47 protein-coding genes (1 of these 47 cut by a window edge) are annotated in these 57671 nt (G+C 63.9%); 8 read left to right on the forward strand and 39 right to left on the reverse strand.

Annotation, left to right across the window (positions count from 1 at the left end):
* Positions 1 to 63: 63 nt before the first annotated feature.
* From B5D13_RS03230 to B5D13_RS03260, 7 genes are all read right to left on the reverse strand, one after another.
* On the reverse strand, positions 64 to 2409 hold the full coding sequence (locus tag B5D13_RS03230) for a RelA/SpoT family protein (RefSeq protein WP_078686900.1): 2346 nt from the start codon (positions 2407 to 2409) through the stop codon (positions 64 to 66).
* A 10-nt stretch (positions 2410 to 2419) separates the two neighbouring features.
* Positions 2420 to 6109 (reverse strand): single-stranded-DNA-specific exonuclease RecJ, encoded by a 3690-nt coding sequence (gene recJ, locus B5D13_RS03235; protein WP_078686901.1) that lies wholly within the window; start codon positions 6107 to 6109, stop codon positions 2420 to 2422.
* A gap of 2 nt (positions 6110 to 6111) precedes the next feature.
* The gene (gene secF, locus B5D13_RS03240) at positions 6112 to 7074 is read right to left on the reverse strand and encodes a protein translocase subunit SecF (RefSeq protein WP_078686902.1); all 963 of its coding nucleotides are present in this window, start codon (positions 7072 to 7074) and stop codon (positions 6112 to 6114) included.
* On the reverse strand, positions 7067 to 8587 hold the full coding sequence (gene secD / locus B5D13_RS03245) for a protein translocase subunit SecD (protein WP_078686903.1): 1521 nt from the start codon (positions 8585 to 8587) through the stop codon (positions 7067 to 7069). The genes secF and secD overlap by 8 nt, the downstream gene beginning before the upstream one ends.
* A 163-nt stretch (positions 8588 to 8750) precedes the next feature.
* Positions 8751 to 9908 carry a tRNA guanosine(34) transglycosylase Tgt gene (gene tgt / locus B5D13_RS03250; protein WP_078686904.1) on the reverse strand — a complete coding sequence of 386 codons (1158 nt, stop codon included), beginning with the start codon at positions 9906 to 9908 and terminating at the stop codon, positions 8751 to 8753.
* A 61-nt stretch (positions 9909 to 9969) separates the two neighbouring features.
* Positions 9970 to 10824, reverse strand: a complete 855-nt coding sequence (locus B5D13_RS03255) for an HAD family hydrolase (RefSeq protein WP_078686905.1) — start codon at positions 10822 to 10824, stop codon at positions 9970 to 9972.
* Between the two features lie 68 nt (positions 10825 to 10892).
* The gene (locus tag B5D13_RS03260) at positions 10893 to 11174 is read right to left on the reverse strand and encodes an HPr family phosphocarrier protein (protein ID WP_078686906.1); all 282 of its coding nucleotides are present in this window, start codon (positions 11172 to 11174) and stop codon (positions 10893 to 10895) included.
* Positions 11175 to 11408: 234 nt separating this feature from the next.
* Between B5D13_RS03260 and B5D13_RS03265 the strand changes: the two genes are divergently transcribed.
* Positions 11409 to 12695, forward strand: a complete 1287-nt coding sequence (locus tag B5D13_RS03265; protein WP_078686907.1) for a coiled-coil domain-containing protein — start codon at positions 11409 to 11411, stop codon at positions 12693 to 12695.
* 111 nt (positions 12696 to 12806) lie between these two features.
* Here the strand turns inward: B5D13_RS03265 and queA are convergent, their stop codons facing one another.
* The 6 genes from queA to B5D13_RS03295 form a co-directional block, all read right to left on the reverse strand.
* On the reverse strand, positions 12807 to 13970 hold the full coding sequence (gene queA, locus B5D13_RS03270; protein ID WP_078687163.1) for a tRNA preQ1(34) S-adenosylmethionine ribosyltransferase-isomerase QueA: 1164 nt from the start codon (positions 13968 to 13970) through the stop codon (positions 12807 to 12809).
* A gap of 131 nt (positions 13971 to 14101) precedes the next feature.
* Complete coding sequence (locus tag B5D13_RS03275; RefSeq protein WP_078686908.1) at positions 14102 to 14794, reverse strand: epoxyqueuosine reductase QueH; 693 nt, start codon at positions 14792 to 14794, stop codon at positions 14102 to 14104.
* A complete protein-coding gene (locus B5D13_RS03280) occupies positions 14791 to 15294 on the reverse strand; it encodes a DNA-deoxyinosine glycosylase (protein WP_090991424.1) in 504 nt (167 codons plus the stop codon). The genes B5D13_RS03275 and B5D13_RS03280 overlap by 4 nt, the downstream gene beginning before the upstream one ends.
* A gap of 1 nt (position 15295) precedes the next feature.
* Positions 15296 to 16120, reverse strand: a complete 825-nt coding sequence (locus B5D13_RS03285; RefSeq protein WP_078686910.1) for a metallophosphoesterase family protein — start codon at positions 16118 to 16120, stop codon at positions 15296 to 15298.
* Positions 16121 to 16167: 47 nt separating this feature from the next.
* A complete protein-coding gene (locus tag B5D13_RS03290) occupies positions 16168 to 16680 on the reverse strand; it encodes a very short patch repair endonuclease (RefSeq protein ID WP_078686911.1) in 513 nt (170 codons plus the stop codon).
* Positions 16681 to 16684: 4 nt separating this feature from the next.
* Positions 16685 to 17677 carry a hypothetical protein gene (locus B5D13_RS03295; RefSeq protein ID WP_078686912.1) on the reverse strand — a complete coding sequence of 331 codons (993 nt, stop codon included), beginning with the start codon at positions 17675 to 17677 and terminating at the stop codon, positions 16685 to 16687.
* 258 nt (positions 17678 to 17935) lie between these two features.
* Here B5D13_RS03295 and B5D13_RS03300 point away from each other — a divergent pair, with 258 nt between their 5' ends.
* Positions 17936 to 19165 carry an MFS transporter gene (locus B5D13_RS03300; protein WP_078686913.1) on the forward strand — a complete coding sequence of 410 codons (1230 nt, stop codon included), beginning with the start codon at positions 17936 to 17938 and terminating at the stop codon, positions 19163 to 19165.
* 124 nt (positions 19166 to 19289) lie between these two features.
* Here B5D13_RS03300 and B5D13_RS03305 read toward each other — a convergent pair whose 3' ends face one another.
* From B5D13_RS03305 to B5D13_RS03320, 5 genes are all read right to left on the reverse strand, one after another.
* Positions 19290 to 20402 (reverse strand): HAD family hydrolase, encoded by a 1113-nt coding sequence (locus B5D13_RS03305; protein ID WP_159443977.1) that lies wholly within the window; start codon positions 20400 to 20402, stop codon positions 19290 to 19292.
* A gap of 117 nt (positions 20403 to 20519) precedes the next feature.
* Positions 20520 to 20897 (reverse strand): YolD-like family protein, encoded by a 378-nt coding sequence (locus B5D13_RS03310; RefSeq protein ID WP_090991425.1) that lies wholly within the window; start codon positions 20895 to 20897, stop codon positions 20520 to 20522.
* Positions 20887 to 22230, reverse strand: a complete 1344-nt coding sequence (locus tag B5D13_RS03315) for a Y-family DNA polymerase (protein WP_090991426.1) — start codon at positions 22228 to 22230, stop codon at positions 20887 to 20889. Before B5D13_RS03315 ends, B5D13_RS03310 begins: the two co-directional genes overlap by 11 nt.
* Before the next feature lie 15 nt (positions 22231 to 22245).
* The gene (locus tag B5D13_RS08620; RefSeq protein WP_090991427.1) at positions 22246 to 22827 is read right to left on the reverse strand and encodes a DJ-1 family glyoxalase III; all 582 of its coding nucleotides are present in this window, start codon (positions 22825 to 22827) and stop codon (positions 22246 to 22248) included.
* A gap of 170 nt (positions 22828 to 22997) precedes the next feature.
* Positions 22998 to 26312 carry an ABC transporter ATP-binding protein/permease gene (locus tag B5D13_RS03320; RefSeq protein ID WP_078686916.1) on the reverse strand — a complete coding sequence of 1105 codons (3315 nt, stop codon included), beginning with the start codon at positions 26310 to 26312 and terminating at the stop codon, positions 22998 to 23000.
* Between the two features lie 312 nt (positions 26313 to 26624).
* Between B5D13_RS03320 and B5D13_RS03325 the strand changes: the two genes are divergently transcribed.
* Complete coding sequence (locus B5D13_RS03325; protein ID WP_255375262.1) at positions 26625 to 28160, forward strand: L-lactate permease; 1536 nt, start codon at positions 26625 to 26627, stop codon at positions 28158 to 28160.
* Between the two features lie 97 nt (positions 28161 to 28257).
* On the opposite strand, the gene B5D13_RS03330 is transcribed toward B5D13_RS03325, so the two are convergent.
* Positions 28258 to 29820: a cellulase family glycosylhydrolase gene (locus B5D13_RS03330; RefSeq protein ID WP_078686917.1), complete on the reverse strand. Its 1563-nt coding sequence runs from the start codon at positions 29818 to 29820 to the stop codon at positions 28258 to 28260.
* 123 nt (positions 29821 to 29943) lie between these two features.
* On the opposite strand from B5D13_RS03330, the gene B5D13_RS03335 reads away from it, so the two are divergent.
* From B5D13_RS03335 to B5D13_RS03345, 3 genes are all read left to right on the forward strand, one after another.
* A complete protein-coding gene (locus B5D13_RS03335; protein WP_078686918.1) occupies positions 29944 to 31476 on the forward strand; it encodes a C69 family dipeptidase in 1533 nt (510 codons plus the stop codon).
* A gap of 138 nt (positions 31477 to 31614) precedes the next feature.
* A complete protein-coding gene (locus B5D13_RS03340; RefSeq protein WP_180363869.1) occupies positions 31615 to 32277 on the forward strand; it encodes a PAQR family membrane homeostasis protein TrhA in 663 nt (220 codons plus the stop codon).
* A 16-nt stretch (positions 32278 to 32293) separates the two neighbouring features.
* Positions 32294 to 33955 carry a GGDEF domain-containing protein gene (locus tag B5D13_RS03345; RefSeq protein WP_078686919.1) on the forward strand — a complete coding sequence of 554 codons (1662 nt, stop codon included), beginning with the start codon at positions 32294 to 32296 and terminating at the stop codon, positions 33953 to 33955.
* A gap of 117 nt (positions 33956 to 34072) precedes the next feature.
* Here B5D13_RS03345 and B5D13_RS03350 read toward each other — a convergent pair whose 3' ends face one another.
* Together B5D13_RS03350 and B5D13_RS03355 are read right to left on the reverse strand one after the other, a co-directional pair.
* Positions 34073 to 35212, reverse strand: coding sequence for a coiled-coil domain-containing protein (locus B5D13_RS03350; RefSeq protein WP_078686920.1), 1140 nt, complete (start codon positions 35210 to 35212; stop codon positions 34073 to 34075).
* 201 nt (positions 35213 to 35413) lie between these two features.
* On the reverse strand, positions 35414 to 36691 hold the full coding sequence (locus tag B5D13_RS03355; protein WP_078686921.1) for an O-acetylhomoserine aminocarboxypropyltransferase/cysteine synthase family protein: 1278 nt from the start codon (positions 36689 to 36691) through the stop codon (positions 35414 to 35416).
* 286 nt (positions 36692 to 36977) lie between these two features.
* On the opposite strand from B5D13_RS03355, the gene B5D13_RS03360 reads away from it, so the two are divergent.
* Positions 36978 to 38843: a hypothetical protein gene (locus B5D13_RS03360; RefSeq protein ID WP_078686922.1), complete on the forward strand. Its 1866-nt coding sequence runs from the start codon at positions 36978 to 36980 to the stop codon at positions 38841 to 38843.
* An 8-nt stretch (positions 38844 to 38851) separates the two neighbouring features.
* On the opposite strand, the gene B5D13_RS03365 is transcribed toward B5D13_RS03360, so the two are convergent.
* The 14 genes from B5D13_RS03365 to B5D13_RS03430 all read right to left on the reverse strand — a co-directional run bounded on the left by B5D13_RS03365 (position 38852) and on the right by B5D13_RS03430 (position 54698).
* Entirely contained in the window at positions 38852 to 39736 is an 885-nt protein-coding gene (locus B5D13_RS03365; RefSeq protein ID WP_078686923.1) for a prepilin peptidase, read from the reverse strand.
* Positions 39737 to 39742: 6 nt separating this feature from the next.
* Positions 39743 to 40405 carry a hypothetical protein gene (locus tag B5D13_RS03370; RefSeq protein ID WP_078686924.1) on the reverse strand — a complete coding sequence of 221 codons (663 nt, stop codon included), beginning with the start codon at positions 40403 to 40405 and terminating at the stop codon, positions 39743 to 39745.
* Positions 40406 to 41023 carry a hypothetical protein gene (locus tag B5D13_RS03375; protein ID WP_078686925.1) on the reverse strand — a complete coding sequence of 206 codons (618 nt, stop codon included), beginning with the start codon at positions 41021 to 41023 and terminating at the stop codon, positions 40406 to 40408.
* Positions 41013 to 42032, reverse strand: coding sequence for a pilus assembly protein PilM (gene pilM / locus B5D13_RS03380; RefSeq protein WP_078686926.1), 1020 nt, complete (start codon positions 42030 to 42032; stop codon positions 41013 to 41015). Before pilM ends, B5D13_RS03375 begins: the two co-directional genes overlap by 11 nt.
* Before the next feature lie 213 nt (positions 42033 to 42245).
* A complete protein-coding gene (locus B5D13_RS03385; RefSeq protein ID WP_200802602.1) occupies positions 42246 to 42659 on the reverse strand; it encodes a competence type IV pilus major pilin ComGC in 414 nt (137 codons plus the stop codon).
* Positions 42660 to 42838: 179 nt separating this feature from the next.
* The gene (locus B5D13_RS03390) at positions 42839 to 44056 is read right to left on the reverse strand and encodes a type II secretion system F family protein (RefSeq protein WP_078686927.1); all 1218 of its coding nucleotides are present in this window, start codon (positions 44054 to 44056) and stop codon (positions 42839 to 42841) included.
* Between the two features lie 30 nt (positions 44057 to 44086).
* Positions 44087 to 45136: a type IV pilus twitching motility protein PilT gene (locus tag B5D13_RS03395; RefSeq protein ID WP_078686928.1), complete on the reverse strand. Its 1050-nt coding sequence runs from the start codon at positions 45134 to 45136 to the stop codon at positions 44087 to 44089.
* A 63-nt stretch (positions 45137 to 45199) separates the two neighbouring features.
* Positions 45200 to 46906: a GspE/PulE family protein gene (locus tag B5D13_RS03400; protein ID WP_078686929.1), complete on the reverse strand. Its 1707-nt coding sequence runs from the start codon at positions 46904 to 46906 to the stop codon at positions 45200 to 45202.
* A gap of 60 nt (positions 46907 to 46966) precedes the next feature.
* Complete coding sequence (locus B5D13_RS03405) at positions 46967 to 47542, reverse strand: prepilin-type N-terminal cleavage/methylation domain-containing protein (protein ID WP_078686930.1); 576 nt, start codon at positions 47540 to 47542, stop codon at positions 46967 to 46969.
* On the reverse strand, positions 47539 to 47784 hold the full coding sequence (locus B5D13_RS03410; protein WP_143327741.1) for a hypothetical protein: 246 nt from the start codon (positions 47782 to 47784) through the stop codon (positions 47539 to 47541). The genes B5D13_RS03405 and B5D13_RS03410 overlap by 4 nt, the downstream gene beginning before the upstream one ends.
* Positions 47785 to 47894: 110 nt before the next feature.
* A complete protein-coding gene (locus B5D13_RS03415) occupies positions 47895 to 48968 on the reverse strand; it encodes a hypothetical protein (RefSeq protein WP_078686932.1) in 1074 nt (357 codons plus the stop codon).
* 11 nt (positions 48969 to 48979) lie between these two features.
* Positions 48980 to 52156: a type II secretion system protein gene (locus B5D13_RS03420; protein ID WP_078686933.1), complete on the reverse strand. Its 3177-nt coding sequence runs from the start codon at positions 52154 to 52156 to the stop codon at positions 48980 to 48982.
* A 146-nt stretch (positions 52157 to 52302) separates the two neighbouring features.
* Positions 52303 to 53487 (reverse strand): GGDEF domain-containing protein, encoded by a 1185-nt coding sequence (locus B5D13_RS03425; protein WP_078686934.1) that lies wholly within the window; start codon positions 53485 to 53487, stop codon positions 52303 to 52305.
* On the reverse strand, positions 53487 to 54698 hold the full coding sequence (locus B5D13_RS03430) for a GGDEF domain-containing protein (RefSeq protein WP_159443978.1): 1212 nt from the start codon (positions 54696 to 54698) through the stop codon (positions 53487 to 53489). Before B5D13_RS03430 ends, B5D13_RS03425 begins: the two co-directional genes overlap by 1 nt.
* A gap of 137 nt (positions 54699 to 54835) precedes the next feature.
* On the opposite strand from B5D13_RS03430, the gene larE reads away from it, so the two are divergent.
* Positions 54836 to 55660 carry an ATP-dependent sacrificial sulfur transferase LarE gene (larE, locus tag B5D13_RS03435; RefSeq protein WP_078686936.1) on the forward strand — a complete coding sequence of 275 codons (825 nt, stop codon included), beginning with the start codon at positions 54836 to 54838 and terminating at the stop codon, positions 55658 to 55660.
* Here the strand turns inward: larE and B5D13_RS03440 are convergent.
* The 4 genes from B5D13_RS03440 to B5D13_RS03455 form a co-directional block, all read right to left on the reverse strand.
* Entirely contained in the window at positions 55657 to 55965 is a 309-nt protein-coding gene (locus tag B5D13_RS03440; protein WP_078686937.1) for a hypothetical protein, read from the reverse strand. The two genes, larE and B5D13_RS03440, sit on opposite strands and share 4 nt — an antisense overlap.
* A 107-nt stretch (positions 55966 to 56072) precedes the next feature.
* Complete coding sequence (locus B5D13_RS03445) at positions 56073 to 56384, reverse strand: AzlD domain-containing protein (RefSeq protein WP_078686938.1); 312 nt, start codon at positions 56382 to 56384, stop codon at positions 56073 to 56075.
* Positions 56381 to 57208, reverse strand: a complete 828-nt coding sequence (locus B5D13_RS03450) for an AzlC family ABC transporter permease (RefSeq protein WP_078686939.1) — start codon at positions 57206 to 57208, stop codon at positions 56381 to 56383. The genes B5D13_RS03445 and B5D13_RS03450 overlap by 4 nt, the downstream gene beginning before the upstream one ends.
* Before the next feature lie 160 nt (positions 57209 to 57368).
* Positions 57369 to 57671, reverse strand: the final stretch of a protein-coding gene (locus B5D13_RS03455; protein WP_078686940.1) for a nucleoid-associated protein. It continues 801 nt past the right edge of the window; only the last 303 of its 1104 coding nucleotides appear in the window; its start codon lies off the right edge, out of view; its stop codon occupies positions 57369 to 57371.

Here is a 57671-nt window from a genome sequence, read left to right on the forward strand (position 1 = left end):
GCAGCCCTCGTGGCCCTCGTCGTGGTGGTGGCCGCAGCCGCAGCCCTCGATCTCTTCAGCCATTTACTTGGCCCTCCTCTTCATCTGGTTTGCGCCCTCGCCAGGCATGATTCGGCGAGCATCGTAGACGGATGGTACACGACTGACGGTCGCAAGCAAGGTGCCAAGCAACGAAGCATCGGAAATGGCCACGAGGAAGCGGAGGCGCGCCATGCCCATGGAGGAGGTTTGCGTGGCCGCCGAGAGGATGTTGGCGCCAGCGTCTCCAATCGCAATGGTAACGTCCTTCAGCAGGCCCATGCGGTCCGTCGCCTCGACGACGATCTCGACCTGAAACTCCGTCGCGCCGGTCGTGTCCCACTCGACGGCGATCATGCGCTCTGGATGTGCCATGAGCCCCTTGCAGTTGGGGCAGTTGGCTCGATGGACCGAGACACCTCGGCCACGTGTGATAAACCCGACGATGTCGTCTCCGGCCACCGGGTTGCAGCAGTGCGCGAGGTGAACCAGAAGGTCCGGATCACCCTTGACCACGACGCCGCAGTTGTTGCGGCGGCGCTTGCCGGAAGCGATCTTCCTCGCGTTGCTGACCAGGGGCATGTCCTCGCTCATGGCACGCTCGTGCTCGGCGGCCTTGGCGGCCGCGCGCTCGCGGGCGGCGATGCGCTCGGGAGAGTTCTTCTCGAGCTCGGCCTCGACCTTGTTGGCCACCTGCTTGGCCGAGATCTTGTTCGTGCCGACCGCGGCGAACAGGTCGTCGACGCGAACGTAGTCGAGCTGGTGCATTACCTCGTCGAGCGCCTTGGTAGTACGCTGCGTGGAGATGCCGTAGCCGCGCTTCCTGAGCTCGTGAGCGACGTCGCTCCTGCCCTGCTCGGCATCGTCGCTCTTGGAGACCGCGGTGAAGTACTTGCGAATCTTCGCCTTTGCCGAGGGCGTCGCGACAATGTTCAGCCAGTCGCGGCTGGGCTTGGCGTTTTTGTTCGTCAGAATCTCAACGCGGTCGCCACTTTGGAGCCTGTTGGTCAGGGGGGCAACGGCACCGTTGACCTTGGCACCGACGCAGTGGTTGCCCACCTCGGTGTGAACCGCGTACGCGAAGTCGAGAGGTGTCGAGTCTCGCCTGAGGCTCATCACTTCTCCCTTGGGCGTGAACACGAAGATCTCGTCCTCGAACAAGTCGACGCGCAGGCTGTTGAGGTACTCGTGCGGATCGCCCATCTCGTCGTCAGTCGCCCAGTCCAGGCTTCGCCTGATCCAGTTGATCTGGCTGTCGATGTCCCTGTCGTCGGCCGACATGTTGCCGCTCGAGTTGCCGGCCTTCTTGTAGAGCCAGTGGGCGGCGATACCATATTCGGCCTGTTCGTGCATGTCGTACGTGCGGATCTGGATCTCGATGGGACGTGCGTCGGAGCCAATGACCGTCGTATGGAGCGACTGGTAGCCATTGGGCTTCGGCATGGCGATGTAGTCCTTGAAGCGTCCGGGCAGCGGGTGCCAGAGCGCGTGGACGGCACCCAGCGTCGAGTAGCAGTCGCCGACCGTGCCGGTAAGAACGCGAAGGGCAATCAGGTCGTAGATGTCAGAGAACTCCTTGCCCTTTCTGGTCATCTTCTGATAGATGGACCAGAGGTGCTTCGGGCGGCCGGTGATCTGGTAGCCCGAGAGTCCCACGCGCTTGAGCTCGTTGTCGATTATCTTGATGGCCTCGGAGGTGTTCCGCTCGCGCTGTGCACGAGAGTCTTGCACCATGCGGGCGATTCTCTCGTACTCGTCAGGCTCGAGATAGAAGAAAGCCAGGTCCTCGAGCTCCCACTTGATCGAGCTGATGCCCAGTCGGTCGGCAAGCGGCGCGTAGACGTCCATGGTCTCGCGAGCCTTGAACTTGCGGCGCTCTGCGGGAAGTGCCGCGAGCGTCCTCATGTTGTGCAGACGGTCAGCGAGCTTGATGATGACGACGCGGATATCCTTCGACATCGCCAGGAACATCTTCCTGAGGTTGAGAGCCTGCTTCTCGTCCATTGAGTTGACCTCGATGGACGTCAGCTTTGTGACGCCGTCGACGAGCTCTGACACGGTGGCACCAAAGCGATCGGTCAGGTCATCGAGCGTCGCGTCGGTATCCTCGACCGTATCGTGGAGAAGGGCGGCGCAGATGGGGTCCGCATCCATGTGCAGGTCCTTTGCCAGAATGAACGCGACCTCCACGGGATGGTTGATGTACGGCTCGCCCGAACGCCTCTTCTGGTCACGATGGCAGTTGGCCGCGAACTCATAGGCGTCCACGACCTTCTGGACCGACTCCCCGTCCAAGTATTCAGAGCAGGCGACCTGAAGCACGCGCCAGTTGTCGGCCTGCGGAATGCAACGTCGTCGAGAAGGGCCCTTCTCCGTTGCTGACTCGCTCATAACATCCTCCTTAGCTCACCAATACGCCAAAGGCAGGCGTGATGGGCTTGTTGATCCTATCGAGGAGTTCCTCCCCACTACAGGAGAGTACCCAATCACGGAATTCGGAAAACTCATTTCTGGAACGCATACCCTCAAGATAGCGGATTGAATCCTCCAGCCTCATGCGGCCGGGCGCGTCCACCATATGAATGCGCCTGGCGCTGCCGTAGCCCGAGGTCCGCAGGAAGCCCAGCTCGCCGAAGACCGAGACGCCGCAAGAGACCGAGTGGTCGTCGAGCGAGCAGCGCGGGTTCGCCAAGACGGCACGCTGGGCGATGTCGGCGTTGGACATACCGAACGAGTCCGACCCGTCGGCCTCGCGCGCCTCGTCGGAAAGGGAGCGCAGGCAGCGGTAGAGGCACACGAGGTCGCTGCGATCAGGGGCCGAGGCGCCGATGATCCTCTCGTTGATGCGCGCGTCGCGCGCACCGAACAGGAGGTAGACGTCGGCAAGGCCACCGTCTCGACCGGCGCGCCCGCTCATCTGGTTGAACTCCACCGACCCGAAGGGCATGTGGTAGAGCATGACGTTCCTGATGTCGGGAAGGTTGACGCCCTCGCCGAAGGCGCTCGTGCTGACAATGCAGATCAGCTCGCCGCTTCGGAACGCCTCCTCGACGCGAGAGCGCTCCGTGCGAGTGAGCCCCGCGTTATAGAAGGCGATCCTGTGCGCCAGCTCGGGAATGTTGCGCCTGAGCATGCGCGCGAGCGAGACCGACTGCTCGCGCGAATTGACGTAGACGACGGTCTTCATGCCATGTGCGACGACGGAGACGAGCGCGGCCTCGCGGTCGCGGAGCTCGCGGTAGTCGCGCACGCGAAGGTTTTCTCGAACGCTCGCGTCAACGACCACGTCATCCTCGTCGATGGAGAGCAAGTTGCAGATCTCGTGCGCGACGGCGTCCTCGGCAGTTGCCGTGACCGCAAGCGCGACGGGATTGCCCAGAGTCGTCAGGACCTGAGGCAGCGAGAGGTAGGCGCTCCTGTTGCCGCCCTTTGCACCGCCGGCGTGATGGGCCTCGTCGACCACGAGGAACGAGATGCGGCCCGACTGGGCGAAGCGGTCCACGTGGATGCTGAGGAACTCAGGCGTGGTGAGAAGGACGTCCACCCCTCCCTCGGAGAGCTCTCGGAAGATGTCGTCCCTGTCCTGCTGGGAGGTCTCGCCGGTAAGCACGCGCACACTCATGCCAAGCTTGCCGAACGATTCGGAGAGGTGGAAGGCCTGATCCGAGACGAGGGCGCGCAGCGGGTACACGAACACGCTCGCACGGTGCTTGAGTATGGCCTCGCGGGCCGCATGGATGTGAAAGACGAGGGACTTGCCCCTGCCCGTCGCCATGACGCAGAGCGTCGACCTGCCCCGCGCAAGTCGGTCGACGGCCGCCTGTTGCGCGGGAAGCAGCGAGTGCTCACCAATCATCTGGCCGCGCAGCTCGTCGGTAAGCTCAGAGAGGCTCATGTGCGAGAGGCGCTCGCGTTCCCTGTTCGCGACGCCCTCGGGCGAGTCCTCTTCGGGCTCGCCCGACACCTTGGTCACCTCGATGTTCACGCCAAGCGAGCGCTTGTCGCCCTCGCCGCCGGTGACCTCGACGACCCTTGCCTGGTATGCGACTCCGGCATCCATGGCGGGGGCGAGTGACGCGGCAATCTGCCTGCGCAGATAGCCAATCTGCGCTCCGGACGCGCAGACGCGCACAGCGTTGGGGTCCGCCTCGTTGTCCGCATCACGCTCGACGCCGAGCTCATCTCCCTCGGAGAGCGACTCCACGACCGCCTGACGGCCCTCGAAGCTAACCCCGACGACCTTTGTCATGAAGCGGTCGGCCTGCGCGATGTCGGCGTAGGCGTCGCGCGAGATGATTGACTCGGCGCGGTCGAAGAGCTCGTCGGCGAGCGTGGCAGAGCTCTTCTCCCCCTCGCTGGCAGGGACGGACGTCACGCGGTCCTCGTCGCGGTAGATGATGTCCTTCACCATGAGCTTCGGCTTGGTCTTTCCCTGCCAGGTCTCGCTGACCGGCTCAAACACGACGTCGACGACGCTCTCGCAGCCAACGGCACGCTCGATGTCCGGCGCGCGGAACATGATGGCCGGGACGCTGCTGAAGCCATCTGTTGCCACGAACCTGAAGTGGTTGCCGTTGGCGCCGACGCTCGCGCGGTTGCGCATGGTCACGCCGCAGACCGCGAAGAGGGGCTTCTTGTTGCCCTGACCAAACGGCTGGAGGACCTCGAGCGAGTCGATGCCCGCAACCGTCATCTCATCCAAGCCGACCACAGCCGTGACCTCGCCGCAGTCCTCGAAATCCTCGGCAGGAAGCTGTGCCATGACCGCGCCCAGGCGACGCCTGAACTCGTCGAGCTTATCGGCCTCGCAGGTTACGCCAACGGCACCCGAGTGTCCACCGAAGCGGACCAAGAGGTCGGAGCATTGCTCGACGGCCCTGAAGAGGTCGACGGAGCCCACGGACCTGCCCGAGCCGCGCGCAACGCCGTCCTTTACGGAAAAGACGATGGACGGCACGTGGTAGCGGTTGGTGATGCGGCTCGCGACGATGCCCTTGACGCCCTCGTGCCAGCCCTCTCCCGCGACGACGATCACGCGGCTGCCGTCATAGATCCGCTGCACCTGCTCCATAGCTGCATCGGTCAGCGCCGACTCGGTATCACGACGTTCGTGGTTCGTCTCCTCAAGGCTGGCCGCAAGTATGGCGGCCTGGGCATGGTCATCGGCGATGAGAAGGTCAAACGCCGTGTCCGTGGAACCCATCCTGCCCGCGGCGTTTAGCCTGGGGACGAGGGAGAAGGGAAGCTCGTCTGCACTTATGGACGATATGTCGACACCCGCCGTGGCGGCGAGCGCGAGCAGGCCGGGCCTTCTGGTGTGTCGCATGCTGGCAATGCCGTCGCACACCAGGGCGCGGTTCTCCCCCGTCAGAAGCATCATGTCTGAGACGGTTCCGAGCGTGGCAACCTCGGTGTAGTCGCGCCACAGTTCGGGTCTGCCCTTCCTTCGGCCCAGCTCGTGGACCATCTTGAGCGCGACGCCAGCGCCTGCGAGCTCCCTCGAGACGCAGCCGGGCTCGAGTTTGGGGTCGGTTACCGGCACGCCTTCGGGGACGAGCTCGGCTGGCTCGTGGTGGTCGGTCACCACGACGTCTATGCCGTGCTCGCGAAGCCACGCAACCTCGCCCCTCGCGGCGATACCGTTGTCGACGGTGATGATCAGCTCGGGGTCGCAACCCTCGATGACGCGCGAGAGCGCCTCGAGCGAAAGGCCGTAGCCCTCACCGAAGCGATGCGGTATGAAGGGGTAGACATCGCCGCCCAGCTCGCGCAGGGCAAGCGTGAGAAGGCAGGTCGCAGACATGCCGTCCACGTCAAAGTCGCCGAAGACCGCGATACGCTGTCCCTGGTCAAGCGCACTCTCGACGCGATCGCAGGCCTCGCCCATGCCCGGTATCACCAAGGGGTCGGCCCAGTCCCTCTCGAGAGAGGGGGTCAGGAACCTGCGGGCCTCGTCCACGGACGTGATGCCACGGGCGGCCATCGTCCTCGCCACGATGGCCGAAACCCCGCACTCGCGCTGGAGGACCTTCTCCGCCTCGGGATCCTGCGGAAGCAGCTCCCAGCGCCTGCTTGTTTCAATTCCCGTCAATCCTACTCAGCGCCCTTTCCGGCCGCGACCGGCTTGGGCGCCTTGGGGGCGTACTTTTCCTCCAGGCGAGCCCACTTCTTCTCGCGAGTCTTCCAGATGGCGAGGAGCGGACTGGCGACGGCGAAGCTCGAGTAGGAACCAAGGAGCTCGCCGACGAGCATGGCGAAAGCGAAGTCCTTGAGGGTTGCGCCACCGAGCAAGAGCATGCAGATGACGGGCACCACCGTGGTGATGGTGGTATTGATGGTACGAACGATTACCTCGTTGATTGAGAAGTTGCAAATTTCGTAGTACGTGTGGTGGACGCCGTCCTTGAGGTTCTTGGCGTTCTCGTCGGTGCGGTTGAACTCAACGACGGTGTCGTAGAGTGAGTAGCCCATGATGGTCAGGAGCGCCGCGACGACGTTAGGGGTGATCGCGGTCTGGGACCAGGCATACACGCCAAGCGTGACGATGAGGTCGTGGAGAAGGGCGATGACCGCCGTGATGGACATCTTGAACTCATAGCGAATGGACACGTACGCGATGATGAGCAGGATGGCGACGCCAAAGGCCGTAGCCGAAGAACGCGTGACGTCGGCGCCCCAGTCCGGACCGATGGTGGTCACGGTGTAGTGGTCCTCGTTCAGCCCGAGGGACTCGGCGGCGGCCTGAGCGTGCTGGTTGGACGTGGTGGGGTCAGTCGTCGTCGTGCGGACGAGGAAGCCGTTGGCTCCGTCGCTCACGGTGGTCTGGACGGTGGGATCACTCTCGCCAGTCGCAACGAGCGCATCGCGCATCTGCTCGATGGTCACAGAGCCGGTATCGGTGAAGTCGATCTCGGTGCCGCCCTGAAACTCGATGCCAAACACGAGGCCACGCGTAAGGAGTCCAACGATGGCAAGAATGACCAGGGTCGCGGATACGGAGAGAAGCTTCCTCCTGTGCTTCATAAAGGGAATCTCATGAGCGAAGTGGCTACGCATGGGCGACACCTCCCTTCACGGCACGCTCGCTTGCGACAGCCTCGGCCTCCTTCAGATCCTGGTCGACGCCCCAGAACATGGGGTGGCGGGAAATGGGACCAAGGGCCAGCAGGCGAAGGGCCGGCGCCTTGAAGCAGAACATGGTAACGACGTCGCACACGATGCCGAGGGCCAGCGTGAGGCCAAAGCCCTTGACCGAACCGACGGCGACGAAAAAGAGCGCGAGGGCCGTCACCAGCTGCACCGCGTCGGCGTCAAGCGACGTCGTAATGCCATGGCGAGCGCCGGAGACCGACGCGTTCTTGACCGAGCGACCCATGCGGATCTCCTCGCGGAACCTCTCTAGAACAAGGATCGACGAGTCAGCGGCGGAGCCCGTAGTCAAAACGACGCCGGCAAGCCCCGGAAGGGTGAGCGCGAACGCGCCGAAGTGGGACAGCAAGGCAAGCAGCCCGAGGTACAGGATGCCGAACACTGCCAGGGAGCCCATGGTGAGCAGGCCGAGGCCGCGATAGAAGAAGAAAAGGAACACGACAACGATGGCAACGCCGATGGCGATGGCGAAGACGCCCTGGTTAAGCGAGTCCTGTCCCAGGGTTGGTCCGACAACGCGACTCTCGGAGTACGTGAGGGTAACCGGAAGCGAGCCGGAGTCGAGGACGGTCTTGAGGCTCTGGGCCTTCTCGAGCGTAAAGTTGCCCGTGATCGAAACCTCGCCGCCCGTAATCTCGGACTGGACGGAGGGAGCGGAGCTCACGACGCCGTCGAGGACGATTGCGATCTGGCCCTTGGTAGGAGCGAGCTCCTTGGTGACGTCGGCGAAGATCTTGGACCCCTCGTCATCGAGGGTGACGTTGACGGAATAGGCGCCAGTCGCAGAGTTGCTCGCCTGCGAGACGGTGACGCGAGAGATATGCGAGCCGTCCATGAAGGAGGTGTAAGTTCCCTCCTTCAACTTTACGTCAGTGGTGCCCGCAGAAATCTTGGCAAGCGCATCGGCGTCGCCGATCTCGTCCAGGCGGACGAACTCGAGCAGACCAGTCTGGCCGATGGTCTGGATGGCCTGGTCCGCATTGGTCGCGCCGGGAATCTGAATCAAGATGGAGTCGGTTCCCTGCTGCTGGACCGTGGTCTCGGAGGCGCCGAGGGAGTTGACGCGGTTCTGGACGATAGCCGTGGCCGTCGCCATGTCCTCACCGGTCGGCTGGGAACCGTCGGTCTTGCTAGCCTTCATGATGACCGACACGCCACCCTGGATGTCCAGGCCCTGCGTGATCTTCTGGCCGATGGGAGTGAAGCCGAAGACGCAGACCGCACAGGTAACCACAAGGATGACCAGCGTGGCCGCCCACCTGCGGGCCGTGGGGTTCAGGCGGGAGCCGCCAGTTCGCTTCCCACCATTCTTGAAACTCGACTTCTTGGGACGCTTCGATGCGTCCGCGGACGAACCCTCAGTGGCACTCCAGCTTGCGAGGCCGCTCTTGGGCTCCGAGGACCGTTTGTCTCGTGCCATGTATGCACCTTCTGTATGGGGAGCCAGGGGCTCCGGCTGATAATCAAGGGCACATTATAGAACACTTTGCGGACATAAAATGCCGCCTACCAGCACACACAGGCCGAACGTGGCTCATCATTGGTCCTACGTCCCACGCATAGCGCAAGCCCGCCGGCGCACCCTAGTAGTCACCTGCGGCCGGCGAGCCCATCCAGTCGCTCAAGAAGGCTCCGTAGCGTCCCTCGATGATCGCCTGACGGGCACGGCGCATGAGGTCGAGAAGGTAGTAGACGTTGTGCAGCGAGAGGAGTATGGAACCGACCATCTCCCTCTGCTTGACGAGGTGGTGGATGTAGGCGCGCGTGTAGCCGCCGGTGCAGACGGGGCAGCCGCACTCGGGGTCGATGGGGCGGTGATCGCGCTTGTGGCAGGCATTCTTGAAGTTAAGGCGCCCCTCGCTCGAGAAGGCCGTTCCCATGCGCGCGGTCCTGGTGGGAAGCACGCAGTCGAACATGTCGACTCCGCAGGACACGCCACGCACCAGAGTCGTGGGGTTGCCGACCCCCATGAGGTAGCGCGGCTTGCCCTCGGGCATGTACTCGCTCGCCAGCGGCGCAAGAGTCTCGAACATGGTCTCGTGGTCTTCTCCCACGGAGTAGCCGCCGATGCCGTAGCCCGGGAAGTCGCCCATGCTCTCGAGCCTCTCGAGCGAGCGCAGGCGAAGGTCAAGGTGCATGCCGCCCTGGACGATGCCGAAGAGCGCCTGGTCCTCTCGGGTGTGGGCCTTGCAGCAGCGCTCGGCCCACATGCTCGACAGGTCGACCGCACGCTCCACAAATGAGCGAGGCGAGGGGTAGCCCGGGCACTGGTCGAGCTGCATGACGATGTCGGCGCCGAGCTTCTGGGCGATGTCCATGTTGGTCTCGGGCGTCCAGTGAACGTAGGTCCCGTCGTAGTCGACGGTCCTGAAGGTGACGCCGTCGTCGGTGAGCTTCGTGAAGTCGCCGTGGCTGAACACCTGGAACCCGCCGGAGTCAGTCAGGATGGGACCGTGCCACTGCATGAAGTCGTGAAGGCCGCCCATCTCGGCGACAAGGTCGGCACCCGGCCTGTTGGCAAGGTGGTAGGTGTTGGCCAGAAGGATCTTGGTCCCGAGCTCCTCGAGCTGTCTGGGAAGGATGCCCTTGACCGTTGCCTTGGTCCCGACGGGCATGAAGATGGGCGTGGGAACGTCGCCGTGCGGCGTGTGGAGCACGCCGGCACGCGCATGCGTGGTCGGGTCTTCTGCAACTATGTCGTAGGTAAACCACAGGTCGCGGGGGTTCTTGTACTCGCTCATCTTTCGTACTCCTGACTGCAAGGCGCGCCGGCACAAGGGGGCGCGGTGGTTGTGGGCGGGGCTAGAGGTCGTGCTCGTCAAGCCATGCGTTGAGCCATTGGGCGACGCCGTCGTCGGACACGGCGGGACAGACGTCGTCAGCCTGAGCCTTGACCTGCTTGTCCGCGTTTCCCATGGCGACGAAGCACCCGATCGCCGAGGTAAGGGGAAGGTCGTTGGCACCGTCGCCGAAAGCGACCATGCGTTCCTTCCCCACCCCAAGGTGACGGCCCAGCCAAGCCGCGCCGCTTCCCTTGTCGACGCCGGACGTCGTGATCTCGAGCTCGCGGGCATTCATGCGGGCGACCTCGGCGAGGCCCGACTCCAGCAGAATTCGTTGTGCCTCGTCGGCCCGCCCTGACGAGGAGAACGAGCAGCCGAGCTTGTCCACGCGCTTAGCGCGCGACACCACGCGGCGGATGGAGAGCACGTCCCTGAAGCCCGTCCCCGTAAGGCCGGAGAGCACGAACCGCAGGAACACCATGAGAGACACACCCGAAGAGCGCATGTCTCCCGAGGAGATCGCGCCAAGCATGTAGCTGTGGTTGCGGAACTCGGCGTAGCCGCGGTCGTTCACGAAGGCGTTCCAGCCCGGTTGCAGATGGGCGACGAGCCCCATGATCTTGAGCGCGAGCTCGGGGGTCATGCCTTGCGAGAAGATCCTGCGCCCACTGCCGTCGCTCACGGCCGACCCATTGGTGCAGACGTAGTAGTCCATCGCCCCGAGCCTGCGAATGACGCGCGGCACCATGCGATAGGGCCGTCCGCTCGAAACGGCCAAGGCGATTCCTGCGTTGTGGCAGCGGAGAAGTGCATCCTGCACGGGTCGCGAGACCATCGACGAGCCGCGCAGGACGGTTCCGTCGAGGTCAAGCAAAACAAGCCCGATGCCGTCGGGGCATCGGGCTTGCGAAGTCACTTCTTGAGAGTGAGGTGCCAAATGGCCTACTCGGAGAAGAGGTTGGCGTCGCCGTCCTGGATGGTGAGGAGAGCGTTGAGGGCGTCCTGCTCATCGGGACCGTCACAGGAAATCTCGACCTTGGAACCGGTGCCGAGGCCGGCAGCAAGGATCATCATAATCGACTTGGCGTTGACGGGAGCGGTGCCCTTGTCGACGTCCTTGATGGTGACAGCGGACTGGTACTCCTTGGCAACCTGAACGAACTGGGAAGCCGGACGAGCGTGAAGACCGGTTGCGCTGACGATGGTCACTTGCTTCGAAACCATGGTGCACTCCTTTGATTTAACTAGGGGGTAACCCCCTCGCCACATGCATTGTGGTGCCATTCTAACAAACAATCGAGGAAATTGAGCCAAAGCCACCATTTTTATGAGAAGCATCTCACCGAACATATATGGATTGTTGCCAGAGGGTCCTTCCTTTGGGGCAAAATAGACAAGGTAGACTGTAGGTTTTTGCAGCATCATCGCGGCATATACGCATCCTCAGGAGGAATCAGCATGAGCGATAGCCAAGAGAGCAGCGAGCCCCTCGTGGACGAGGACTTCGCGACCCCCGAGGAGATTGCGACTGCCCAGGAAGAGAACGTAGAGGAACTTGAGGCCCTGCCGGTCATCTCAGCAAAGGACGGCACGACCACGCCCAGACGCATGCAGACGGGGGCACTTGACTCGCTCAAGAGCGGCTTGGACGCCGTCGCGGCGGTTCGTGCCGCCGCAAAGCAGCATTCGGACGCCCGTGCGCAGGCAAAGCAGCTCAAGAAGGAGCTCGATAAGAGCAAGGAAACCCTTGCCCACCGACTTGACGTTGACAGGAACTACGACAAAATCCTTGCCGAGCAGAAGGCCGTAATCCAGAAGGGCAACGAGGGCATCGCCCGCGCAGAGGCTGCCATCGAGGAGCTCGAGACCAAGAAGTCCGAGCTCGACGCCACGCTCGCGCAGAAGAAGGCCGACGACGAGGCGGCAATCCGCCCCTATCGCGAACTCATGGAGTCCACCAAGGGCCGCTCCGATGACGCCGCCCGAGCGCTCGCGGAGATTCGTCGCGCGGTCAAGACCGCAGACCAACAGGTGGCAGACACGGCCAAGCGCCGCGAGCAGCGCATCGCCGCCGCGAACCGCGCCGTGGACAACGCACAGGATCGCCTGCGCAAGGTGGAGAGCGACCTTAACTCTCTCAAGGGATCGAGCACCGCGTCTCCCAACGCACTCTCGAAGATGCAGAGCGAGCTCGTCGCCGAGCGCGCACACCTGGACGCGGCACGCGAGGACGTCGGCCGCGTGACCGCCGAGTGCCAGCAGCTCGTGGACAACGCCCAGACGCACCTCTGGACGCAAAAGCAGTCCCTCGAGACCGCAGAGCGCGCTGCCGACGACGCCAAGCGCGAGGCCGATGGCCGTCGCGAGGAGTACGAGAGCCTCTACAACAAGGCCATGGGCGGGCAGAAGGAGATCGAGGCCCGGATCGCCGAAGTCGAGAAGGACATCGATGCCCGGCAGACGGAGCGCGCCGAGCAGGCCCAGGTGGTCTTTGACGCCCAGGCCCTCGTCGACGAGGCAGACGACATCCACTCCACCCCCGAGGTGACCAAGAACCTTCAGGACGCAATAGCCACCGGGAAGGTCGAGCTCGAGAAGCGCCAGCGCGAGGTCGACGCCCTCGCCGCCGAGGAGCGACAGCTGCGTGAGTCCACGCGCGCCCAGCGCTTCCTCTTCATCGGCGTGGCCGCCGTTGCCATCGTGATCATCGTTTTGATCGTCTCCTTCTTCGCGCTTCCACACTAGTCTGGGAGAGCAGTGCAAGAGACACGAACGGACCCGTCGCGAAGTCGATCGCGGCGGGTCCTGAGTTATTGTCGGACCGTTTGGAAGAGGCAGGCCCCCAGGCGCAATCCCCTAGACGATGAGCATTGCGTCTCCAAACGAGAAGAACCTGTAGCGCTTCTCGATCGCGGCCTGGTACGCGGCCATGATCTGCTCGCGCGTGGCGAACGCGGAGACAAGCATCATCAGGGTCGAGCGCGGGACGTGAAAGTTGGTGATCATCGCGTCGACGACGTGGAAGGTGGAGCCAGGCATGAGGTAGAGGCTGGTCTTGGCATCACGCCTCTCGACAATGTCCCCCCTGCCCAGGCTGTCGGCGGAGTCGTCCCTGCCCTCGAAGCGTCGCGCGACGCAGGGGCTCTCCCAGGCGACAGCCTCGGGGTCAAAGGCGCTCTCAAGCGAGCGCACGGAGGTCGTGCCCACCGCGACGACGCGGTGACCCGCTGCCTTCGTGGCATGCACGGCATCAACCACGTCCTGGTTCACGTGGTAGCGCTCTGTGTGCATCACGTGCTGCGTGGGGTCGTCCTCCTCCACGAGGCGGAAGGTGTCGATGCCCACCTCGAGCTCCACGGTCTTGAACTGAATGCCCTTCTCCTCCAGGCGCTCGATGAGCTCTGGTGTGAAGTGGAGGCCGGCGGTCGGCGCGGCGGCCGAGTGCTCCTCGTCCATCGCGTAGACGGTCTGGTACTTCTCGGGATCGCCCTCGTAGTCGGTGATGTAGGGAGGCAGAGGCACACGTCCGGCCTCGTGAATCGCCTCGTCGAGCTCCATGCCGTCGGCCGGAGTGAAGCGCACCAGGCGACCGCCGCGGTTGTCGTCGACGTAGTCGATAACCTCAGCAGTGAGGCAGACCGGCGCGCTCATGGGGGCGTGGGCCCCACCGGGGCGATACTCAATGACGGCGCCCTGCTTGAGGCGCTTCCCGGGCTTCACGAGGCACTCCCAGACGTGACCGAGGGCATCGATGTCCTCGCGGCGCTTGAGCAGCAGCGTCTCTGCGACGCCGCCCGTGCCCTTCTTGTGACCCATGAGGCGCGCAGGCATGACGCGGGTCTTGTTGGCAACCAGCAGGTCGCCGGGTTCGAGATAGTCGATGATGTCGAAGAAGTGCTTGTGCTCGACCGATCCGTCCTCGCGGTGGAGCACGAGCATATTGCAGGCGTCGCGCGGCTCGGCAGGCGCCTGGGCGATCAGCTCCTCGGGGAGCGTGTAGTCAAAGTCATCGGTGCGCATGGTGGACATGAACCTCTCCTCTTACCACGCTTTGTCTGTATCCAGCGCACGATTGTAGGACAAGAGCAGCAATGCTCGCCCCGTGTCGCAGAGAGGTCAGAAAAGGAGCAAGCTCCAGGCGCCGCAACCCGCTATCCGGGAAGGAAGTCTGGGCGAGGCGGCACCTCGCGTCCCTCGCTCCGGGCCCGCTTTGCGGCCTTGCGCCAGTCGCGGGCCAGATGCCGCTCGACCGCAGCCTCGGCTGCCGAGAAGCGGCATCCGCAGTAGTTCTGCCTATACATGCCCAATTCACGGGAGTCCGTGACGGACTCAGGATAATGAGGGCGGAAGTCGCGCCAGACGGGAGTGAGCCCCCATGCACGCGCAAGCCCCACAAGGGCGTCCTCGCATGCGTCGAAGAGCTGGTAGGGCGAGACGGCAAGGGTCGTAGAGACGTACTCAAAGCCTCGCTCGCGCGCAACGCGGCAGCCCTCCGCGAGGCGCAGGGCATAGCAGGCCTTGCAGCGACGCTTGCGGTCGAAGCACGCCGGGGCGACGAGTCGCTCCCACCCGTCGCGGTCGTCACCGGCAACGATGACCTCGACGTGGGCGACGTCGGCGGCCCACGCCTTCAGCACCTCGAGTCGGCGGTCGTGCTCCTCAAGAGGCTGGATGTTGGGGTTCGTCCAGCATATGGTCGGCTCGAAGCCCTCCTCGCGCAGGTACTTTACCGGCTCAAGAGAGCAGGGTCCGCAGCACGCGTGCAAGAGCAGAGGCACGCGGCCGGCAGCTTCGGCCGGAGCCTGTCCCAAGGGAACGTCGGGCCATGGCGAAGAGCCACTCATGGCACCTCCACCGCCTCGCGTACGACCGAATAGGCGTCGATAAGGCGGTCGAGGCTCCATGCCGCATTGGCCGGACTCGTTGAGGGCAGCTTGGTCGCAGACACGCCCAGCTCGGGCTCGATGAGGCGCCGGTACAGACGGTGCGACGTCGCACCGGTGCAGAAGATCTTCCTGATGGGAGCATGGGAGAGAACGCGCCCTCGAAGGTCGTTGGGCACGGGGTCGCTGATGGAGGCGTCAGAGGCGCCCTCGATGACGCAGCTCTCCAGGACGTCGTCCAGGGCAATCTGGTGCCGGCGGCAGAAGGAGCGCCTCTCGACGTCGCTGGCCGGGACCTTCTCGCCCCAGAGCGCCGCCATGACGCGCCAAAAACGGTTCTGGGGATTTCCGTAGTGAAAGCCCCTCTCGCGGGACTTCGGACTCGGCATGGTTCCCAGAATCAGCACGCGGCTTCCCTCGTCGAAGACGGGGGCGAGCGGAGAAGAGATGCGCTCGGCCACGCTACTCACCCTCGAGCACGGGCTCGTAGAACTCCTGCATGTCGTCGAGGCGGAGCATGAGCAACTGTCCGAAGCCGGAGCCACCCGCGGCTCCGCAGTCGATATCGATTCTGTCGGCGACGTCGCCGGTCGCGGAGCAGGCACCAACCTCGACCATGCGGCACAGGCCATCCTCGCCTACCGGACGACGGTTCGGACGATCGGCCATGCCCTCGAGGTAGGCGGTCGGCGTGTGACCGGCGACGACCACGGGACCCTCCCCGCTCATGTCAAGCAGGTCGGTGGGAACGCCCCAAAAGTCGTCGCGGATCCAGAGCAGGTCCTCGGGAGCCTGCGCCTCGAGCATGGCCATGAGGTCGTCCTCGCTCCAGCCCGCGGCGCGCGGCTCGAGAGCACGGTCGAAGGGAACGTGGGGCCTGATGCCGGCGTGAGTCATGACGTAGGGCCGTGAGCCGACGAACTCGTACGCAAAGAGAGGCAGCTCGCCGATCCAGTTGAGAAGGTCGATGCACTCGTGCTCGGGAAGCGTGGCCAGACCGTCGCGCGTCGTTTCTCCCCCGTTGCCCTGCCAGTTGATGAGATTGAGAGGATCGTCGGGAACCTCGAGGTAGTTGAGCATGAGGTCCTCGTGGTTGCCCATGAGGACGCAGCCGCCGTGCTCCGTGAGATTGCGACACAGCCTGAGCACGCCGACGGGATCGGGGCCGCGGTCGATCATGTCGCCCAGCATGTAGACATGGTCCTCGTCTGCAGGGGCAACGCGATTCAGCAGCCTGTCCAAGGTTGCTGCGTGCCCATGAACATCCGAGAAAACGTATGTCGCCATGCGGGACCTTCCCTTTCGAGCGGCACCATCGCCGCGTCTGCCTAAGTCTAGCGCCTATTGCGCCTTCGCGCACGGACGCGACGCTCGCGGAGCTTCCAAGGCGCGGTCGCGCCCACTTCGATAACGCGCGCCTGCGTCCGCGCCCCGGGCGCGGACGCACGTCGGATCTGGCGGATCAGGTCGGACATGGTGGCGTCGAAGCGGCCCTTCTTGAGCCGGCATTCCCAGATGACCAGTACCGTCCAGCCGTCCTGGGCCAGAAGCAGCCGGTCGCGCTCGTCACGCGAGACGTTGCGCTCGAACTTGGCCACCCAGAAGTCGACGTTGGACTTGGGCAGTGCGAGGTTGCAGTGGGGGCAGCGATGCCAGAAGCAACCGTTCACGAAGATGGCGATCTTGCGACCGGGAAAGCAGATGTCGGGCTTGCCTGGCGCCTTCTTCCAATGGAGGCGGTAACCGGTAAGGCCGGCGGCGCGCAGCGCGGCACGCACCTTGAGCTCGGGCTTGGTGTTCTTGCTCTTGTTCGCCTGCATCACGTGGCGCGTGGCCAGACTCACCATCGACCTAGCCTCGCATCTGCGGCTTGGGCTCCTCGGGAGCGTCGAGGTCGTTCATTGAGGTGGGTTGTCCGCTGAAGTTGAGGTTGTGCGTAAGGCGCTCGGCGTCCGCAAGGTCGAAGCTCGGCACGAAGAAGCGGTTCACGGCCTCGAACACCTGGTCGAGGGCTTCCTCGTACAAATCCCAGAAGCTGTCGGTCAAGACCTCCCCGGTGAACGGATTCTCCCAGGGACGATGCTCGTCGTTTCCGAAATCCGAGACGCTTTCCGCGCGGTCGCGATGGGCCATCGCGCGGTAGAGCGAGTAGCGCTTGTGGCCGAAGGCCTTCTCGACGGGCGCGAGGATGCGCGCCTTCGCGAGGCTCGGAGTATAGAACAGACGCTGGACTCGCCTAAACGACTTGACCGCACGCGTGTAGCAATCAAGGTCAAGCGTACAGCTGTAGGTCCAGAGACCCATATAGAAGTAAAGCTTGTCGATCGTGGCGAGCACCTCGTCGCTTCCGCAGAGCACCTCGCGGTATGGGCGATACGTGCGCACGGTCTGGTGGCACTTCATGTAGAGCACCATCTCGTCGATGTCACGCTCGATCTCGGCGTGGACCTCGCTGCCGTCGCGGCGGTCAAGGCCGTCGACACCGGCGTCGCAGATTCCGTACTCGCTCGAGAACACGAGCGGGTGCACGGAGCGGTCAAGCAGGTAGTGACAGAGGAATCCCGCCGCATACGCCTCGCCGACCTTGCGCTCCGAGCTTCCAAGCATCGAGAGCGCGTCACGCAGGGCGCAGATCAGACGGGCGGGCCGCACGTGATGCATGACGTTGCCGATCCGGTTCTGCTCCCCCACGCGCGGGTCCGCGACGAGGTAGAACAGCGGGTCAGGCCCCTGGTTGCCCAGAAGGAAGGCATCGCGTTCCTCGGGCGTGCTCAAGAGCAGCTGGGCCGACACCCCGGAATAGGCATCCCTGCCGAAGAAGTCATGGGTCATGATGGCGGGCATGAATCGCTCCTTTTACCGCTTCGTTTTGCCCTACCGAGTATGGCAGATGGTCGCGGCGACGGAGTCCCTCAATCGCAAGGGCGTGAAGACGCAGAGGAGAAGTGCCTTCTCCAAAAAATGACAGTTGACGTATCAACACGCTCCAGCATACTTTTCGCTTGCGTTGCTATTGCACGATGAGGCCGGAGGGAAACTATCATCGTCTCTGGCTGCCCGCGCCCCACGGAAGGCGGGCCTTCACTTCTGGAGAGGAACACTATGGCAAAACAGCGTATGAGCAAGGCCGAGAAGAGCTGGATCATGTACGACGTGGGAAACTCGGCCCTCGTACTTCTTGCGACCAGCATCATTCCCATCTACTTCAAGTCACTGGCTGACGGCCCCGCCCTGGTGGCGTGGAGCTACGGAGAGACCATCGCCTCTTTGGTGGTCGCGCTTCTCATGCCCGTCCTCGGCTCCATCGCCGACATGCGCGGCATGAAGAAGAAGTTCATCGTCGGCACCGTGGCCACCGGAGTGGTCGCGACGGTAGCGCTGGGCCTCCCCACCGAGCCGATTGCGTTTCTGGTCATCTACATTGTCTCGTCGGTGATGCTCAACAGCTCCATGGTCTTTTACGACGCGCTGCTGGTCGACGCGACGAGCGACGAGCGAATGGACGAGATCTCGAGCCAGGGCTATGCCTGGGGCTACATCGGAAGCGTGGTGCCCTTCGTCGTGTGCCTCGCGGTCGTCCTGATGAGGGACAGCCTCGGCCTCGCACTTCAGACCGCAATGCAGATCGCCTTCGTCATCACCGCGGCATGGTGGGTTGGCTTCACGATTCCCATGCTCAGGAACGTCGAGCAGACGCACTACAAGCCCCTGCAGGAGCGCGCCGTCGCCAAGGCCGTCGGCGGTATCGGCTCCACGCTCAAGCGCATCTGGGCCGACAGGCAGCTGCGATTCTTCATCCTCTCGTACTTCTTCTACATCGACGGCGTGCACACCATCATCAAGCTCTCGACCAGCTACGGGTCGGACCTGGGAATCGATGGCACGCAGCTCGTGCTCGCCCTTCTCGTCACGCAGTTTGTCGCCTTCCCCTCCGCAATCGCCTACGGCAAGCTGGGAACCAGGCTGGGGACCAAGACCATGCTGCAGGTAGGAATCGCAGGCTACACCTTCATCACGTTCTTCGCGGCGTTCTTCCTGCACACCGCTGCGGAGTTCTGGTTCCTCGCCATCATGGTCGGCCTGTTCCAGGGCGGCATCCAGGCACTGTCGCGCTCCGAGTTCGGAAAGCTCTGCCCAAAGGACCACGCGAACGAGTACTTCGGCTTCTTCGACATCTTCGGCAAGTACGCGGCCATCATGGGCACCTTCATCGTGGGTACCATGACGGCGCTCACAGGCAACGGATCGCTCGGCGTCGCCTCGCTCGCCGTCCTCTTCGCAATCGGCTTCGTGTTCATGGCACGCGTACCAGGCGCAAAGCAGGAGGCCTAACCGCGACCGGAGGCAGACGAAGTCGCTCAATCGAACGCCAGGGCGCCGCACGGCTCAGCCGGCGGCGCCCCTCTTTGTAGGCCCCAGGGCCAATAGTCCCCAAACGAGCAGGTCGCTCACAAGCCTACCCGCGCGGCTTGCGCCTCCCGCCGTCCTTGCGAGCCTTGCGGGCATCTCGGCGCTGCCCCAGGCCAAGGTAGAACAGGGCCACGCCCGCAAGGAGGCCCACCACGAGCACGAACATGCTTGGCAAGGTCTCCAGCTGTCCGGTGACGTACACCCTGACGCTGGCGAGGGTCACGAGCACGCCGCACAGCATGTTCAAGAGGTAATGCGTCCTGGGCGCAGGCGCCACGGACTCGTCGCCCAGCTGGGCGCCTCCCCTTGCATCCTTGTTGCCGCGCTTCATGAACGCAGGCACTTCTCCCCAGGAAACCGCCCGTGCGATCTGGAGCAGGGCCTGTCCCACGGCGTCCTCGTCGCAGCTGCCGATGTGGTAGCGCGCGGCCGCACGAACGCGCTCGTTCGCGTTGGAGACCGACACCGAGTTGGGGAAGACTTGGAGCATCGCAAGGTCGTTGTCGGAATCGCCGAACACGACGACCTCATCGGGCGAGATCCCCAAAAGCTCGCAGAGCTGGCGAGCGCCGACAGCCTTGCTGAACCCGCTGGGAACGACGTCGAACATGCGGGTGCCGGGCGAGAGGAAGTCGAACTCCGGGCATGCCGCACGCGCCTTGCGCGCCACCTCGTCGACGTCGACGCCCTCGCTTCCCTCCTCGAAGTGAAGGGCAAGCGTGACGAGCTCCGCCTGGGGCAGGTCCGCGCGAAGCTCTCCCATGCGGCTTGCGCCCCAGTGGCAGCGGGCAAGCTGGTCTGCCGTGATGCCCAGCACGAAGCCTGTGCCCTCGACGTCACGACCCGCGACGTAGCAGCCGGGATACTGCGCGATGAGCTCGGCAAGACGGAGGGTCGCGGCGCGGTCCATGGTCGTGACGCGGACGAGGCGCCCGTCCAGGTACACCTTCTTGCCATTCGACAGCAGGGCCGTCTGGACGCACGAAAGGTCACCCGAGAACGAATCGAGGATGGAAGCATAGTCCCTACCGCTGGCGGGGCCAAAGAGGACCCCCGCCTGAAGAAGCTCGTGGATCTCCTCCATCGTCCTTTTGGGGACAACGTAACTGCCGTGGGGCAGAAGGGTGCGATCCATGTCACTCAGAACTAGCTTTATCAAGGCAGGCTCCTCTTGCCGATTGAAGTGTCCTTGGCACATTATCCCAGCGCAGGGCTGTCGCGGGCGATACCATACAGACTCTGCGCAAACCGTCTTCCCCGGGTGGAGGCAAGTTGGTCAAGCATCCTCGCAGTCGCGCCCGAGCACGGACAGGTCGACTATCGACGAGAGCGCGATGCTCTCCCCCGCGATCAGAACCTCGCCCCTCGCCTGGTCAAGGGAGCTGAAGCTTCCCAATGTTCGCCGTGAGTATCCATCGGAGAAGTGCGCAACGACAACCTCGTCGCCCCGCGAGAGCGACGCCAGCTCACGCGATATCTCGTCACAGCGCTCCTCCATGAGCTCAGGCGCGTCTGAGGCCATGACCTTGTGCTCGCGGCGCTCGAGCTCCTCCCGAAAGCCCTTGAGGGCGTCGAACGGGATGAAGATCTTGGCGCGCTCGGACATCGACATGTGGGGCCGCGCCACGACCCTGCGCCTAGAGTCATACTCCACTGCGGTGGCCTCCAATCTGGCCGTTGCGCTCCACCTGCGTTGCCTCAGGGAGAAGATCCATGCCCTTGAGCAGCGCGTTCTTCCCAAACTTGTGCTTGACGGCGCTGATGGCCTCCTGCCTCCTCCGCTCGCGCGCAAGTCCCTCGGCGTCGTCGAAGAGCCCCAGCTGCTGGCCCCGCCCCTCCGGACGGGCGTCGTTTGCCGTGACCGTAAGCCTGGCGACGGTCCGATCCCTGAGGGCGACCTGCCCATAGAGCCGGCAGACGCCGCGAAGCATGGTCGCGCGCGAGTTGGTGGGCACGTCAAAGCGGACGGTGCCGCCCTGCATGAACTGCCCCCAACGCGACCGGACGCCGTGCTCGCCGGCTCGGCCGGGAAGCGATTGCTCCATCAGGGCCTGGCGCTCCTCAGCCGACAGGCGATAGCCGACGGACAAGGATAGCGAGCCCGCAACGAGCCGCTGCTCGACGAGCTGCAGGGCGAGCTCGTCGGTCATCTCCTTGGTGACGAGCAGACCCCCGGCATAGTCCTTTCCGCAGCCAAGGACCTGGCCGTTGGTGAGGGACTTGCTGCGTGAGCGATACGCCTTGATGTCCGCAATGGTGACTGGTTCCCGGCCCCAGGCATGGTCAATCAGGATCTCTGCGTCGACGCCGAAGAGGTGGTAGATGGGATCCTGCGGATGAACGGCGAGCTGGCCCATGGTATGGATGCCCAGCCCCGCAAGTCGCCTTGCGGTGCCGGGGCCCACGCGCCAGAAGTCGGTTATCGGAGTATGGGACCAAAGGGTTTCTCGGTAGGACTGCTCGTCCAGGATGCCGAAGAAGTCGGGGCTGTGCTTTGCGGTTATGTCGAGCGCCACCTTGGCAAGGTACAGGTTCGTGCCCAGGCCGCACGTCGCGGGGATGCCCGTGGTGGCCACGACGTCCGCACGTATGCGCTCGCCCAGCTCGCGCGCTGAGCATCCGTAGAGCGTGAGGTATCCGGTCACGTCCAGGAAGGCCTCGTCGATTGAATAGACGTGGATGTCGTCGGGCGAGACGTACTTGAGGTAGACCTCGTAGATGTCGGCGGAGACCTCAATGTAGCGGACCATGCGCGGGGGCGCGACGATGTAGTCGAGCCCGGACGGAATCTCGAAGAGGCGACAGCGGTTCCGGACCCCCTTTGCCTTGAGGGATGGTGAAACGGCAAGGCAGATGGTCTTGCTGGTGCGCGACGCGTCGGCCACCACGAGGTCGGTCGTCATGGGGTCGAGGTCCCGCTCCACACACTCGACCGAGGCGTAGAAGCTCTTGAGGTCGATCACAAGGTACTGTCGCGCACTGCCCATACTCCCCCCGCAGGCCTAGCGCATGTAGACGATCTTGTCCTTGCATGTCTCGGCCGCTTCCTCGCCGAGAATGCGACGGACAAGGGCAAGGCCCAGCTCGACGCAGGTCCCGAGACCCTGGCTCGTGATGAGGTTGCCGTCCTCCACGACGGGGTCTTGGCTCACGATGGCGCCGTTCTGGGCGAGAACGTCCTGGAAGTTTGGATTGCTCGTAGCATTCCTGCCGTCGAGAAGACCAAGCTTTGCCAGCACCGAGGGTGCGGCGCAGACCGCGGCGACATCACGGCCGGCAGCCGCGTGCGCACGCACGGCGTCGCAGAGCTCCTGGGACTCCCCAAGGTTGGTGGTCCCGGGCATGCCGCCGGGCAGGAACAGCACGTCGTAGTCGTCGTACGAGAAGTCGTCGTCCGACGTCGCGCGGTCGCAGACCACGGTGACGTCGTGGCTCGAGACGACGGCAAGGTTGTCGCCAAGCGCGACCTTGTCGCAGGGGATGCCAGAGCGATACAGGAGGTCGCACACGACGAGCGCTTCGCACTCCTCGAGCCCGTTCGCGAAGAAGGCCGCAACGCGCTTGTCAGTTGCCTGTTTGAACATGATTCACTCCCGCCACTTGAAGCGCCGTCAGAGGTCGACGCGCTCGTACGATAGAAATTAGAACAATTGTACGACAGTTTTTCCGACTGCCGCAAAAAGCCTCCCCGCATATCATGCAGGGAGGCAGGGCATGCCTACGGACAGACGAAAACTCCAGAAAGCCAGATTGGCTACTCGCTTCTGAGCGCCTCGACGGGGTCGCGGCGAGACGCGTTGGCGGCGGGCATGATGCCCGCGACGAAGGTCAGAAAGACGGATATCGCAATCAGCGCCAATGCGCTGCCAAGGGGCAAGGACATGATTCCCTCGATCCCCTGGGTCTCGTAGACGATCGCGTTCACGCCGGCGGAGACGAGATACACGAAGGCGACGGCAAACACGCCCGAGATGAACCCCTCGATGACGGTCTCGGCATTGAACACGTTGGCCACGTTGAGCCGCGAGGCACCCATGGCGCGCAGGATGCCAATCTCCTTCTTGCGCTCGAGCACCGAGATGTAGGTGATGATGCCAATCATGATCGAGCTGACGACGAGCGAGATGGACACGAAGGCTATGAGGACAAGCGAGATCATGTTGACGATGTCGGTGACCGAGCTCATGAGCACCCCAGCGATGTCCGAGTACTGGATGGTCTCGTCTTCGCGCCCCTCGTCCTTCCGCATACCGTTGTAGCCGTCGATGATGGAGAGGACCGACTCCTTGGCGGCAAAGTCCTTGGGGTAGATACTGATGGACTTCGGCTCGCTCTCGTCCGCATAGCCCAACTTGTCGAGGTTGCCCGTATACGAGAGGTCACCCGCGTTCATGTAGTTCGTAAGCAGGGACGTAAGGTCGTTCTGGTCCATGTTGAGGTGAATGGCGCTGGCGAATGCGTTGGGATCGACCCTGAAGCCATTCTTCAGGGCGCCAGAGAGCTGGGCCATTTGTCCCTGGAGCTGGCCGGAGATGGCCGCAGAGAGCTGCGAGCCGAGCTGCGCGGTCGCGACGGACATCTGCGTCTGCATCTGCTGGGCGAGCTGGAGCGCCATGATCTGGGCCGCAGACTGCATGAGCGCCTGCATCTGCTTGGAAAGGTACGGAGCGAACTGCTCGCTCATGTACTTCTGGAGCGCAACGTTCATGATGTCGTTCATGCTCGTCCCCAGCTCCTCCGAGAGCTGGCCGGTGATCGCCGTCGCCTCGGGGGTGGCCAGGTACTTGCTCATAGAGTCGTCGGCCTTTGCCGCCTCGGGGTTCTGGATGGCCCAAGCGGCATAGCCGGCCGCCAGGCGCGTGGACGCGTCGTTTATCGCCTTGCGTTGTTCATCCGTGAGGCCGCTCGCCGCATCGGTTATGCCAGCGGACTCAAGGTCAAACTTGGGCGCCCCCGCCATGATCTGGCGAAGGGAGTCCTCACTGAATACGCCCTGCATGGCCGATGGGTCGACCTTCATGACACTCGGGTCGAAGGCTGACGAGTCGAGACCGATTCCCGAAAGGTCGAGACCGGAGCCCGAGGACGCCACGCTCGAGAGCGCGGAAGTGTCGAACGAGAAGGCCTTTCTGAGCGCGTCTGTGTCAACCGTGAACAGGTTGCTCATGTCAAACGAGGCTCCCTGCTCGCTCTGCAGCTCCTCGAAGGTCTTGCCGGTAAATACGTCCACGTCGGGGTTGGCCAGCTGATCCTTCACCACCTGGGACTCCTGCGCGCGGCGCATGAGCTCCCGGGTGAGCTTGGGGCTGTAGCCGATTCCCTCCATCAGGCGAACCGAAGAGTCCTTGGGCCGGACGATGCCCACGACCTTGAGTCGGATGCCCTTCTCGATGGCGGACTTCATGTACCCGGTGTCACCCGTCATGTCGCTCCAGGTACCCTGTCCCTCGTTTTTCTGGTAGAGGTCACAGGCGGGGACCACGGTGAAGGTCATGCCGAGGGCTTTCTCCTTCGTGAAGTCGCAGGCGGTCTCGGGCGCGCTCACCTCCTCCCCCTTTAGGGCGTTCTGGGTCATCTCGTTCATGATCTCGGGGTCGTAGTAGCCGATGCTGTAGAGCGTGTAGTCGCTTACCTGGCCGCGACTGTCGAGGATGAGAACGACCTCGTCGTAGTTCGTGGGCCAGCTTCCCTCCACAAGGTCTGCCTGGGAGCGCAGCATGTCCGCGTCGTCAACGAGTTCGGTGAACGATGAGCTGGTCGCGGTCCCTCCCATGAGCGCCGATCCCATGACGCCGCTCGTGAGAGTCGACTCCATCTTCGAGGGACTCAGGCGGACCACCCCGCCGGAGGTGTCCGTGCGATAGACCTGGGGCCTGATGCCGTAGGAGTACTGGATGGTGTTCACGTAGGGCTCGATGCCCGAGTCGCCGCTGTCCAGGTACTTCTTGAACGAGCCGAGGTCGTTGTTCTTGACGTTCGCGAACATGTCGGTCATGACCGTGTACTCGGGAATGGAGTCGGGGTCCTGGTCCGAACCTGCGCCCTGGGCCTCGCCCGAGCTGCCGCCGATGCCTCCCATAACGCCAGACGAGAGGAGCGACGAGACGTCAAAGCTGCTTTTGGTCACGGTAAGCGGGTAGGACGTGAGCGCGTCCTCCTCGGTCCTGGCGATGTAGTCGTTGACACCGTTGGATAGTGCCAGGATGGCCGCGATGCCGATGATGCCGATGGAGCCGGCGAACGCCGTGAGCGCAGTGCGCCCCTTCTTGGTCATGAGGTTGTTGAACGAGAGCGCGAGCGCGGTCGCGAACGACATCGAGGCGCGGTCGCGCGAGCGCTTCTTGGGACGAGCGTCAAGCACCTTGGTCGCGACGCCGTCGGCAATCTCCGACACGAACGGGTCGGTGTCGTCGGTGAGCCTGCCGTCATGCAGGCGAACGACGCGCGTCGCATAGCTCTCGGCGAGCTCGGGGTTGTGCGTGACCATAATGACCAGGCGATCGCGGGCGACCTCCTTGAGAAGGTCCATGATCTGGATGCCGGTCTCGGTGTCGAGCGCTCCCGTGGGCTCGTCGGCAAGCACGATGTCGGGGTCGTTCACCAGGGCTCGCGCGATGGCGACGCGCTGCATCTGACCGCCGGATAGCTGGCTCGGGCGCTTCCCGACGTGATCGCCCAGGCCGACGCGCTCGAGCGCCGTCCGGGCACGCGCCCGCCTTTCGGCCAGCCCGACGCCCGCAAGCGTGAGGGCCAGCTCTACGTTGGAGAGAATCGACTGGTGGGGAATGAGGTTGTAGCTCTGGAAGACGAAGCCTATGCGATGGTTGCGATAAGAGTCCCAGTCCTTGGCAGAGTAGTCCTTGGTCGAGACGCCGTTGATGACGATGTCACCGGAGTCGGCGTGGTCTAGTCCGCCAAGAATGTTGAGCATGGTGGTCTTGCCCGATCCGGACGGCCCCAGGACCGCCACGAACTCGTTGTCCCTGAACGTGACTGAGACGCCGTCAAGGGCCATCTGCTCGTAGGAGTCCGTCACGTAAGCCTTGCGAATGTCCTTAAGCTGCAGCATGCGTTGCCTTTCAAGCGTTTGCGACACTTGTAGCGTACCCAGAAATGCGGGCACAAAGGCCACGTATCAGCTTGCGTTCACTTTGAGTTCACGACGGAGGTGCCGAGTGACATGAGCAGGAGGCTCGAACAGTCTTTCAGGTTTGTGTTCGCCTTCTTCACTTGTCGCCGATAGCCGTGCCTTTTCCAAACGACTGTGGACAATTTCCCACCCTCGCCGTGGCGGCGAAGCTGCAGGCCACGGGGGCATAAAATCGTAAACAGCAATTGTTCGCAGCTACCGTGAGGGATGATCATGGCTGAAATGCTCTTGATGTTCGTACTAGCCCTAATGCCAATCATTTGGCTCGTGTCCGCACTCTGCGGCCTCAAGATGGAGGCCTACAAGGCGAGCTTCGGCGCCTTCGTCGTCGCGGCCGTCCTGTCCATGCTCGTGTGGCACATGGCCGTCGTCAACATGGCAACCGCAGCGCTCGAGGGCGTGGCAATGGCCATCTGGCCCATCGTTATCGTTATCATCGCCGCCGTCTTCACTTACAACCTCACCGTTCACACGGGCGCCATGGAGAAGATCAAGGGCATGCTGACCTCGGTGTCTTCCGACAAGCGCGTGCTCGCCCTTCTCATCGGCTGGTGCTTCGGAGGCTTCCTCGAGGGCATGGCCGGCTTCGGCACCGCGGTCGCGATTCCCGCGTCCATGCTGATGGCTCTGGGTTTCAACCCCATGCTCGCCATCCTGTCCTGCCTGCTGGCCAACGGCGTTCCCACCATGTTCGGCTCCATCGGCATCCCCACGACGACGCTCGCCGGCATCACCGGCCTTGACCCGGTCCGCCTCGCCGTCATGCAGGCCCTGCAGGTCGCCCCGTTCGTCATCGTCACCCCGATCCTCATGGTCGTGATGGTCGGCGGCGGCTTCAAGGCGCTCAGGGGCGTGCTTCCCATCACCCTGGCCTCCGGCATCTCGGTGGTCGTCGCCGAGGTCGCCTCGGCCCAGTTCATCGGCGCCGACCTCCCCATGGTCGTCGCTGCAGTCGTCTCGCTCCTGGTGACCTTCGCCATGGCCCTCGGCATGAGGGGCGAGGTCCCCGCCGAGTACGCGCTCGAGGTCAAGTCCGACGAGAAGGACGACGAGCCGCTGGGCGCGGCCGAGGCCCTCAACGCCTGGTGCCCCTTTATCCTGATTTTCGTCGTGCTCGTCCTCACCTCCAAGCTCGTGCCCTTCATTCACGAGCCGCTCTCCGCAATCAAGAGCACCGTCAACATCTACAGCGGTGATCCGAACGCGACCCTGACCTTCTCGTGGATCAACACGCCGGGCGTTCTCATCCTCATCTGCGGCATGGCGGGCGGACTCGTCCAGGGCTGCTCGTTCCCCGAGATGCTCAAGGTCCTGGGCGCCACGGTCAAGCAAATGTCGAAGACCATCCTCACGATGCTCTCCATCCTCGCCTGTGCGAAGATTATGGGCTACTCCGGCATGATCGCGAGCGTCGCGGCCTTCTTCGTCGGCACGCTCGGTGCCTTCTACCCGCTCATCTCCCCCATCTTGGGCGGCCTGGGCACCTTCGTCACCGGTTCCGGCACCTCCTCGGAGGTCCTCTTCGGCGCGGTCCAGCAGCAGGCGGCGGGCTCCATCAACGCCGACTCCTACTGGCTGTGCGCGGCCAACTCGCTGGGCGTCTCGGCCGGCAAGATGATCTCGCCCCAGAACATCGCCATCGGAACCGCGGCCTGCGGCCTGGTCGGCAAGGACGGCGAGATCATGGGCAAGATCTCGAAGTACGCCTTCGGGTTCGCCGCGGCAATGGCCGTCATGGTCTACGTTGGCGTCCTCCTGGGCCTCTAGCCCTCGCGGAACATCTTGCCCGCACATCACAAAGAGGCGGCGCGTTCCCAGGGACGCGCCGCCTCTTTGTTTGTATACGGGAGTGCCGGGCGAGCCGTCAGCTCAGGACGACGCCAAGCTCCGAAGACGCCGTCACCTGGAACCCAATGTCGACCACGCTCGCCCCCTGTGGTACGCGGCCGTTGTAGGCAACGCTCGAAACTGAAAGCGCGCTTCCGTTCGCCTCGAAGGACGCGTTCCATCCGTCGGTCAGCTCGACGTCCTCCGAGAAGGGAATCGAGATACGCCAGCCCTCTACGGGCTCGCCGGGATTGGTAACGGAAAGCGAGTACTGGTAACAGGTCCTCTCGCCCGCCTGCCAGCTGCCCTTGACCTTGAGCTCGCAGCTAAGGCCTCCCGACTCGAAGGTTGCGACCTTCCCATCCGCGGCTCGCGCGACGACCGCCTGGCCCGCTGGCCCGCCGCCCGCCCGCTCGTCGCCCGCCGGCGTTGAGGACTCCCCCTGAACGGAACCCTGGACATAATAGGAGAGGCGCTCCTTGAGCCAGGCGCCCGCAGGCGCAAGGTCTTCCGCCGCGAACCCCGAGGTCTTGGCGCAGCCGGGAACTATGCAGGACGCGGCCTCGTCCTTGTTGCTGAGACTCCACATGCAGCGGCTTACTCCCAGCTCGTCGAGCTCGTCCAACCAGGCGTCGGCCGAGGCGGTGTCCAGACGGCCGCTGCCGCTCGCCTCGCAGACGCCATACTCGCTCACGAACACGGGAACCTGCTCGGCCACAGCATCGCTCAGGCGCTGGCGAAGCTGCTGGCCGTGCGTAGCCGCATAGAAGTGCAGGGTGTACATGACGTTGTCGTCGTCTATGGGGTCGTGCACGACCTCGTCAATGCGCTGGCACCACTCGGGCGTCCCCACCAGAACGAGAGCGTCGGGGTCGTTCTTCCTGATCACGCGAATGACCTGCTGGGCATACGCCTTGACGTCCGCCCAGGTCGTCGATCCGTTCGGCTCGTTGCAGATCTCGTAGATGACGTTGTCGTGGTCTGAGAGCTGCCCGGAGAGGTCGCCGAAGAGCTCCTTCGCCTCTTCGACGTGCTCGAGCGGGTTCGAGTCAGAGAGCGTGTGCCAGTCGACGATGACGTAGAGGTCCGCCGCGGTCGCGCGGTCGACGCCGTCGAGCACCAGCTGACGCAGGCTCGAACGGTCACCACCCGTGCAGTACCCGCCGTCTCCGGCACTGTACAGGGCGAGCCTGACGACGTTTGCGTTCCAGTCGTCAGACAGCTCCGAGAAGAGCTCGGCTTTCACGTACTGCGGATACCATGCGAGGCCATGGGTGCTCACGCCCTGGAGCACCACGTCATGGCCGTTCTGGCCCACGAGCCTGGTGCCTTCCACGCGCAGCGCGCCCGCCTGGGAGGGGTGGTCCGTGTAGTAGCCGCTTCCCGCCGTGATGTCCGGGCCGGACGACTCGCTCGGCTGCTCCTGCAGCTCCTGGCAACCGGAGCCTCCGTCCGCCCGCGAACCCGCGCCCACGGCGCAGGCAGAAAGGGTGGCGGCCATGGCGACCGTCAGCGTTGCGATGGCCAGGGCCAGGCACGGGCGCAGGCACTTCTCGCCCAGGAAAAGCCGATTTGTGGATGTTGGCGCAAACTTGCGCATGATTCCTCCCCAAAGCCGACCGCAGGGGTCCCGCGGCACGGATAAATGTCGTGCCAACGGCTAGTATACAAAGGGAAACAGTTGCAAACGGCCATGTAGTTGGCCGAATCGATTGGAGGCAGCATGCCCTGCACCACCCTGCTCGTCGGCAAGAAAGCGAGCTATGACGGGTCCACGATCATCGCGCGCAACGAGGACTCCCCCAGCACCGTCTTCACCCCCAAGAAGTTCGTCGTGATCCAGCCCGACGAGCAGCCGCGCCGCTACCGCTCGGTCCTTTCGCACGTCGAGATCGACCTTCCCGACAACCCCATGCGCTATAGCTCTGTCCCCGACGCCACCCCCAAGGACGGCATCTGGGCCGAGGCCGGCGTGAACCAGAAGAACGTCGCCATGAGCGCCACCGAGACCTTGACCTCGAACGAGCGCGTCCTGGGCGCGGACCCGCTGGTGTGCCTGAAGAAGGCCAGGGGCACCGAGGGCCAGCCGGGCTACGAGCCCGAGGTGGCTGGCGGAATCGGCGAGGAGGACATGACCACCATCGTCCTACCCTACATCTCGTCCGCGCGCGAGGGTGTCGAGCTTCTGGGCTCCTACCTCGAGAGGTACGGCACCTACGAGATGAACGGCATCGCCTTTAGCGACGTCGACGAGATCTGGTGGCTCGAGACCGTGGGCGGCCACCACTGGATCGCCGCGCGCGTGCCCGACGACGCCTACGTGGTCATGCCGAACCAGCTGGGCATCGACTCCTTTGACCTCGACGACGCCATGGGCCAGAAGCGCAACTACATGTGCTCCGCCGATCTTCGCGAGTGGATGGAGGAGAATCACCTCGACCTCACGATCGCAGGCGAGGACGCCCAGGAGGGCATCCACTTCTTCAACCCGCGCGAGGCCTTCGGGAGCCACAGCGACGCCGACCACGTCTACAACACCCCGCGCGCCTGGGCAATCCACCGCTTCCTCAACCCCCACAGCGGCTTCGCCGTCGGCTCCGACGGATGGGGCCCGGAGGACGACGACCTGCCCTGGAGCCTCGCGCCACAGCGCAAGGTAACCATCGAGGACGTCAAGTACGCGCTCTCGCTGCACTACCAGGGAACCCCGTTTGACCCCTACGGCGCTGCGGGCACCGAGGCGACGCGCAACGCCTACCGTCCCATCGGCATCAACCGCAACGGTCAGCTCGCCGTCATCCAGCTGCGCCCCTACGCCCCCGAGGCCTGCCGCGCAATCCAGTGGATGGCCTTCGGCTCCAACGCCTTCAACGCGCTGGCACCGTTCTACGCCAACGTCAACAGGACGCCCGAGTACCTCGCCAACACCTGCCCGCACGTCACGACCGAGAGCTTCTACTGGACGAACCGCCTGATCGCGGCGATGGCCGACGCGCACTTCAACAGCTGCTCGATCCACATCGAGCGCTACCAGGAGGCCGTGGGCTCCTACGGTCACCAGATTCTGAGGGAGACCGACGCGAAGTTCTGCGAGCAGTCCGATGATCCGGACTACGACCAGGCCGCGTCCGCGCTCGAGGAGGCAAACGAGCGCGTCGCCGCCATGCTGCGCGAGAAGACCGACGAGTGCCTCTCGAGCGTCCTTCTTACCGCCAGCTTCGGCATGAAGAACGGCTTCGCGCGAAGCGACGGATAGCGACGCCCAAGGCGCCACGGCACCACCGGGCAGCCACCTCCCGCCACTTTGGCCCGAGCAGTGGCTGCCCCTCGCAAAATGACAGCATTTGATGGAAAATAGCACGGTGTCCAAAGCATCAGACAGGGAGAGGTTCGCATGGCACAGAACGCCGCAACCCTAGGGTCCGAGCGCAGGTACTCCATTGGAGAAGAGATCGCCAACGCGGTCTCGCACGGCGTAGGTGCGCTGCTGTCGGTTGCCGCCCTCGTCGTAATGATCGTCTTCGCCTGCATCCACGGCGGAGGGACCCACCTTGCCGCCGCGCTCCTGATGGGCATCTCGCTCGTGCTGGAGTTCCTGTTCTCGACGCTCTACCACGCACTCACCCACCCCGGCGCAAAGCGCGTCTTCCGCATCTTCGACCACAGTGCCATCTACCTGCTCATCGCAGGCAGCTACGCCCCCTTCGCGCTCATCACGCTCGCCGGTCGCGGTGGCATGGGGCTCGCCGTGCTCGTGTGGTCCGTCGCGGCTGCGGGCATCGTCCTCGAGTGCCTCCTGCGCGAGCGACAGCCGCACTGGGTCAGCGTCGCCATCTATCTGGCGCTGGGGTGGCTCGTCCTCTTCCACATAGGCGACATCGTCGAGCTGCTTGACCCCGCGGCCTTCGGCCTTCTTCTGGCGGGTGGCCTCTGCTACACCATCGGATGCGCGTTCTACCTCGCCAAGAAGGTTCCCTACCTGCACTTCGTGTGGCACCTCTTCGTCCTCGCGGGCGCCACGTGCATCACTCTTTCCGCCCTCATCTTCATCATCTAGCTAGGACAGCCACCGCATGGACTTCAACGTCATCGACCAGAGCATTCGCCGGCTTATAGTGCGCGCGCAGTACCAGCGCTATGAGGCGGGGGCAGACTACCTCAAGACCGCGCGGGAACTCGTGCGTCAGGGGACCGCACGTCAGGATGACGCCATACTCTCGTTTGGCTACTACTTTCTGGCCGAGGCGCTCTACAACCTGCATCCCTGCACCGGCGAGTACGCGGAGGTGCTCCTGAAGGCCATAGCCAGCCAGAAGCGCGCTGACGAGAACATCATGCTCGGTCGCTCCTACAACTTCCTCGCAGCCGACGCCGCAAACCACAACGACAAGGCGCTCTCGTTCGACTACCTTCTTGAGGCTCAGCACTGCTGCATCGACGCCGACAGCTTCGAGGGTGCCATGCTCTCGGGCGTCATCAGCTACAACACGGGCTATCTCTACGGCGAGCTTGGCGAATATCGTCACGCACTGGAGCACATGGTCATGGCCGAGAGCTTCTACCGCGGATACGAGGAGAAGGGCGTACCCACCAACACGCTCTCGACCATAGTGATGGAAGGCGTCTACCACCTGAATCTGGGCGAGAAGGACGCCGCGCGACGGGATCTGGAGAGGGCGAGTAGCTTCGAGCGCTCCCTTGGTCGGAATGCCGCACTGGCGGACCGCACTATGATGAGCCTGCTCAAGATCAAGCTCTGCCTGAGCGATGGCACGAGGACCGAGGCGAAGGCGGAGGCACGCGAGGTCACGCAGGACATCAAGAGAAACGGGCTCTCCCCCGACCTGGTCGAGGACGTCTGCGTCATCGCATCAGACCTGATTGACGCCCGTCTTTCCGAAAGCGCCGAGGGGCTCCTCGTGGCAGCCGAGCCCCTGGTCAAGAAGATCGACATACCCTTCCTTACCCTCGTGCTCATCAAGCAGCAGATTCGCCACGCCCGGCTCGTGGGCGACGTCCAGACCCTCTGCCCGCTCATGAACGACTACTTCGACCTCAACGAGCGCCTCGACGAGGACCACAAGCGCTCGACGGCATACGCGATCGAGCTCCGCAAGTCCATGGAGGAGATGCGCGACAAGGAGGAGCACTTCCTCAGGGAGAACGCGAGACTCGCCCGCGAGGCGGAATACGACGCGCTCACGAAGCTTCCCAACAGATACCTTCTGACCAACGTCTCGAACGACGAGTTCGAGCTCGCCTACCACGCAAAGACGAAGCTCGGCCTCGAGATCTTCGACATCGACGACTTCAAGCGCTTCAACGACACGCACGGCCACCAAATGGGCGACGTCGTCCTCACGCGCGTCGCCGACGTCCTGAGAAACGTCGTGGCAGACAACGAGAACGTCTTCGCGGCGCGCTACGGCGGCGACGAGTTCGTCATGCTCTACCGGGACAAGACCGATGAGGAGGTCATCAAGATCGCGGAGCGCATCCGGGACGACGTCGCGTCGATCACCTGCAGGGGAATCGAGCCCGGCGACATCAAGATCACGCAGGGCATCAGGAACTCCCTGCCCATCAGCAGCAACAAGGTCTGGGACTACCTCTCGGTGGCCGACTACGCGCTCTACGAGGCCAAGCGGAAGGACAAGGGCGGCATCGCACTGACCGACCGCCCCGCACCGGCCGACAAGGACTTCCTCCTGAGCGGAGTCAGGCTCCTCTCCTAGGAAGGCCTCGTCCCTCTCGCCCAATCAAACGGCCATCGCAAGCGAGAACGAGCCCCGCGGTCCCAAGACCACGAGGCTCGTGACGTATGTCGGCTTGGCTTGCTTGCGTCGGGCTTCCTACGCGAGCGCGATTCCCATGAGCCAGCCCCAGCGCGGGGTGACGGTGGTGCTGTAGTAGCTGATCCAGCTGTCCAGGCTGATGGTGCGGATGTAGCCGACGTTGTCCATCATCATGCCGCCGCCAATGTAGATGCCGATGTGGCCGTAGATACGCCCGGCCGTCGTGTGCGCGTGCGTCGAGACGGCCACGATCATGCCTGGCTTGATGGCCGACTTGTCGGAGCTGTGGCAGTACGAGTTGTACATGTCGTTGGCATTGCCCGAGGCATAGCCAAAGCCCGCGTTCGAGAACACCTGCGAGACCCACATGGCGCAGAGGCCGGGACCGGGAGACGGCGTAGAGGCGCAGGCGTTCAGCACCGCCGCCTGCGAGCCGGTGGTCGACCCCGGGTCGACGATCCTGCCGGTGACGTCGACCGCCTTAGAACCCGACGACGCGGCTGCCGCCCGCTGGGCGGCTCGCTCCTGGGCCATGGTGGCAAGCTCGGAGTCGCGCTGCGCCATGAGGTCCTTAACCTCCTGGCTCAGACCATCGATGGTGCTCTGGGCCTCGGCCTGCTTGGCCTGCATCTGGTCCAGCTGCTCCTGCTGCTGGGCACTCAGGGCCTCGAGGTCGGCTTTCTCCTGCTCGAGCTGCCGCTTCTGGTCCTCGAGCTGCTGCTTGAGCAACTTGACGGACTCGATCATCTCGCGGTCGTTCTCGCTGATCTTGTCCATGTAGTAGATGTTCGACGCGAGCTCCTCGAGCGATGTGGAGGACAGCAGAACCGAGAGGAAGTCGTTTCCGCCGGCCTTGTACGCCGCGCTGATGCGCTTGGAGAGGATCTCCTGCTTCTTCTCGAGCTCCTCCTGCTTCTTGTCGATGCCGGCCTGGACCTCGTCGATCTGCTTCTGCTTGTCCTCGATCTGGCCGAGGGTCTTCGACTGCTCCTCCGAGAGCCTCTCGTAGTCGGCGGCGATGGCGTCAAGCGTGGCCTGAGCCGAGTCAAGCTGCGCCTGTGCGTCGGAAAGGCTGCTGTTGGCGGCGTCGATGTCATCCTGGGTGACGCCCCAGGCAAGACTCGGTACGCTGAGCGCGGCACCGGTACCCAACAAAAGCCTGAGCGCGTCTCTCCTGCTAAAGTTCCTGGAATCCAAAATCAGTCCCCTTGTTCGATTGAGCTGCGTTCAGAAGGTCGATCTCGGTTACGGGATATGATACTCCCCCGCGCCCAAAACGCACCATGTCCATCGCACAAGTTCCACGACGGGTCGGACGCTTTCGGACGCTTTCGGACGCGGGGGAGAAGGACGCGCGCGGCGCCTTGCGGCGCATGGCGCGACGCAAGGCGGCTCGCTCTAGATGCTTGCCAGCGCCTGCTCGAGGTCGGCGATGATGTCGTCGGTCCCCTCGAGACCGCAGGAAAGGCGCACCATGGCGGGGCTGATGCCAGCGGCGACGAGCTCCTCGTCGCTCATCTGGCGATGCGTGGCACTCGCAGGGTGCAGGCAGCAGGTGCGCGAGTCCGCCACGTGCGTCTCGATGTTGCAGATCTTGAGCGCGCCCATGAAGCGCTCGGCCGCCGCGCGGCCGCCGGCCACGTCGAACGAGACGACGCCGCAGGTCCCGTTCGGCATGTACTTCTGGGCGAGGTCATAGTAGCGGTCGCCCTTGAGGCCGGGATAGCGGACGGACGCGACCTTGGGGTGCGTCGCCAGGAACTCCGCCGCAGCCTGGCCGTTCTTGCAGTGCTGGGGCACGCGCACGTGGAGGCTCTCGAGGCCAAGGTTAAGGTAGTAGGCGTTCTGCGGGCTCTGGATGGACCCGAAGTCGCGCATCAGCTGAGAGGTGGCCTTGGTGATGAAGGCACCCTGCTGGCCAAACTTCTGTGCATAGACGATCCCGTGGTACGACTCGTCAGGAGTCGTCAGGCCGGGGAACTTGTCGGCGTGGGCCATCCAGTCGAAGTTGCCCGAGTCGACGATGGCGCCGCCGACCGCGCTGCCATGGCCGTCCATGTACTTGGTGGTCGAGTGCGTGACGATGTCCGCACCCCACTCGATCGGCCTGCAGTTGACCGGCGTCGGGAAGGTGTTGTCCACGATCAGGGGCACCCCGTGGGCGTGCGCCGCCTCCGCGAACATCTGGATGTCGAGCACGGCCAACGCCGGGTTGGCAATGGACTCACCGAACACGGCCTTGGTGTTGGGCCTGAAGGCGGCCTCGAGCTCCTCGCGAGAGCACGTGGGCGACACGAAGGTGGACTCGACTCCCATCTTGGCCATGGTGTGGGCCAGGAGGTTGTACGAGCCGCCGTAGATCGCGGAACTGGCGACCACGTGCCCGCCATTCTCGCAGATGTTGAACAGCGAGAAGAACGTGGCAGCCTGGCCCGATGAGGTCAGCATGGCGGCAGAGCCACCCTCGAGCTGGCAGATCTTCTTCGCGACCGCGTCGTTGGTCGGGTTCTGAAGGCGCGTGTAGAAGTAGCCCTCGGCCTCGAGGTCGAAGAGCTTGCCCATGTCCTCGGAGCTGTCGTACTTGAATGTCGTCGACTGGACGATGGGAACCTGGCGCGGCTCCCCGTTGCCCGCGACGTAGCCACCCTGCACACAGCGAGTCTCAATAGAGCTCATTCTTGCTCCAATCCCAGGCACAACGCCTGCGTATCAGCTCGTTTGATTCCTAACATGCTCTCATAGCGTCAGACCATACTACCCGATGTTTAACTTCATTGACGCAAAGGGCAATCCGTCCAGACTGGCCACGCCCTTCTCAATCGCTCTTTTTCAGGTTCCCAAAAGTTGATTTACAGTTTCCCTCAAACGTCATGCTTCCCTCGTAGCATCGGACCCGGTAGGAGTCTTGAGTGGCGTCGAAGTTGGTACTTTGACATCAAGGAAGCGACGAGAGGAGACTCCAATGACCACTTCAGGACGGCCAACGCAGGACAAAACGAACATGGACGTCAGGGCGACCCAGCGCATGCTCAGCGAGGGATGCCTCAGGAGCCGAGGCCATGCGGGACGACAGCAGGCCCTGACGCGCATGGGAGTCCTCGTCACGACCGGAGCGCTCGTGCTGTCGCCCTTCCCCGCGCCAGCGATTGCATTGGAGTCCGACGGAAGCTCGGCGGGCTCTGCGACGGCCGCGGAGGGGCAGCGCGCCCAGCCGGACGAGGGCGCGCCTCCCGCAAAGCCCGAAGGCGACTCACCCGACGGAGCGGGCGCAAGCAGCACCCCCGGCGTTTCTCCCTCTGACGCGCCGGACGCGCAGGCCCCCGGCGGCACGGGACAGACAGACGCGCAGTCGTTTGACTACCAGGGAAGCTATGCGGGCACGCTCACGGCCGACGGCGAGAGCGTGAGTTCCGAGGACCAGATCGCGACGTCCACGGCGTCGGACCTTGTGGCCGCGCTCGTCCAGAACGGCGGCACCCTCACTGTCTCGGGCTCGACGCTGGGCAAGACGGGCGACGACGGCGACGGCGACAGGTGCAACTTCTACGGCGTCAACTCAATCCTGCTCTCCGTGGGCGAAGGCTCGCTCGCGAAGGTCTCCGACAGCACGCTGACCTCGGACTCCACAGGCTCGAACGCGCTGTTCGCCACGGACTCGGGAACCATCTGGGCGAACGGCGTGACGATACGCACCAGTGCGGACAACTCACGCGGGCTCGATGCAACCTACGGCGGGACCATCGTGGCAAACGGCCTCTCGATCGAGACCGCGGGCGCGCACTGCGCAGCCTGCGCGACGGACCGCGGAGGCGGACGCGTCAGCGTCACGAACTCCACCCTCCGAACGGCCGGCGTCGGCTCTCCCCTGGTGTACTCGACCGGCGACATCGAGCTGAACGGGTGCGCGGGCACCGCCACGGGAAGCCAGCTCGTTGCAATGGAGGGACTAAACACTGTCTTGATCGGCAACTCGACGCTCGAGGGCACGCTCGAGGGCAAGAGCGCGTCCGACCCCATCGCCGACGGCATCATCATCTATCAGTCCACCTCAGGCGACGCCGAGGCTTCGACCGGAAAGACGGCGACCTTCCAGGCCAAGGACTCGACGCTGAGAAGTGCGATCGCATCCGGGTCGATGTTCTACCTCACCAACACGTCGGCAGACATCGTGCTCTCTAACACCACGCTCGACTTCGACTCAAGCGCCGCGAGCCTCCTGATTGCCGCGGGAAACGACTCGAACGGCTGGGGCACCGCAGGCAAGAACGGCGCGACCGCCAGGCTCACGGGCATAGGCCAGACGCTCGAGGGCAACATCGAGTCAGACACCATCAGCCAGGTGGACGTCTTCCTGACAGAGGGAACGACCTGGACGGGAGCGGCAGAGATCAGCGAGAACGCCACAGCGTCCACCAGCGACAGCCCCCTGAGCGTAAGCGTCGACTCCAGCTCGAGCTGGGTCGTGGCGGCCGACTCGACTGTATCGAACTTGACGGTCGAGAGCGGAGGAAGGGTGGTCGACACCAACGGCAAGACGGTCACGATCATGGCCGGCGGCAAGACGGTCGTGCAGGGAGACTCCGGCATCACCGTCACCGTTTCGGGTAGCTACTCCACGGACTACGACGCCTCGGCGGCCGGGTCCCTTGCAAGCGAGGCCATCGATCGCAGCGCGTTCGACGAGGAGTACGGAACGCAGACGGCATTCTCAATGGATGGAAGCGCCGCGTCAGGCCAACGAGAGGCGACAGAGTCCCAAGGCGGATCGGGCAACTGGTGGGACGGCTTCCTGAGCTTCTGGAGGGGCGTCTTCGGGATGGGCGGCTAGGACCGCGTCTACAGCGCAAACAATCCCAGGTACATGCCAACGAGCTGCTCGCCGAAGAGCATGCAGAACCAGCAGGCAAGGGCGATGGAGGGCCCCCAGGGGAAGGCGTGGGGGTCCACCCGCTCGGGGGCTTCCTCATCCACGGCTTCCGAATCCACGGTCTCCGCGTCGTCGGCCTCGTCGCCCGCGCCCATCCGCGCGAGCCCGAAGACGATGCCCAACACGCAGGAGACGAACACCACAAGCAGCAGCTGGCTGCCACCAAAGTAGAGGGCGGCAACCGCAAGGAGCTTGACGTCTCCTCCGCCGATACTGTCGCGGCCAAGCACGCGGTCCATAACGAGCGCGAGCGCGATAAGCGCAACCAGAACCCCGACGGCAGCGCCCACGTAGTAACCAACGGCCGAGACGATGTCAAAGCCCGCGGGAAGGGAGCCAGTCGCAAGGAGGGCCAGCCCGTAGAGGGCGCGCGCGGCGACGGCCACGGCAACGCAGGAGTTGGGGATGATGCACTCGTCAAGGTCCGTGAGCGAGAGGACAAGAAGCGTACTCGCGAAGACCAGCATCTCGACGGTCTCGAGCGTGAGGTCGTAGCGCACGACGACGGACAGGTACAGGGCCGCACACAAGAGCTCGGTCAGGGGGTAGCGAGCGGGAATGCGCTCGTGACAGTAGCGGCACCTCCCCCTCGTGAAAAGCCAGCTGAGCACCGGCACGAGGTCGCGCGCGGCAAGCACGTGCCCACACGAGATGCAGTGGCTCCTTCCGCGCAGCACGCTCTCGCCGTGCGTGAGCCGCCACGCGAGGCAGTTCAGAAAGCTGCCCATCACCAGGCCGAAAAGGCCGGTGACGAGCAGCGAGTACCCGGTTATGAGAGGAGTCGAGAAGAGCATGACGGCCTAGCCAAGGGAATTCGAGAGGTCGTTTCCGCCGCTTGCAGACCCCGTCGCCTGGGCCACGTCGGCGGGAACGGAGTCGTTGCCCTTCTCATAGAACGTCAGATGGACGTCAACCGAGAAGGGCTGCTGCTTTGTGCCCGAGCCCGAGCCGGCGTTGCGGGCGTTACCCGATCGCTGCGCCTCGTTGTCCGTGATGGTGTACTCGTCCACAGAGCAGGGAAAGCCGCTGTTCACGAGCGCGTCGAGGACGGAGCGCGCCTGCTCGTAGGAGCCGCACTCAAACGAGAGCTGGACGCCTCGCTGCACGAGTCCCGATTCGTTGACAGCGACGTCCTCGAAGGTCATGTCGTAGTCAGCGGTTCCCGAAAGGACCGCGTTCAGGCTCGCCATGAGCGCCTGGACGTTGTCGTACTCGGGGACAACGGCAGGAACGGTGCCCTCAGCCTTGTACTTTGCGATTGCGTCCTCCATCTCGTCGATCTTCTTGATCTTGAGCGTGTCGGTGACTATCTGGTCGTTCGCGGCATCGATCTGCGACGTCAGGTCGGCAAGCTGCTCCTGCGTCGCGGTGAACACGAACTGGTACCAGACGACGAGGATGAGAAAGATGGCCAGAAAGACCATCAGAACCTTCTCGCGGCGAGAGAATGTGTACGTAAGCATCTACTTCTCCCCCGTTTCGCTCGAGCTGCCAGATACCTTGAGTCTGACGGTCACGGTCGCGACGACGCCCGTCGACTCGTCGCTCGACTGGGCCGTCGAGACCGAGACGCTGTCGACGCCCTCCTGCTGGCCAAGCTCCTTGGCGATGGAGCCGACGCTTTCCAGCGAGACGTTGGAGAGCGTGATGGTCAGCTTGGTGTCCTCGAGGGACACCTGGTTGACGGTGCAGTTGGGCCTGACCTTTGACTCGACCATGTCGAGCACGCCCATTGCGTCCACTCCGGATGAGCTGCTAATGGGGGCATATGCCTCGTACTCGCTCAGGATGTCGTCGTATTCCTGGACGCGTTGCTGGACAGGCTCGAGATCAGCGCGAACCTTCGCAAGCTCCGACTGCTTCTTGGCGACGTTCGCCAGGGGGCCGAACACGGCGAAGTTCAGGAAGAGTATGGCCGCGACCGCAATTCCCACGGCAGTCACTATGACGCGACGCCGAACGGCACCGGAGCCCTCCACCTGATAGAGGTTCATCGTCCTCTTGGTGGGGTACTCCACCTTGTTGCGGCCCCTCTTCGTCAGGAGGTCAAGGCTTATCTTTTTGCCAAGATCAAGCGCCACGAGAAGCCTCCTCTCCAGCCACGAGCGCCGCGTAGGCCAGCGAGCACACGATGTTGTCGGTTCTGGTGCGTACCTCGTCAGGCATGAACGCGTTGACGTACCAGACGGGATAGTCGAAGTCCATGCCCATGGCGCTCACGAGCTGCGGGATGGCCGCTCCGCCTCCGGAGAGGTAGATGCCTTTGATGTCCTTGTCGGGGTTGCTGAAGTTGTAGAAGTTGACGACCTTGCTGACCTCGAACACAAGACGGTCGAACACGGAGCGGCAGCGGTCCGTGTCCAGAACGCCCTCGAAGTTCGAGTCGCGATAGGTTCCCGCCACGTGGAGGTCGACGTCCCTCATCTCGGCAATGGCAGAGTCGACGTCGACGCATCCCGAGTCGACCACGCGCGATCCCATGAACCGGTCGTCCTCGAACAGCGAGATGTTCATCTGGTTGTAGCCAATGTCCACCACGACGATGTCGCGGCCGGCGTCCTCGGGATGCTCGACGTTGTGGGCGTGCATCAGGTGCATGTACGCCATCGAGGAGGGCGTCACGACGCGAAGCCTAAACCCCGCGTGCTTGAGGATGTCGGCGTAGGTGTCCATGACACTGCGCCTGACCGCAGAGGCGTAGAGCTCCATGCGCGCCAGCCTGCCATCTTCGTCGCAGACCATGTCATCAACGGCATAGTCGTAGGCGTAGGCGTCCGGGTCCTCGGTGATAAAGTCGCGGAACTCGTACGGGAGGTTGATCTTGAGCTCGGACGTGGTCATCGGTGGCAGCGAGACATGCCTGAAGTACGAGCGCTGCTCGGTCAGGACGATGGCGCAGTCCCTGTCACGGATGCCCTCCTCGACGCGAAGCTTCTTGAGGAATTCCGCCATGACCTGAGGAGAGACGATTCCCTCCTCGTTCATCACGTTCTCGGGCAGGCGTCTGGACAGGAAGCGAAGGCCGCGGTCGCGGAAGGCGACCTTGACGTTGTCCGTCCCTATATCGAATCCAACGAATGAGCGAGCCATGATGTCCCCTGGTTCGTATGAGCTGTGTTAGTGCGGCGTAGCGTCGCATAGCTGATGAAATTGTACGTCATCGAGCTTCATTATCAGCACTTGTTCTCCGCCACAGGAGCAGTTGAGGGTCAAATTTATCGGAGAAGGGCATAAAAAAGCCCCGCGAATCGCTTCGCGGGGCCAGAACCAATGCCGAGAGTCTTGGTTCTACGCGGCTAGTTCCTAGCCAATCGTGATCGTAATCGAAGACCCGTTGTAGGTGTAGGTGACGCTCTTGTCGGCGCCCCAGGTCAGGTCCTGACCGGCGACGTCCTGAGCATCGGAAGCAGTGCCCTGGGTCTTGAAGTCGCCCTCGCTCTGGGTCTGGGTAACGGTACCGTCTTTCTTCAGGTAGTAGGTGTCACCCGAAGCAGCATCCTTGTTGCCCGCAACGTCAGCCGTGGCTGCAGCATAGCCGCCACGGATGTTCGCCGCATCGGCAGCGACCTTGGCGTTGTTGAGCTGAGCCGAGAACACGGGGATCGCGATTGCCACGAGGACAGCGATGATAGCGACGACGATGAGCATCTCCATCAGGGTAAAGCCCTTGTAGCCACGCTTCTTGAGGTCGTTCTTTGCCATGATAATCTTCTCCATGCAGTGCCTCCCATTCCATCATTGGCGTTCCTTCCGTTGAAGAATACGACACGGAGGAGGCCATGTTCAACCATACGTACGTAGTATTATAAAGCACCAAATGTAGTTTTGTCACTAATCTAGTATCTTTTTTGGAATACGTTAAGTTTTGTCCGCCGAACGCGATGCCAGGGCGCCCGCTACGAGCTGTAGCTCCCGTAGATGCTGAACATGGGAAGGTAGACCGCAAGCAGGATCATGACCACGATCAGGGCGAGAAACACGATCGTGGCGGGCTCGAGCAGCGCGACCGCCCGCGCGGTCTGGGTAGCCACTTCGTTGTCGTAGTAGTCCGAGATGACGTCCAGGGTCCTCTCAAGCGTTCCCGTCTCCTCGCCAACGCCCGTCATCTCGACGGCCAAGTCCGGAAAGGCCTCCGTCTTGGCAAGCGATGCCGCAACGGGCTTGCCTGATTCGACGGCAGGCTCAATGCTTGCGAGAGCATGGGCCATGTAGCGGTTGGAAATCGTTCGCGCGGTGGCCTCGACGGCCTGCACGACCGGAAGTCCGGCCGCCATCATGACTGACATCGTGCCCGCGTACTGTGCCGCCGAGCTCATGACGTTGATCTTTCCCAGGACGGGAAGCCGCGTGCCAAGCCTCGACCACCACAACATGAAGTCTTCGCTGTAGCGCTTGAGCATCTTGATGGCTACGACGATTCCCACGATGACGCCCAATATGACCGCAAAGTAGCGCGTCATGAAATCTGACACGGCAATCATGACGAGGGTGGGAAGCGGCAACTCGACGCCCATCGACTCAAAGGTCTTCTTAAAGGTGGGGACGGCCATCACCATGATGACGACCACGACGATGACCGCAACGCCCATCACGAAGGAGGGGTAGATCATCGCGCTCTTGACCTTTGAGCGGGACTTCGAGCGCTTGTCGTAGTACGTGGAGAGGCGCGAAAAGACCACGTCGAGGTTGCCCGAGTTCTCACCGGCGCGCACCGTCTCGATAAAGGTGACGGGAAGTCCACCGGCATGCTTCTCGAAGGCATCAGCCAGGCCATGGCCGGCCGCCACCTCGTCCGCGACGTCGAGCAGAATTGCCTTAAGGGCCCCGTCCTCGGTCTGCTCCGCAACCAGCGCGATCGTACGCACAATGGGCAGGCCCGCACGCAAGACGATGGCAAACTGGTTGCACATGATGGCCAGCGACTTCTCCTTCGCGCGGCGCGGTCCCAGGCGCAGGTTGATGTCGTGGGAGGGCTGTATCTCCTCGATGTCCGAGACGATCAGTCCCTGATCCTTGAGCTGGCTGATTGCCTCGTCCTGGGTGTTGGCCTCCGCCACGCCCTCCTGGACGCCCTCCGACGCGAGACGCCGTGCCGTGTACTTAAAGGTCTTCACGTTCGTATGCCCTTCCTCGGTGAATCAATGCTATCTGCCCTGGCGCAAAAACGCATCGGAATCGCGTGCGGCGCTCGCAGCCGTACGGGCGTCTATCAGGCGGCTGCGCAGGAGCCTCGATATCGAGGCGTCCATGGTCACGTTGCCCAGGGCGGCGGTCGTGGCGATGGAATTCTCTATCTGCGGGGTCTTGCCCTCGCGGATGAGGTTGCGGATGGCAGCGTTCACCACCATAACCTCGCAGGCGAGGACGCGGCCGTTGCCTCCCAGGCGCGGCAGGAGTTGCTGCGAGACGACTGCCTTGAGCGTCATGGACAGCTGCGTGCGGATTTGCCTCTGGCGGTCCTCGGGGAACGACCCAATGAGGCGGTCGACGGAGTCGGCGGCGGACTGGGTGTGCAGGGTCGCGAAGACCAGATGGCCGGTCTCCGCGGCAACCAGGGCGGTCTCGATGGTATCGAGGTCGCGCATCTCACCGACCAGGATAACGTCAGGATCCTCGCGCAGGATGGCGCGAAGGCCCGCCGAGAAGCTTTGCGTGTCTCTCCCCACCTCGCGCTGGGTCACGAGGCCTCGCGCCGACTCGTACACGTATTCGATGGGGTCTTCGAGCGTGATGATGTGGTCTGGCCGCGTGAGGTTGATCTCGTTGATGATTGACGCGAGCGTGGTCGACTTTCCCGACCCCGTCTCGCCTGTCACGAGGACGATGCCCTTCTGATACGCTGGGAAGTCCGCGACAACGGGCGGTAGTCCCAGCTCGGACATAGCGGGGATGCGCTCCGAAAGCAGTCGGAGGGCCATTGCATAGCCACCGTCCACACGATACGCGTTCAGCCTCACACGGACGCCAGCGATGTCGGAGGCGCAGTCGTACTCGCCCGTACGTGCCAGGTCGTCGAAGCGCCCTCCCAGCGCCGTGCGCGCCAGCCCCTCGCACTCCTCCGCGCTCAGGGGCGCATCGCCGCGGGACTCGAGGCTCCCGTGGATACGGAAGCGCAGGAAGGCGCCGGGCGAGAGGTGCACGTCCGAGGCTGAGGCCTCACGCGCGGCCAGTACGATCTCTTCGAGTTCGTTCACGTCACTCCCCTTCCCGTCAAAGCCAACCGATGAAAGCTCCTGCCAGTAGTGTCCCCGTCCGAGCTAGTCGGACACGTAGACCGCCCTCAGCACCTCGTTGACGGTCGTCTTGCCCGAAAGGACGAGTTCGCGCGCGTTCACGTTGATGGGCTCGAAGTCCGTCCGCCTGACGGCCTCGAGTATCAGGTTGCGGTCCCCCTCGTGGATGGCCGCGCGCACGTCGCCAGTCACGCGCAGCACCTCGGCCACGACCGTGCGCCCACGATAGCCCGTGCCGTAGCACTCCGGGCAACCACGCCCGCGATAGAACTTGATGTCCTCACCCACAACCGCAGGGTCAATGCCAATTGAGCGCATCTCGTCCGCGTCGGGCACGTAAGCCTCCTTGCAGTGGGGGCAGATGCAGCGGACCAGGCGCTGGCTGACGATTCCGCGAAGTGCCGTTGCCTGCATGTACGGCTCGACGCCGATGTCGCTCAGGCGGTCGAGGGTCGAGATGGCGTCGTTCGCGTGAATGGTCGAGAGGACCAAGTGCCCCGTGACTGCCGCACGCATGGCGATGTCGGCGGTCTCGGAGTCGCGAATCTCTCCCACCGAGATGATGTCGGGGTCCTGTCTCAGTGCAGAGCGCAGACCGTCGGCGAAAGTGGTCCCGGCCTTGTCGTTGACCTGGACCTGGGTGACTCCTTCGATGCTGTACTCGACCGGGTCCTCCAGGGTGATGATATTGACTCCCTCGGTGTTGAGGCGACCGATAATGGTGAAGAGGGTCGAGGACTTGCCCGAGCCCGTGGGGCCAACAAGGAGGATGACCCCCTGCCTATACGAGACGAGCCTGTTGTACTCCTCCAGGTTGTGTCCGTAGAACCCCAGCTCCTCGGCAGTGTCGAGCTTGTTGTCACGGTCGAGAATACGGATGACGATCTTCTCGCCATGTACCGTGGGAAGGGTCGACACGCGAAGGTCGGCCTCCTTGCCGTGCAGGCTGACGATGGCCCTTCCGTCCTGGGGCACGCGCCTCTCGGTCACGTCCATTCCGCACATGACCTTGATTCGGCTCGTGAGAGACTGCTGGAGCTCCTTCGGGATCTGGAACTCCTCGTGGAGGACTCCGTCGATGCGCATGCGGACGCGCACGCCCCCGTCCTGCGGCTCGACGTGGATGTCGGAGGCCCTGTCGGTGATGCCACGCTCGATGATGTTGTCCACAAGGCGAATGGACGGCGCCGACGACCCACGGCCGTTGTCGAGATCGTTGGTGTGGAGGCCGAGGCTGTAGGCCCCGTTCACGTCGGACTGCTCGGCCTCCTGCTGCATCTCTCGGATGGCGCGCTTGGCGCCGACGGTTCCGTACAGAACCGAAATGGCGTGATCGATGCCGCTCTGCGTGGCAATCATGGGGACGATGCGCTTGCGCGAGGCGGCGCGTGCCTCCTCGGTCGCGATGAAGTTGAGGGGGTCGGACATGGCAAGGTAAAGCTCGTCGCCGCGCGTGCGAACCGGAACGATCGAGTTCTTCTTGGCAAGGTTCCTTGGGACGAGCTTGGTCATCTCGGGATCGATCTCGATTTCGGAGAGGTCGATGTAGTCGATTCCCAGCTGCACCTGAAGAGCCTCGATGAGCTGGCGACGCGTGATGACGCCGGTCGAGATGAGCGTCTCTCCCAGGCGCTGGTGCGTCTCTTTCTGCGCAGCGAGCGCCTTCGACAGCTGCTCCTCGTCGATGACGCCCGCGTCAATCAGAAGGTCTCCGAGACGTGTGTACTTCATTTCAAACTCCTAAGCGTTGACGTCGTGGTCGGCTGGCGGCGCGGGCCTTCGCGCGCGCCGCTACGACGTGGGAATGGGAAGCTCGCGCGTGTAGCTCTCTCCCAGAGGCGTGTAGTAGAAGCGATAGGTCCTGCTGAGCGACGGGTCGCTCGCGTCGGTGATCCGGTAGGCCCCCTTGACGCAAACGGACGTGCAAGAGTAGTCGTCCTCGGGATCCGTGGGATCGTCGACCAGCTCGATCTTGCAGTTACCGTAGGCGCTCCCGTTGAGCAGGGGGAAGTCGCCCTGGTCGCCCTGCAGGTACAGCTGGCCGTCAATAGAGACGAGCCGCACGCCCCCAGCCGCCGAGATGGTCTGACGGTGGAAGACGACCGTGTCGACCTCCTGACCGTCCTCGGCAAGCGTCGAGGTCATGAACCTGAACGGGTCGGCCAGCGAGCTGTCCACCGTCCCGGAAAGCATCTGGGCCTGAGAGGCAAACTGCTCGCGTCGGTACACGTCCAGCGCGCCGGACGTGCCAACTGCGACCACGCTCGTCAGCAGCGTGAGCACGAGGAGTGCGGCCAGAAGCTCGACCAGCGTGAAGCCGGAGCCCGACCTTGGGAGACGCCGTGACGCAATGTGACGCGCGATCATGGCTCCTCCCCCGTGAGTCGATACGACACGATGTCATCCCCGCCGGAGATCAGCATCGTGTGGCTGCGGCCGTCGACCTGCACCGTCGCTCGGTCGCTCCCCCGGCTTCCCACGTAGCGGTCCGACTCGGCCGCCTGGCGCTGCTCCCACAGGTCACCCTCGCGGTCCTCCGCCTGCCTGCTGAGCCTTGCGGCGGTCGCCGATGCCGCAAGGAGCATGACGGACGCGAGAGTGCAGATCAAGATGGCAACCAGAGTCTCCGCAAGGGTTTCTCCCCGCTCGCCCCTTCCGACGCGGCATCGCGGTGCGTGGTGGACAGGAGGCCCGCCCTGAGTTTTGCGTTGAAGTCGCATCACGCCACCTCCACCCACTGGACGCCGAAGTTCCTCGTTCCGGTCAGCTGCGAGTCATCGTCGTCGCCGCCAACCGTCTTGGCGCGGCGCTGGCACGAATACGTGCCGTCGGCGGGCATCGCGGTCAGGCTGCCCTCGTAGTTGCCGCTACCAAGCTTGACTGCCATGTCCCAGCCATAGTAGTCGTAGCGCAGCGTAATGATGATGATGGTTATGCCCGTGTGGGTGGTGCATACGGGAACGTAGTACTTGCCCTGGTAGTAAACCATGCAGACATAGTGACTCGAGTCGGACAGGACCATGAGCTCGCTGTTGGCCGTTGCCTTCCAGGTGCATTTTGCCCACTGGTTCGTATACCAGCTGTCCCGCGTGGTCCCCCAGACGTTGCACTGGGCCTGAAGCTCCGTAGAGAGCCTCATGCCAGCAACGGGTCCGGTGTACTCCACGGGAATCTCAGTCGAATTGGGTCCCCAGTGGATGACGAGCCCGCCCTCGGTCGTACTTCCCTCGAGCATCGCGGGCACGGTGGTCGAGAGCGTGTAGGCGTAGTCGCCGCCATCCGCAAGCTCAGCCTTGATGGTGATGTAGTACTGCTCGGCGCCCTCGGTCTTCATGCTATAGGTGAGCTTGACCTCGGGGACCGTGGCCCCCTCCACCGTGAAAGAGTCGATCTTGGTGACCATCTCCTGCGGAGAAGTGCTTCCCGACGCAATCGACCGGGCAGCCTGGGTCGCCCAGTTCGCCAGGGCCGATCCGTCAGAGGTCGTCCCGGGATCAAGCTGGTCGGCAGGCTTCGCGCGCGTGAGGATGAGGTTGGCGATGGAGCCGCGCTCGCAGGCAAGGGAGCGCGCGGTCTGGATGCCCGAGGAGACCGCAAAGTATGCCTGCTGCTCCTTGGTCGTCTTCTTGCTCCGCTCGACGCTCACCGAGGACGAGGCGATGACCACGGTGGCAACCATGGTGCAGACCAAGAGGAAGACCAGGGCGACGATGAAGGAGGCACCGCGGTCGGCGCGCAGGAGCGCGCGGGCTCCAGCGAACCTGCCTTTGCACTTCTCGCATGCGTACGTCATCGCTCGCCCCCCTATCCCACGATCGGCCAGTCGCCATAGTACGGTAGCAGAGACCCGTTCGCCCAGACTCCGCCGAACGGGAAGGCGCGACCGACGAGCGAGGAGGAATAGGGATGGGTGTCCGCGACCGAGAGCCTCGGCTGCGTCTGCGCGGCCATCTGGTCGTAGCTCAGACGGCACGAGAGCTCCCAGGAGTTGTTGTGGTCGTTGTAGCCCGAGCTCCACAAGTAGTGGACGTTGGCACCCGGCTGGTAGGCATGCCCGCTGCCGACGCCGCCAGCAAGCGCGCCCACGTGGTTCCAGCCCTGGGACATGCCCAGGACCGTGCAGTTCTGGATGCCCCAGTCGCTCTGAAGCTCGTCGTAGCCGGCGATGCCGCCCACGTAGTCGGCGCCCGAGGTGTTGACGGCCGCGATGTTCTGGTTCCAATAGCCGCCCTTACGGTAGCCCGCGAGGCCTCCCACGAATGACCAACCGCCCACGTCGCCGGTGGCGTAGCAGTTGTCGATGCCGCCGTCGTTGTGGTAGCCCACGAGTCCGCCGAAGCAGTTGCCGTTGTTGTCCCCGTCGCGGACGTAGACCGCGGCAAAGCTTCCGCTGATGTTCTGCGAGTCGCGGTAGCCCACGAGGCCGCCGACGCTGTTGCCGCTGGAGGTCACGCGCGTGTACTCGATCGTGCCGCCGGAGCCGGGGTCCTGGTGCACGGAGCACGCGTTTATGGCGCCCGAGGACCAGCCCGAGAGGCCGCCCACGTTATCGGCTCCGCCGACGACGTCGACCGCCGAGGTGACGCCGTTGGCGGAGCCGGCCTGGCGGCCGAACGCGCCACCCACGTTGTAGCCAGAGCCTCGCACGACCTCGCGGCCATCATACGAGATGCCCGAGCGGCAGGCGACACGAGAGTTGCTGAACGAGCCGGACGAGAGGTCGCCCACGAGGCCGCCAACGTTGCTGGCGCCCGAGACCGAGGCCAGAACGACGTCGCCCGTGCCCTCACCCGGGGTCGAGCCCGCAAGGCCGCCTACGTTGTCCCCCTGGCCGACCACGGTGACCGCCGTGTTGCTGGCCGTGTTGCCCACCGTGGTGTTGGAGATGGCGCTGTAGCTGCGCACCTCGCCTGTGACGCCGCCGACGTGGCTGGCGCCCGAGACGTTGGCCATCGAGGCGCAGCCGTTGATGCCCTGGGAGTTGCTGCCCGCAAGGCCACCGACGCAGTTGCCGGTGCCCACGACGCTCACCACCCTGGGCGCGTCCTTCTCGCCCACCATGGAGCCGTTGATAGAGCCGTTGTCGCCCAGGTAGCCGCAGAGGCCGCCAACGTAGTTGGCGCCCGAGACGTCGGCGAGGGAGCGGTTGCCATCGAGCGAGGACCCGTTGCGACCGGCTATGCCTCCGACGCAGTCGCCCGTGCCCGTCACGGTGACGTGCCAGCTGCGGCCAAAGTCGTTCTTGTAGTAGCCGACATTGCAGTTCTCGAGCGAGACGCTGTTGGGATTATCGCCCACCAAACCGCCGACGTAGCTCGCGCCCAAGACGTTGACCGCGCTCGAGCAGTTCTCGATGTTGTTCCAGCCCTCGATTCTTCCCACGAGGCCGCCCACGCAGTCGCCCGTGCCCGAGACCCGACCCTTGCCGTCAGCGGTCTCGAATACGTGGCAGTCGCGCACGGAGCCGGTCCTGTGCACGCCCACGAGCGTTCCGACGTCGCCCTTGCCGCTGACGACGGGGTCCTCGAAGTTGAGGGAGTCGACCGTGCAGAAGAGGTCACCGAACAGGCCGGTCTCGTTCGAGTCGCTGGAAATCCTGAAGTTCTTGAGCACGTGGCCGTTGCCGTTGATGACGTTGGAAGGCGTCGCCTCCATCTCCTTCGAGGCGGAGATGGGCGAGAAGGACGCCAGCGGGTTGAAGCCGTTTCCGCTCGATTCGTTCCTGCTCTGGATAGAGACGCACTCGGGATGTTGCTCCCACGTCGTCCCGTCGAAATCGATGTCGCCCGTCACCTCGGCATCCGTATAGCGCGCGAAGCCATAGGTGAACGCGTCGAGGTTGTCGATGTTGGCCGAGGCGCAGGCAGCCCGCAGGTCGAGGTTGCGCAGGTGGCGCAGGGTCGAGACGCTGACCTTGGGCGCCTCGGAGTTCGACGTGTCCCTGCTCTCGTAGAGGCTGTTCGTCTGGAACTCCTGCGTACGGATGGGCTGCGAGGGGTCGTCCTGGCCCACGTCGCAGAAGAGCGAGACGGTCACCGTGATGTCGGATCCGGGCATGACGTCCTTCACGATGTCCGAGAACCTCAGGCCGTCGCGCATACTGTCCAGGATGAAGTCGAGCTCGCCGTCGCCGTTGGAGAGCGCGATGCGCGTGCTGGGGTCAGCGCTGACGGGCGAGTATGAGCGCGACCAGACCTCCTTGGCACCCCAGTTGCGGCACGACTCTCCCTCGACGGTGACGTCGATGCGCAGCGAGGCCAGCCTCTGGCTGTCGCCCGCGACCTTGCCGAGGCCCTTGGTCTTGACGCTTGCGTAAAGCTCCTCGGAGTTGACCAGCGAGAGGTCAAGGTCCGAGAAGAGCTCGCGCTGCTCCTCCTCGGCGGTACGCGCGCGCTTGGTGAGCTTTGACCCGCCGTAGTACCCGATCAGATAGGGCGAGCGTTCCTCTCGGGAGCGCAGGCCGCTGATGGACGAGTAGTCGACGTCTCCCCCGCTGGGGCATTTCGCATCGCCCTCCCAATAGTAGACGGAGTAGACCTCGCCGGTCGCGGGGCTTACCTCGACGACGAAGCTCCCCGAAAGCAGTGCAGACGTGATGGGGTTGGCCTCGCTCGTGACGAGATAGGCCGTCGTCTCCTCATCGGAGGACGAGAGCTGGAATAGCCCGTAGTCCTCCCACGAGGCGGACTTGTCGGGGTAGTCCGCGGGCATCGCCACCACCTTGCTGCCAGGCTTCGACGAGAGGCTGCCCGCGAGGATGTCCGCCTGTCCGGTGGACGAGAGCGCCGAGAGGCGGCTCTGCACGGCATTGTAGACAACCTGGGCCTCGGCATCCAGCTGCATCATGCGCAGGCTGCGCTGGATCGCCATGAGGTTGGGTATCGCGATGGCCATCATGACGGCGAGTATCGAGACAGCAGCCATCATCTCGGCCATGGTGAAGCCGAGCGTCGCCCTTGTCCTGTCCTTGCGCCGCGTCATGACCCTCCGTTCGCGCGGTTAGTCCAGCATGCATAGATACTGAAAATAATAGCACCGCACCGGGGACACATTCGCAGAATCGCAGGTTCTGGGGGCATCCATCCCGTCAAGCGTGGGGGAACCGGGGCCTTGGACTCGACGACGGGTCAGTCGAGGCGGCGCTCGACACCCAGCGACTTGTACAGGAGCCCCTTTCGCTCCATCAACATCTGGTCCGCGCGCGCGAACGCCCCGGCCGGGGTCTCGTCCGAGGCGACGATCCTCGTGTACCCGCAGGTGGCGTGGAGCGCCACGGGAAGCTCCCCCCGAAGCGCCTGGACGTTGAGGACGGCGTGGAAGTACTTCTCGACCGCCTCGGGACCACCCTCGCGAAGAGAGGCGTCGTCAATCACGAGCAAGAACTCGTCCCCTCCCCAGCGCGCGGCAAAGCCGCCGAAGCGGCCGACCGTCTGACGCGCCGCGGTGGCCGCGCAGCACAGCGCGACGTCGCCCACGGCATGGCCGTACACGTCGTTCACCTGTTTGAAGCGGTCGATATCGAACAGGAAGAGGCTTTGCTCGACGCCGTCGTCGCGAGCGAACAGCTGGGCCAGGTACTTGTCGGCCCGCCGGCGGTTGTTGAGGCCGGTCAGGGGGTCGTTGAGGACAAGGCGCTCCTGCATCGTGGCGAAGCCTATGACGAACGAGCACAGCAGGGCGAGCGGATAGGCGGGCGTGCCGGGAAAGACGGAGTCGAACATGGCCGCGACCAGGGGCGGGACGGCAAAGCGCAGGACCACGGCAAAGAGGGCGCGCCTCTCCTGGAGGGCGTCGGTCGCCAGCCCCCAGATCGCGCGGACGGAAAGCACCAGAGCGTAGGCGCTGCCCAGGAGCATGGCAAGCCAGAACCAGCGGCCGCGCGAATAGGCGCCGCTGGAGTCGAGCGTGAACACGAGTCCGGTCGACATGGAGGACAGGACCAGGACGATCAGGGCAAGTAGAGGCACCGCGAGCAGGGCGATCGAGGAAGCGCGCCCGATGCGCACGGAGCTCAGGCGCGTCGTGAGGCCGACGGCCCACCAGAAGTTGATGAGGCAAATCAGAACGAGGATGACGCAGGAGAGAAGGGCGTACAAAACGGGCTCGGCCGTCCACTTCCCCGCATAGATGAGATTCCAGCAGGTGTCCAGGAGACAGTACGCGACGTAGCAGAGGAGCATCGTGCGGACCGATCTGACCTCGAACATGGAGCCCATGTCACTCGACACGTTCACGGCCATGAACAGTGCGCCCAGGGCGCAGAAGACCTCGGTCGATACCAATGCGGCAAGGTGTACGGAGGAGACGTCCATCACTTCTCGCCCTCCTTGCTGAAGGCACTCCTCTTGCGAAAGAGCATCTTGCGGTCATAAAGGACCTTGTCGGCACGGGCAACCGCCTCGTCGAGGGAGGTGCGGGAATCGCATACGTCGGTGCTGCCCATGCAAAGCGTGAGCGTGAAATCGAGCCCGTCGCGCTCGCAGGCCGCTTTGAGCGCATCGTTCGCCAGACTCTCGGCCACCACGGTCCCCGCGGTCGGCCCCGTTCGGATCAGGACGAACTCGTCGCCACCCCAGCGGGCGACGAGACCCCCCACGTCTTCGACGACCATCCTGAGGGCGGAGGCGACCGAAAGGAGGGCCTTGTCCCCCGCAGCGTAGCCGAACTCGTCGTTGATCCTCTTGAAGTGGTTGAGGTCGCAGATGTACACGTGGATGGGATTGTCGACCGACACCTCCAACGAGAGGCTCTCGAAGTAGTCGTCCGCACGACTTCGGTTATTGAGTCCCGTCAGGGCGTCGAGGTAGATGTCCGCTCTCTGGCGCGAGAGAAAAGCCATGACGACGGCCCAGAGCATGCCCAGAGACCCAATGCCGGACACGCCGGCCACGACGAGGGAGAAGCCCGCGACGAGCGGCCCCAGGCCGCAGAGCATGAGGTTGAGGCAGCGGAGGGAGCGGATGCGGGAGCGCACCCTCGCGATGCACGCCAGGATGCTCGCAAACGAGACGGCGACGAAGAGGAGCGAGGGGGCCAGGACCAGCATGTAGTAGGGACCGTGCTGGAAGAGCCCAGCTTCGTCGACATAGAACACGGCCCCCGTCCACCAAGAGTCCACGAGTGCCACGACGCAGGACAAAAGCGCGAGGCGGCAGGCGATGCGGACCGCCCTTGACTGCAGCAGGCGCGACTCGAGCATCACCTCGACGTAGACGAGCCATCGATAGTACATGTACGCCAATAGGAAGAGGCTGAGCGCAGAGACGGCGAAAGCGACCGAGGCGGGAACGGGAACGAGCGCGTATCCGGTAAAGAACCACAGGAAGTCCACTACGAGGTAGGAGAGGTAGGCGCACGCCACGCAGCGAAGCGCCTCTCCGTCCGGACTATGCCCCAAATCGGACGACATGCGGACGAGCAAAGCCAGGCTCAAGGCAAGGCACGTGACGTCAGTCAGCAGGTATGTGAGGGCGTAGGCCAGCGTGACGATCTCCCCCAAGGCCGCGTTGGTATACAGGGCCAACAGTAGCATCGCCCAGCTGGTACCAGACAGGCATTTTTCTAAATGGTACCCCTGAGGTGCCAGCCGCAGAACGCGACTGCATAAAATGTCATCTCCCTGGATACACTTCCATACAAGAACCGTCGAGGGGAGTCAGCATGGGCGCCTACGACCTAACCCTGCAAGAGAAGCTCGACGACCTAAAGCGCTACATCCAGTCGCTGGGGAGCGTCGCCGTTGCGTTTTCGGGCGGAGTTGACTCCGCCTTGCTTGTAAAGGTCGCAAGCGAGACGCTTGGCGGAAACACGATAGCGATCACCGCGCGGCCCCCTGACGCCGAGGCCCCCGGCCAGGAAGAGGCGCGCCGCCACTGCAAGGACCTTGGCGTCCCTCACGTCTTCGTCCTGCTCGACGAACCCGAGGCAACGTGTGCGATGAGCGCGGAGGAGCGCTGCTACGACTGCAAGAGCGCGCTCTTCTCGCAGATGAAGTGCGTGGCGAACGCGCAGGGGTTCACATTTTTGGCGGAGGGTTCGAACCTGAGCGACCTCGAGAGGAACCGTCAGGGCCTGCGGGCGCTCTCCCAGCTGGGAGTGAAGAGCCCGCTCAGGCACGCGCGGCTCGACCGCCGGGAGGTGCGCGAGCTCTCGCGCAGGCTTGGGATACCGACATGGGAGCGCAGCTCGAGCCTCTGCGAGACGCAGGTCGCGCCGCGGCCGCGCGACAGGGACCGAGCACTCGCGACGGGTGCGAGCGCGGCCGAGGCATACCTTCGCGCGCTGGGATTCGGCTGTGTCCGCGTCAGCCCGCAGGATGCGGGCGGCGCCCTAGCGCGGATAGAAGTCCCCGAGGAGGACCTGCCGCGACTCCTGGAGTCGAAGACGAGGGCAGCCATCGAGAAGCGCCTGCGCGAGCTTGGCTTCGAGCGCGTAGCCTGCGACCTGGGCGGGTACCGCGCCGCAGAAGCGCGCGCCGAGCCCTAGAGCCCGAACGACGCGGCTATGGTCTGAATTACGGAGTCCACCGTCAGCTGGGCCCCGTCGAGCACCACGGCCTTCCCCACAAGAATCAGTGCGAGGGCAAGCAGGAACAGGAATAGCCCCACAAGGAACCTGAGGACTCCCCTGCCCTCGGAGGGGCTCGAGCCCATGGTCGCATGGGCATCGCCGCGCAAGCGCGAGCCGTCGAAGGCCGAGGACGTGTCGGCGGAGGCATACGGCTTGAAGCCCACCGCGCCTTCGGTATGCCGTCCCTCTGCCGTGCCGCGCCCTGGTGACCCACTCGCCATGTGACCTCCCTTGCCGCCAACCCATTTAGTCTAGCCCCGCGCGAAAGCGCGACGCGACCACCCTCGGGAGAAACACGGCAAGCGGTACTGCCACGGGAGCCGCGAGGCTAGCGAACGAGGAAGAGCTCGAGCACGAACACCAGCGAGCAGCAGCCCACGGCGACCTGGAAGAGGCTCGCCCCATACCACGAAGCGACTATGCCGGCCACAAGCGCGAGCGCGCCCGCAACGGGAGAGTTCGTCGCCTCGATGATGGCGGGAAAGGTCATGACCGCAAGCGTGATGTAGGGGACGTAGAACAAAAACGACTGGAGGAAGCGGCTCTTGATCTGCCCCTTCACGAGCGTGAGGGGGAGCACGCGGACGGCAATCGTGACCGCAGCCATGATCGCGATGTAGACGTAGGGGTTGTTCCTCATGCCACGTCCCCCAAAGCCTCGGGCACGCCCTGCCCGATGGCCTCGGAATCGGAGGCGAGGAGACGTCCCCGCTCGCGCGACTCATCCTGCGAAGGCTCCTCGGCCTCGCCGTCCTTGACGGGGAAGAGAAGGGCTGCCACCGAGGAGAGCGAAACGGTCAGGACGATGGTGCGCGTGCCTGCGGAGAGCCCAGAGACGAGCGGGGCGAACTCAAAGAGCGCGCTCGCGGCAAAGCTGGCGATCACGAAGCCGCGCACGACGGGATTCTTGCGAGAGGGCGGCACGATGACGGCGAGGAACATGCCGAAGAGCGCGACGGAAAGCGCGCTCACGACGCGAGCCGGCATGACGTTGCCGACGACGATGCCGAGAGCCGTGCCCAGGGACCACGCGGGGAGGGCGGGAATCATGGCTCCATAGGAGTAGTACGGGTCGATGTTGCCGGGACGGGCGATCGCGATTCCGAAGATCTCGTCCGTAAGGTCAAAGCCCACGAGGAAGCGCTGGACGAGACTCGCCTCTGGGTCGAGGCGCTGCGAGATGGCGAAGCTCATGAGGAGATAGCGCGCGTTCGCGATAAGCGTGACGATGGCCATCTCGAAGTAGGTGCCACCGGCCCCCATGAGCGCGAAGGCGGCATACTCCCCCGCCGAGGCGTTGTTGAGCAGGCTGGCAAGAAAGCCCTGGATGGGGTCGAGTCCGACGCTACGCGCCGCTATGCCGAGCGAGAACGAGACGGCAAGATAGCCCAATGCGATGGGAAGACCGTCGTGAGCTCCCTCGCGAAGCGCCCTTCCGTGGCGGTTGATGAACTCTCTAAGCATGCGCCCTCGTCTTCCCCTCGTTTTGCGGGCTAATTATCGACGAGTGTACAAACTCGAATCACCTTGTTAACGTTCCTGAAAAGCAAACGCCAAATCTTCGCAAAGAGCACAATTTACGAGATGACCGACGACACCAACGCACGCCCGCGGGCGGAGGCGCCTACTTGTTTTCGATCTTGCCGACGTTCTTGATGACGATGGACACGTATCCATCGGCGTCGGTCGTGAACTCGATGTAGTTGTCGTCGGCGGCGTACTGGGACGGGAAGGTGATTTCGATTCCCGTGTCCGTCTTGATCTTGTGGTTCTTGGCAAGGCGGTTGGCGACGCCGCGCTTGACGGGCACCTCCTCGGGCAGGTCCTGCTGGCGAGAGACCTCCTCGAAGCGCTCCTTCATCTGGGGGCGGTCCTCGAAGACCTGGCGGCCGACCTCCTCGGGCGTGAAGGACTCCTCGCGGTCGGC

Source organism: Olsenella sp. KH1P3, assembly GCF_900167315.1.
Taxonomy (GTDB): Bacteria; Actinomycetota; Coriobacteriia; order Coriobacteriales; family Atopobiaceae; genus Olsenella_J; species Olsenella_J umbonata_A.

Coding starts and splice junctions, on each gene's coding strand:
- B5D13_RS03315 (WP_090991426.1), bottom strand. CDS start 22,230: ATGGGCAGTGCGCGACAGTACCTTGTGATCGACCTCAAGAGCTTCTAC.
- tgt (WP_078686904.1), bottom strand. CDS start 9,908: ATGAGCGAGTACAAGAACCCCCGCGACCTGTGGTTTACCTACGACATA.
- B5D13_RS03230 (WP_078686900.1), bottom strand. CDS start 2,409: ATGAGCGAGTCAGCAACGGAGAAGGGCCCTTCTCGACGACGTTGCATT.
- larE (WP_078686936.1), top strand. CDS start 54,836: ATGGGCGCCTACGACCTAACCCTGCAAGAGAAGCTCGACGACCTAAAG.
- B5D13_RS03440 (WP_078686937.1), bottom strand. CDS start 55,965: ATGGCGAGTGGGTCACCAGGGCGCGGCACGGCAGAGGGACGGCATACC.
- B5D13_RS03265 (WP_078686907.1), top strand. CDS start 11,409: ATGAGCGATAGCCAAGAGAGCAGCGAGCCCCTCGTGGACGAGGACTTC.
- B5D13_RS03335 (WP_078686918.1), top strand. CDS start 29,944: ATGCCCTGCACCACCCTGCTCGTCGGCAAGAAAGCGAGCTATGACGGG.
- B5D13_RS03420 (WP_078686933.1), bottom strand. CDS start 52,156: ATGACGCGGCGCAAGGACAGGACAAGGGCGACGCTCGGCTTCACCATG.
- B5D13_RS08620 (WP_090991427.1), bottom strand. CDS start 22,827: ATGTTCAAACAGGCAACTGACAAGCGCGTTGCGGCCTTCTTCGCGAAC.
- B5D13_RS03290 (WP_078686911.1), bottom strand. CDS start 16,680: ATGGTGAGTCTGGCCACGCGCCACGTGATGCAGGCGAACAAGAGCAAG.
- B5D13_RS03320 (WP_078686916.1), bottom strand. CDS start 26,312: ATGCTGCAGCTTAAGGACATTCGCAAGGCTTACGTGACGGACTCCTAC.
- B5D13_RS03425 (WP_078686934.1), bottom strand. CDS start 53,487: ATGGACGTCTCCTCCGTACACCTTGCCGCATTGGTATCGACCGAGGTC.
- B5D13_RS03360 (WP_078686922.1), top strand. CDS start 36,978: ATGACCACTTCAGGACGGCCAACGCAGGACAAAACGAACATGGACGTC.
- B5D13_RS03370 (WP_078686924.1), bottom strand. CDS start 40,405: ATGCTTACGTACACATTCTCTCGCCGCGAGAAGGTTCTGATGGTCTTT.
- secD (WP_078686903.1), bottom strand. CDS start 8,587: ATGGCACGAGACAAACGGTCCTCGGAGCCCAAGAGCGGCCTCGCAAGC.
- B5D13_RS03275 (WP_078686908.1), bottom strand. CDS start 14,794: ATGAGTGGCTCTTCGCCATGGCCCGACGTTCCCTTGGGACAGGCTCCG.
- B5D13_RS03330 (WP_078686917.1), bottom strand. CDS start 29,820: ATGCGCAAGTTTGCGCCAACATCCACAAATCGGCTTTTCCTGGGCGAG.
- B5D13_RS03325 (WP_255375262.1), top strand. CDS start 26,625: ATGTTCGTACTAGCCCTAATGCCAATCATTTGGCTCGTGTCCGCACTC.
- B5D13_RS03445 (WP_078686938.1), bottom strand. CDS start 56,384: ATGAGGAACAACCCCTACGTCTACATCGCGATCATGGCTGCGGTCACG.
- B5D13_RS03260 (WP_078686906.1), bottom strand. CDS start 11,174: ATGGTTTCGAAGCAAGTGACCATCGTCAGCGCAACCGGTCTTCACGCT.
- B5D13_RS03365 (WP_078686923.1), bottom strand. CDS start 39,736: ATGCTCTTCTCGACTCCTCTCATAACCGGGTACTCGCTGCTCGTCACC.
- queA (WP_078687163.1), bottom strand. CDS start 13,970: ATGCGCACCGATGACTTTGACTACACGCTCCCCGAGGAGCTGATCGCC.
- B5D13_RS03405 (WP_078686930.1), bottom strand. CDS start 47,542: ATGATCGCGCGTCACATTGCGTCACGGCGTCTCCCAAGGTCGGGCTCC.
- B5D13_RS03340 (WP_180363869.1), top strand. CDS start 31,615: ATGGCACAGAACGCCGCAACCCTAGGGTCCGAGCGCAGGTACTCCATT.
- pilM (WP_078686926.1), bottom strand. CDS start 42,032: ATGGCTCGCTCATTCGTTGGATTCGATATAGGGACGGACAACGTCAAG.
- B5D13_RS03300 (WP_078686913.1), top strand. CDS start 17,936: ATGGCAAAACAGCGTATGAGCAAGGCCGAGAAGAGCTGGATCATGTAC.
- B5D13_RS03285 (WP_078686910.1), bottom strand. CDS start 16,120: ATGGCGACATACGTTTTCTCGGATGTTCATGGGCACGCAGCAACCTTG.
- B5D13_RS03345 (WP_078686919.1), top strand. CDS start 32,294: ATGGACTTCAACGTCATCGACCAGAGCATTCGCCGGCTTATAGTGCGC.
- B5D13_RS03385 (WP_200802602.1), bottom strand. CDS start 42,659: ATGGAGAAGATTATCATGGCAAAGAACGACCTCAAGAAGCGTGGCTAC.
- B5D13_RS03400 (WP_078686929.1), bottom strand. CDS start 46,906: ATGAAGTACACACGTCTCGGAGACCTTCTGATTGACGCGGGCGTCATC.
- secF (WP_078686902.1), bottom strand. CDS start 7,074: ATGCGTAGCCACTTCGCTCATGAGATTCCCTTTATGAAGCACAGGAGG.
- B5D13_RS03295 (WP_078686912.1), bottom strand. CDS start 17,677: ATGCCCGCCATCATGACCCATGACTTCTTCGGCAGGGATGCCTATTCC.
- B5D13_RS03355 (WP_078686921.1), bottom strand. CDS start 36,691: ATGAGCTCTATTGAGACTCGCTGTGTGCAGGGTGGCTACGTCGCGGGC.
- B5D13_RS03450 (WP_078686939.1), bottom strand. CDS start 57,208: ATGCTTAGAGAGTTCATCAACCGCCACGGAAGGGCGCTTCGCGAGGGA.
- B5D13_RS03415 (WP_078686932.1), bottom strand. CDS start 48,968: ATGACGTACGCATGCGAGAAGTGCAAAGGCAGGTTCGCTGGAGCCCGC.